Origin of the sequence: Ferrimonas sediminum (assembly GCF_900100175.1) — a bacterium.
GTDB lineage: Bacteria > Pseudomonadota > Gammaproteobacteria > Enterobacterales > Shewanellaceae > Ferrimonas > Ferrimonas sediminum.
Map to the genome: position 1 here is coordinate 115,344 of NZ_FNEM01000001.1, position 56,319 is coordinate 171,662.

Annotated in this window: 53 protein-coding genes and 1 riboswitch (2 of these 54 running past the window's edge); of the genes, 19 read left to right on the top strand and 34 right to left on the bottom strand. The window is 58.6% G+C overall.

Features of this window, described 5'->3' with window-relative positions; translation table 11 throughout:
• From ilvG to BLT77_RS00560, 9 genes are all read left to right on the top strand, one after another.
• Window positions 1–102 carry the 3' end of an acetolactate synthase 2 catalytic subunit gene (ilvG, locus tag BLT77_RS00520; RefSeq protein ID WP_090360121.1) on the top strand. Its footprint begins 1,548 nt before the window's first position, so only the last 102 of its 1,650 coding nucleotides appear in the window; the start codon falls outside the window, past its left edge; its stop codon occupies window positions 100–102.
• The gene (gene ilvM, locus BLT77_RS00525) at window positions 99–350 is read left to right on the top strand and encodes an acetolactate synthase 2 small subunit (RefSeq protein ID WP_028111267.1); all 252 of its coding nucleotides are present in this window, start codon (window positions 99–101) and stop codon (window positions 348–350) included. Before ilvG ends, ilvM begins: the two co-directional genes overlap by 4 nt.
• An 11-nt stretch (window positions 351–361) precedes the next feature.
• A complete protein-coding gene (locus tag BLT77_RS00530) occupies window positions 362–1,339 on the top strand; it encodes a branched-chain amino acid transaminase (protein ID WP_218126885.1) in 978 nt (325 codons plus the stop codon).
• 25 nt (window positions 1,340–1,364) lie between these two features.
• Window positions 1,365–3,200, top strand: a complete 1,836-nt coding sequence (gene ilvD / locus BLT77_RS00535; RefSeq protein ID WP_090360129.1) for a dihydroxy-acid dehydratase — start codon at window positions 1,365–1,367, stop codon at window positions 3,198–3,200.
• Complete coding sequence (gene ilvA / locus BLT77_RS00540; protein ID WP_090360133.1) at window positions 3,200–4,750, top strand: threonine ammonia-lyase, biosynthetic; 1,551 nt, start codon at window positions 3,200–3,202, stop codon at window positions 4,748–4,750. Before ilvD ends, ilvA begins: the two co-directional genes overlap by 1 nt.
• A gap of 361 nt (window positions 4,751–5,111) precedes the next feature.
• A complete protein-coding gene (locus BLT77_RS00545; RefSeq protein ID WP_176819145.1) occupies window positions 5,112–6,194 on the top strand; it encodes an efflux RND transporter periplasmic adaptor subunit in 1,083 nt (360 codons plus the stop codon).
• A gap of 9 nt (window positions 6,195–6,203) precedes the next feature.
• Window positions 6,204–9,275, top strand: a complete 3,072-nt coding sequence (locus tag BLT77_RS00550) for an efflux RND transporter permease subunit (RefSeq protein ID WP_090360144.1) — start codon at window positions 6,204–6,206, stop codon at window positions 9,273–9,275.
• A gap of 167 nt (window positions 9,276–9,442) precedes the next feature.
• On the top strand, window positions 9,443–11,635 hold the full coding sequence (locus tag BLT77_RS00555) for a TonB-dependent hemoglobin/transferrin/lactoferrin family receptor (RefSeq protein ID WP_176819146.1): 2,193 nt from the start codon (window positions 9,443–9,445) through the stop codon (window positions 11,633–11,635).
• Window positions 11,636–11,794: 159 nt separating this feature from the next.
• On the top strand, window positions 11,795–12,913 hold the full coding sequence (locus BLT77_RS00560; RefSeq protein ID WP_090360152.1) for a pyridoxal-phosphate-dependent aminotransferase family protein: 1,119 nt from the start codon (window positions 11,795–11,797) through the stop codon (window positions 12,911–12,913).
• Between the two features lie 57 nt (window positions 12,914–12,970).
• Here the strand turns inward: BLT77_RS00560 and BLT77_RS00565 are convergent, their stop codons facing one another.
• Both BLT77_RS00565 and BLT77_RS00570 read right to left on the bottom strand, forming a co-directional pair.
• Window positions 12,971–13,900 carry an alpha/beta fold hydrolase gene (locus BLT77_RS00565; protein WP_176819147.1) on the bottom strand — a complete coding sequence of 310 codons (930 nt, stop codon included), beginning with the start codon at window positions 13,898–13,900 and terminating at the stop codon, window positions 12,971–12,973.
• Between the two features lie 53 nt (window positions 13,901–13,953).
• Window positions 13,954–14,259: a DUF1244 domain-containing protein gene (locus BLT77_RS00570; RefSeq protein ID WP_090360161.1), complete on the bottom strand. Its 306-nt coding sequence runs from the start codon at window positions 14,257–14,259 to the stop codon at window positions 13,954–13,956.
• A gap of 159 nt (window positions 14,260–14,418) precedes the next feature.
• Here BLT77_RS00570 and BLT77_RS00575 point away from each other — a divergent pair, with 159 nt between their 5' ends.
• On the top strand, window positions 14,419–15,261 hold the full coding sequence (locus tag BLT77_RS00575) for an alpha/beta fold hydrolase (RefSeq protein WP_176819148.1): 843 nt from the start codon (window positions 14,419–14,421) through the stop codon (window positions 15,259–15,261).
• 45 nt (window positions 15,262–15,306) lie between these two features.
• Here BLT77_RS00575 and BLT77_RS00580 read toward each other — a convergent pair whose 3' ends face one another.
• Window positions 15,307–17,061 carry a DUF885 domain-containing protein gene (locus BLT77_RS00580; protein WP_090360170.1) on the bottom strand — a complete coding sequence of 585 codons (1,755 nt, stop codon included), beginning with the start codon at window positions 17,059–17,061 and terminating at the stop codon, window positions 15,307–15,309.
• Window positions 17,062–17,200: 139 nt separating this feature from the next.
• Here BLT77_RS00580 and add point away from each other — a divergent pair, with 139 nt between their 5' ends.
• Window positions 17,201–18,205, top strand: coding sequence for an adenosine deaminase (gene add, locus BLT77_RS00585; RefSeq protein WP_090360175.1), 1,005 nt, complete (start codon window positions 17,201–17,203; stop codon window positions 18,203–18,205).
• Between the two features lie 59 nt (window positions 18,206–18,264).
• On the opposite strand, the gene hemN is transcribed toward add, so the two are convergent.
• From hemN to BLT77_RS00605, 4 genes are all read right to left on the bottom strand, one after another.
• On the bottom strand, window positions 18,265–19,635 hold the full coding sequence (hemN, locus tag BLT77_RS00590; protein ID WP_090360178.1) for an oxygen-independent coproporphyrinogen III oxidase: 1,371 nt from the start codon (window positions 19,633–19,635) through the stop codon (window positions 18,265–18,267).
• A 554-nt stretch (window positions 19,636–20,189) separates the two neighbouring features.
• Window positions 20,190–20,720, bottom strand: coding sequence for a Der GTPase-activating protein YihI (gene yihI, locus BLT77_RS00595; protein WP_090360182.1), 531 nt, complete (start codon window positions 20,718–20,720; stop codon window positions 20,190–20,192).
• A 38-nt stretch (window positions 20,721–20,758) separates the two neighbouring features.
• Window positions 20,759–21,394, bottom strand: a complete 636-nt coding sequence (locus BLT77_RS00600; protein WP_090360186.1) for a class I SAM-dependent methyltransferase — start codon at window positions 21,392–21,394, stop codon at window positions 20,759–20,761.
• Between the two features lie 781 nt (window positions 21,395–22,175).
• Window positions 22,176–22,805, bottom strand: a complete 630-nt coding sequence (locus tag BLT77_RS00605) for a c-type cytochrome (protein ID WP_090360190.1) — start codon at window positions 22,803–22,805, stop codon at window positions 22,176–22,178.
• 171 nt (window positions 22,806–22,976) lie between these two features.
• Between BLT77_RS00605 and yihA the strand changes: the two genes are divergently transcribed.
• Window positions 22,977–23,594 carry a ribosome biogenesis GTP-binding protein YihA/YsxC gene (yihA, locus tag BLT77_RS00610; RefSeq protein ID WP_090360194.1) on the top strand — a complete coding sequence of 206 codons (618 nt, stop codon included), beginning with the start codon at window positions 22,977–22,979 and terminating at the stop codon, window positions 23,592–23,594.
• A gap of 674 nt (window positions 23,595–24,268) precedes the next feature.
• Here the strand turns inward: yihA and polA are convergent.
• Together polA and BLT77_RS19935 are read right to left on the bottom strand one after the other, a co-directional pair.
• Window positions 24,269–27,013, bottom strand: a complete 2,745-nt coding sequence (gene polA / locus BLT77_RS00615) for a DNA polymerase I (RefSeq protein ID WP_090360200.1) — start codon at window positions 27,011–27,013, stop codon at window positions 24,269–24,271.
• 27 nt (window positions 27,014–27,040) lie between these two features.
• Window positions 27,041–27,385: a hypothetical protein gene (locus BLT77_RS19935; RefSeq protein WP_143026524.1), complete on the bottom strand. Its 345-nt coding sequence runs from the start codon at window positions 27,383–27,385 to the stop codon at window positions 27,041–27,043.
• A gap of 86 nt (window positions 27,386–27,471) precedes the next feature.
• Here BLT77_RS19935 and elbB point away from each other — a divergent pair, with 86 nt between their 5' ends.
• Window positions 27,472–28,128 (top strand): isoprenoid biosynthesis glyoxalase ElbB, encoded by a 657-nt coding sequence (gene elbB, locus BLT77_RS00620; RefSeq protein ID WP_090360204.1) that lies wholly within the window; start codon window positions 27,472–27,474, stop codon window positions 28,126–28,128.
• Window positions 28,129–28,499: 371 nt separating this feature from the next.
• On the opposite strand, the gene BLT77_RS00625 is transcribed toward elbB, so the two are convergent.
• From BLT77_RS00625 to BLT77_RS00635, 3 genes are read right to left on the bottom strand one after another with little or no spacing between them, the layout of a single operon-like run.
• A complete protein-coding gene (locus BLT77_RS00625) occupies window positions 28,500–28,931 on the bottom strand; it encodes a GNAT family N-acetyltransferase (protein ID WP_218126879.1) in 432 nt (143 codons plus the stop codon).
• 12 nt (window positions 28,932–28,943) lie between these two features.
• Entirely contained in the window at window positions 28,944–29,588 is a 645-nt protein-coding gene (locus BLT77_RS00630) for an HD domain-containing protein (RefSeq protein ID WP_090360214.1), read from the bottom strand.
• On the bottom strand, window positions 29,588–30,253 hold the full coding sequence (locus BLT77_RS00635; RefSeq protein ID WP_090360222.1) for a 7-cyano-7-deazaguanine/7-aminomethyl-7-deazaguanine transporter: 666 nt from the start codon (window positions 30,251–30,253) through the stop codon (window positions 29,588–29,590). The genes BLT77_RS00630 and BLT77_RS00635 overlap by 1 nt, the downstream gene beginning before the upstream one ends.
• A gap of 183 nt (window positions 30,254–30,436) precedes the next feature.
• On the opposite strand from BLT77_RS00635, the gene moeA reads away from it, so the two are divergent.
• The gene (moeA, locus tag BLT77_RS00640) at window positions 30,437–31,684 is read left to right on the top strand and encodes a molybdopterin molybdotransferase MoeA (RefSeq protein WP_090360227.1); all 1,248 of its coding nucleotides are present in this window, start codon (window positions 30,437–30,439) and stop codon (window positions 31,682–31,684) included.
• Complete coding sequence (gene moeB / locus BLT77_RS00645) at window positions 31,684–32,436, top strand: molybdopterin-synthase adenylyltransferase MoeB (RefSeq protein WP_090360230.1); 753 nt, start codon at window positions 31,684–31,686, stop codon at window positions 32,434–32,436. Before moeA ends, moeB begins: the two co-directional genes overlap by 1 nt.
• Before the next feature lie 51 nt (window positions 32,437–32,487).
• Here moeB and BLT77_RS00650 read toward each other — a convergent pair whose 3' ends face one another.
• Window positions 32,488–32,661 carry a YqaE/Pmp3 family membrane protein gene (locus BLT77_RS00650; protein WP_090360233.1) on the bottom strand — a complete coding sequence of 58 codons (174 nt, stop codon included), beginning with the start codon at window positions 32,659–32,661 and terminating at the stop codon, window positions 32,488–32,490.
• A gap of 45 nt (window positions 32,662–32,706) precedes the next feature.
• Entirely contained in the window at window positions 32,707–33,375 is a 669-nt protein-coding gene (locus BLT77_RS00655; protein WP_090360237.1) for a TIGR01621 family pseudouridine synthase, read from the bottom strand.
• 193 nt (window positions 33,376–33,568) lie between these two features.
• On the opposite strand from BLT77_RS00655, the gene BLT77_RS00660 reads away from it, so the two are divergent.
• The gene (locus tag BLT77_RS00660; protein WP_090360242.1) at window positions 33,569–33,970 is read left to right on the top strand and encodes a GFA family protein; all 402 of its coding nucleotides are present in this window, start codon (window positions 33,569–33,571) and stop codon (window positions 33,968–33,970) included.
• 47 nt (window positions 33,971–34,017) lie between these two features.
• Here the strand turns inward: BLT77_RS00660 and BLT77_RS00665 are convergent, their stop codons facing one another.
• The 9 genes from BLT77_RS00665 to moaA all read right to left on the bottom strand — a co-directional run bounded on the left by BLT77_RS00665 (window position 34,018) and on the right by moaA (window position 40,499).
• Complete coding sequence (locus BLT77_RS00665; protein WP_342707498.1) at window positions 34,018–35,223, bottom strand: alginate export family protein; 1,206 nt, start codon at window positions 35,221–35,223, stop codon at window positions 34,018–34,020.
• Between the two features lie 272 nt (window positions 35,224–35,495).
• Window positions 35,496–36,314 (bottom strand): ATP-binding cassette domain-containing protein, encoded by an 819-nt coding sequence (locus BLT77_RS00670; protein ID WP_090360250.1) that lies wholly within the window; start codon window positions 36,312–36,314, stop codon window positions 35,496–35,498.
• Window positions 36,315–36,316: 2 nt separating this feature from the next.
• The gene (gene modB, locus BLT77_RS00675; RefSeq protein ID WP_028111294.1) at window positions 36,317–37,003 is read right to left on the bottom strand and encodes a molybdate ABC transporter permease subunit; all 687 of its coding nucleotides are present in this window, start codon (window positions 37,001–37,003) and stop codon (window positions 36,317–36,319) included.
• The gene (modA, locus tag BLT77_RS00680; protein WP_090360255.1) at window positions 36,987–37,730 is read right to left on the bottom strand and encodes a molybdate ABC transporter substrate-binding protein; all 744 of its coding nucleotides are present in this window, start codon (window positions 37,728–37,730) and stop codon (window positions 36,987–36,989) included. Before modA ends, modB begins: the two co-directional genes overlap by 17 nt.
• A gap of 5 nt (window positions 37,731–37,735) precedes the next feature.
• Window positions 37,736–38,185, bottom strand: a complete 450-nt coding sequence (gene moaE / locus BLT77_RS00685) for a molybdopterin synthase catalytic subunit MoaE (protein ID WP_090360260.1) — start codon at window positions 38,183–38,185, stop codon at window positions 37,736–37,738.
• Between the two features lie 2 nt (window positions 38,186–38,187).
• Entirely contained in the window at window positions 38,188–38,436 is a 249-nt protein-coding gene (gene moaD / locus BLT77_RS00690) for a molybdopterin synthase sulfur carrier subunit (protein ID WP_028111296.1), read from the bottom strand.
• A 1-nt stretch (window position 38,437) separates the two neighbouring features.
• Window positions 38,438–38,920 (bottom strand): cyclic pyranopterin monophosphate synthase MoaC, encoded by a 483-nt coding sequence (gene moaC, locus BLT77_RS00695; RefSeq protein ID WP_090360265.1) that lies wholly within the window; start codon window positions 38,918–38,920, stop codon window positions 38,438–38,440.
• Between the two features lie 2 nt (window positions 38,921–38,922).
• On the bottom strand, window positions 38,923–39,447 hold the full coding sequence (gene moaB, locus BLT77_RS00700; protein WP_090360269.1) for a molybdenum cofactor biosynthesis protein B: 525 nt from the start codon (window positions 39,445–39,447) through the stop codon (window positions 38,923–38,925).
• Between the two features lie 71 nt (window positions 39,448–39,518).
• The gene (gene moaA / locus BLT77_RS00705) at window positions 39,519–40,499 is read right to left on the bottom strand and encodes a GTP 3',8-cyclase MoaA (protein ID WP_090360274.1); all 981 of its coding nucleotides are present in this window, start codon (window positions 40,497–40,499) and stop codon (window positions 39,519–39,521) included.
• Window positions 40,488–40,620, bottom strand: a riboswitch (molybdenum cofactor riboswitch). Its footprint overlaps the gene before it by 12 nt.
• 211 nt (window positions 40,621–40,831) lie before the next feature.
• On the opposite strand from moaA, the gene BLT77_RS00710 reads away from it, so the two are divergent.
• The gene (locus tag BLT77_RS00710; protein WP_090360279.1) at window positions 40,832–42,463 is read left to right on the top strand and encodes an electron transfer flavoprotein-ubiquinone oxidoreductase; all 1,632 of its coding nucleotides are present in this window, start codon (window positions 40,832–40,834) and stop codon (window positions 42,461–42,463) included.
• A 44-nt stretch (window positions 42,464–42,507) separates the two neighbouring features.
• Here the strand turns inward: BLT77_RS00710 and BLT77_RS00715 are convergent, their stop codons facing one another.
• The 3 genes from BLT77_RS00715 to BLT77_RS00725 all read right to left on the bottom strand — a co-directional run bounded on the left by BLT77_RS00715 (window position 42,508) and on the right by BLT77_RS00725 (window position 45,859).
• Window positions 42,508–43,548 (bottom strand): GGDEF domain-containing protein, encoded by a 1,041-nt coding sequence (locus tag BLT77_RS00715; protein ID WP_090360282.1) that lies wholly within the window; start codon window positions 43,546–43,548, stop codon window positions 42,508–42,510.
• A gap of 4 nt (window positions 43,549–43,552) precedes the next feature.
• Window positions 43,553–44,401 carry a PfkB family carbohydrate kinase gene (locus BLT77_RS00720; RefSeq protein WP_090360286.1) on the bottom strand — a complete coding sequence of 283 codons (849 nt, stop codon included), beginning with the start codon at window positions 44,399–44,401 and terminating at the stop codon, window positions 43,553–43,555.
• A gap of 123 nt (window positions 44,402–44,524) precedes the next feature.
• The gene (locus BLT77_RS00725; RefSeq protein WP_090360290.1) at window positions 44,525–45,859 is read right to left on the bottom strand and encodes a coproporphyrinogen III oxidase family protein; all 1,335 of its coding nucleotides are present in this window, start codon (window positions 45,857–45,859) and stop codon (window positions 44,525–44,527) included.
• A gap of 307 nt (window positions 45,860–46,166) precedes the next feature.
• On the opposite strand from BLT77_RS00725, the gene BLT77_RS00730 reads away from it, so the two are divergent.
• Complete coding sequence (locus BLT77_RS00730) at window positions 46,167–46,808, top strand: winged helix-turn-helix domain-containing protein (protein ID WP_176819149.1); 642 nt, start codon at window positions 46,167–46,169, stop codon at window positions 46,806–46,808.
• Between the two features lie 168 nt (window positions 46,809–46,976).
• On the opposite strand, the gene BLT77_RS00735 is transcribed toward BLT77_RS00730, so the two are convergent.
• Genes BLT77_RS00735 through BLT77_RS00750 form a run of 4 tightly spaced genes read right to left on the bottom strand, consistent with a single transcriptional unit; the run spans window position 46,977 to window position 51,684 of the window.
• The gene (locus BLT77_RS00735) at window positions 46,977–47,951 is read right to left on the bottom strand and encodes a formate dehydrogenase subunit gamma (protein WP_090361315.1); all 975 of its coding nucleotides are present in this window, start codon (window positions 47,949–47,951) and stop codon (window positions 46,977–46,979) included.
• 56 nt (window positions 47,952–48,007) lie between these two features.
• Entirely contained in the window at window positions 48,008–48,583 is a 576-nt protein-coding gene (gene fdh3B, locus BLT77_RS00740) for a formate dehydrogenase FDH3 subunit beta (protein ID WP_090360297.1), read from the bottom strand.
• A gap of 24 nt (window positions 48,584–48,607) precedes the next feature.
• On the bottom strand, window positions 48,608–51,472 hold the full coding sequence (locus BLT77_RS00745) for a formate dehydrogenase subunit alpha (protein ID WP_090360301.1): 2,865 nt from the start codon (window positions 51,470–51,472) through the stop codon (window positions 48,608–48,610).
• Between the two features lie 17 nt (window positions 51,473–51,489).
• Window positions 51,490–51,684 (bottom strand): twin-arginine translocation signal domain-containing protein, encoded by a 195-nt coding sequence (locus tag BLT77_RS00750; protein WP_342707499.1) that lies wholly within the window; start codon window positions 51,682–51,684, stop codon window positions 51,490–51,492.
• Between the two features lie 815 nt (window positions 51,685–52,499).
• On the opposite strand from BLT77_RS00750, the gene BLT77_RS00755 reads away from it, so the two are divergent.
• Window positions 52,500–52,781 carry a DUF1496 domain-containing protein gene (locus BLT77_RS00755; RefSeq protein WP_090360310.1) on the top strand — a complete coding sequence of 94 codons (282 nt, stop codon included), beginning with the start codon at window positions 52,500–52,502 and terminating at the stop codon, window positions 52,779–52,781.
• A gap of 4 nt (window positions 52,782–52,785) precedes the next feature.
• Here the strand turns inward: BLT77_RS00755 and xerC are convergent, their stop codons facing one another.
• The 4 genes in view from xerC to lysA are tightly spaced (at most 38 nt apart) and all read right to left on the bottom strand, a layout consistent with a single transcriptional unit that may run on beyond the window.
• The gene (gene xerC / locus BLT77_RS00760; protein ID WP_090360315.1) at window positions 52,786–53,676 is read right to left on the bottom strand and encodes a tyrosine recombinase XerC; all 891 of its coding nucleotides are present in this window, start codon (window positions 53,674–53,676) and stop codon (window positions 52,786–52,788) included.
• Window positions 53,669–54,331, bottom strand: coding sequence for a DUF484 family protein (locus BLT77_RS00765; protein ID WP_090360319.1), 663 nt, complete (start codon window positions 54,329–54,331; stop codon window positions 53,669–53,671). The genes xerC and BLT77_RS00765 overlap by 8 nt, the downstream gene beginning before the upstream one ends.
• Window positions 54,328–55,155 (bottom strand): diaminopimelate epimerase, encoded by an 828-nt coding sequence (dapF, locus tag BLT77_RS00770; RefSeq protein ID WP_090360323.1) that lies wholly within the window; start codon window positions 55,153–55,155, stop codon window positions 54,328–54,330. Before dapF ends, BLT77_RS00765 begins: the two co-directional genes overlap by 4 nt.
• A gap of 38 nt (window positions 55,156–55,193) precedes the next feature.
• A protein-coding gene (gene lysA, locus BLT77_RS00775) for a diaminopimelate decarboxylase (RefSeq protein WP_090360330.1) crosses the window boundary here: on the bottom strand, window positions 55,194–56,319 show its 3' portion. It continues 119 nt past the right edge of the window; 1,126 of the gene's 1,245 nt are visible here — the last part of the coding sequence; its start codon lies off the right edge, out of view; its stop codon occupies window positions 55,194–55,196.

Consider the following 56,319-nt stretch of genomic DNA (forward strand, 5'->3'; position numbering starts at 1 on the left):
GGACCGTTTTTGTTACACGTGTCCATCTCCGAAAAAGAGAACGTCTGGCCTTTGGTTCCACCCGGGGCGTCCAATAGCGATATGATGGAGAAGCAGTCATGAGTCAGCACACCTTGTATATCGAAATGAATCCGGCGCCTGAAGTGTTGGAGCGGGTATTGAGAGTCACCCGCCACCGTGGCTTTACCGTGTGCCATATGCACATGAGCAGCATGGATCGCAAAGCCAACATCGCGGTGACCGTGGACAGTGAACGTCCGATTGAGCATCTGACCAAGCAGTTGGACAAGTTGTTCGATGTACAGAATTGCCGCCTGGAGATCTCCCAGGCACGTATCGCGAACGGTTAGACAAGGAGTAGATTGTGAGCCAAGCGGACTTTATCTGGTTTAACGGCAAAATGATGCCCTGGCAAGACGCCCAGGTGCACGTATTAAGCCATGCCCTGCATTACGGATCCTCGGTGTTTGAGGGGATTCGAGCCTATCACACCCCGAAAGGGCCGGCGGTGTTCCGCCTGAAGGAGCACATTCAACGTCTGTATGACTCTGCCAAGATCTACCGCATGCCGATCCCCTTTGCCCCGGCGGAACTCGAGCAGGCCTGCCGCGACACCATCAACGACAATGGCCTCGACAGTGCCTACATTCGGCCGCTGGCCTTCTATGGCAATGTCGGCCTCGGCGTCAATGTACCGCCGGGATCCCAGGCCGAGGTGATCGTCGCTTCCTTCCCCTGGGGTGCCTACCTCGGTGAGGAAGCCAGTCAGGAAGGAGTGGATGTGTGCGTCTCCTCCTGGAGCCGATTGGCGCCGAACACCATGCCAACGGCGGCGAAAGCAGGGGGGAATTACCTGTCTTCCCAGTTAATCTCCGGCGAGGCCAAGCGCCACGGTTACGCCGAGGGCATCGCCCTGGACGTCAATGGCCAGATCTCCGAAGGTGCCGGTGAGAACCTGTTCGTGGTGAAAAACGGTGTGCTGATCACTCCACCGGTGACCGCCGCCATTCTGCCGGGTATTACCCGGGACACCATCATGACCCTGGCCCGGGATGCCGGCTACCAGGTGAAAGAGGAAGCGCTGGCGCGGGAAGCCCTGTACCTGGCCGATGAGGTGTTTATGACCGGTACCGCCGCCGAGATCGTGCCGGTGCGCTCCGTCGATGGCATTCAGGTAGGGGAAGGCAAGCGCGGCCCGGTGACCGCCGATCTGCAGGCCGCCTTCTTTGGTCTGTTCTCCGGCATTACCGAAGATAAGTGGGGCTGGCTGGATTACGTCAGCGAAGAAGCGGAAAACAAGCAGGAATTTGCCGCCTGCACCACGGCCAAAGTGCTGTAATACCAAATAGTTGTAAGGGTTAGAGATGCCAAAATTGCGATCGGCGACCTCCACTGCGGGGCGAAATATGGCGGGCGCGCGCGCCCTGTGGCGGGCCACCGGGATGACGGATCAGGATTTTGGCAAGCCGATTATTGCGGTCGCCAACTCCTTTACCCAGTTCGTTCCCGGGCATGTGCACCTGAAAGATATGGGGCAGCTGGTGGCCGGTGCCATCGAAGCCGCCGGTGGTGTGGCCAAAGAGTTTAATACCATTGCCGTGGACGATGGCATCGCCATGGGCCACGGCGGCATGCTGTATTCACTGCCGAGCCGTGAGCTGATTGCCGACAGCGTCGAATACATGGTTAATGCCCACTGCGCCGACGCGCTGGTGTGCATCTCCAACTGCGATAAGATCACCCCCGGCATGCTGATGGCTTCGTTACGCCTCAATATTCCGGTCATCTTTGTCTCCGGCGGACCGATGGAGGCCGGCAAGACCAAGCTGTCGGATCAGATCATCAAACTGGATTTGGTGGACGCCATGGTGCAGGCCGCCGATCCCAATGTGTCCGACGAGCAGGCGGAGCAGGTTGAGCGCAGTGCCTGTCCGACTTGTGGCTCCTGTTCCGGCATGTTTACTGCCAACTCGATGAACTGCCTGGTGGAGGCGCTGGGACTGGCGTTGCCCGGTAACGGCTCGATGCTGGCCACCCACGCCGACCGTAAACAGCTGTTTCTTGACGCCGGTTCCCGCATCGTCGAGTTGGCCAATCGCTGGTATCAGCATGATGACGCCACCGCCCTGCCTCGGGGCATCGCCACCAAGACCGCCTTCGCCAATGCCATGGCCCTGGACATCGCCATGGGCGGGTCTACCAATACGGTCTTACACCTGTTGGCGGCGGCGCAGGAGGCGGAGGTGGACTTTACCATGGCCGATATGGATGCCCTGTCCAGACGGGTGCCGCAGCTGTGTAAGGTGGCGCCTTCGACTCCGGAATACCACATGGAAGACGTGCATCGCGCTGGTGGGGTGATGGGGCTGCTGGCCGAGCTGGCTCGTGGCGATCTCATCGACACCCAGGTGCCCCATGTGGCCGGCGACAGCCTGGCGGAGGTGCTGCAGCGATTTGATATCGCCTTGGCACCGTCGTCTCAGGTGGCCGACTTTTATCGCGCCGGTCCGGCGGGCATTCGTACCACCCAGGCGTTTTCACAGCAGTGTCGCTGGCCGACGCTGGACGCCGACCGGGAAGGTGGCTGCATTCGCGACGTCGACCATGCTTATTCCGAAGAGGGCGGACTGGCGGTGCTCAGTGGCAACATGGCGCCGAAAGGCTGCATCGTAAAGACCGCCGGCGTGCCGGACAACTGCCTGACCTTCCGGGGCCCGGCCCGAGTGTTTGAAAGCCAGGACGCGGCGGTGGCCGGCATCCTCGACGGTGAGGTTCAGGCCGGCGAGGTGGTGGTGATCCGCTATGAGGGTCCAAAAGGGGGCCCGGGGATGCAGGAGATGCTGTACCCCACCAGTTACCTGAAATCCATGGGGCTCGGTCAACAGTGTGCCCTGATCACCGACGGTCGTTTCTCCGGTGGAACGTCCGGGCTGTCCATCGGCCACGTGTCGCCGGAGGCCGCCAGTGGCGGCGTCATCGCTTTGATTGAAAATGGCGACACCATCGACATCGACATCCCTAACCGCCGCATCGAGCTGCTGGTGGAGTCGACGCAACTGGCCACCCGCGCCGAAGGGTGCGCGTATCAGCCCGAGGGCCGCACCCGAGCGGTCAGTCCGGCCCTGAAAGCCTATGCCATGCTGGCCACCAGCGCCGATCAGGGTGCGGTTCGGGATCTGGCCAAACTGGAGTCACTGTAATGGTGGCCCTGGTGAAGCCGCAGCCGCAGGATCTGGCCCAGTTCTACCTGAGGCAGATCCTGATGGCACCGGTTTACGACGTCGCCCGGGTCACCAGTCTGGATCCCCTGGCCAAGTTGTCGCAGCGTCTGGGGGCCGAGGTGTGGCTGAAGCGGGAAGATCAGCAACCGGTGCACTCGTTTAAGCTGCGGGGCGCCTACAACTGCATCAGCCAGCTGTCGGCGTCGCAACGTCAGGCTGGGGTGGTGGCCGCTTCGGCGGGCAACCACGCCCAGGGGGTGGCACTGTCGGCCAGTCAGCTGGGGATTCGGGCGGTGATCGTGATGCCGGCCACGACCCCGGACATCAAGGTGGACGCCGTGCGTCGCCATGGCGGTGATGTGGTGCTGCATGGCGACAATTTTGACAGCGCCTATCACCATGCCCGTCAGTTGGCGGAGCAGCAGGGGTTGACCCTGATTCCACCGTTTGACGATGCGGCGGTGATCGCCGGCCAGGGCACCATTGGCCAGGAGTTGCTGCAGCAGCAGCGGCACCTGGACGCCATCTTTGTGCCGGTGGGCGGCGGCGGCCTGATTGCCGGCGTGGCGGCCTACATCAAGGCGCTGGCGCCACAGATCAAGGTGATCGGCGTCGAGCCGGAAGACGCGGCCTGCCTGAAGGCCGCGTTGGAGGCGGATCGGCCGGTGACCCTGGATCGGGTTGGGCTGTTCGCCGACGGGGTGGCGGTGAAGCGTATCGGAGAGGCGCCGTTTGCGGTTGCCCGCCAATGTGTGGATGAGGTGATCACCGTATCGTCCGATGAGATCTGCGCCGCGGTGAAGGACATCTTCGAGGATACCCGTGCCATTGCCGAACCGGCCGGTGCCCTGGCGCTGGCGGGATTGAAGCGCTACCGCGACGGCCGTCGCGACCAACAGAAGCTGGCGGCCATCCTGTCCGGTGCCAATGTGAATTTTCACAGCCTGCGCTATGTGTCGGAGCGGTGTGAATTGGGTGAAGGCAAGGAGGCGGTGTTGGCCGTGACCATTGCGGAACAGAAAGGCAGCTTCCTGCGTTTCTGCCAGTTGCTGGGTCAACGCTCCATTACCGAATTCAACTACCGCCTCGCCAGCCGGGACAGTGCCAACATCTTTGTTGGTTTGCGGCTGAAGCAGCAGAGTGAGCTGGAGACCATCAGCGCCTTGCTGACTGAGAACGGCTACCCCCATGAGGATCTGTCGGCAGACGAAACCGCCAAACTGCATGTGCGTTACATGGTGGGAGGGCAGCCGATTCCGCCGGTGAAAGAGCGCTTGTTTCATGTCACCTTTCCCGAGCACCCCGGTGCCTTGCTGCAGTTTCTGATTCGTCTGGGTCAGCGTTGGAACATCTCCCTGTTCCATTACCGCAACCACGGAGCCGCCTACGGTCGGGTGTTGATGGGGCTGGAGTGTCCTGTTGGTGCAGAAATCGAAATGCAGCAGTTCGTAGCCCAGTTACCGCTGGAGTGCCGCGATGTGACAGATAGCCCCTCTTACCGCTACTTCCTCAGCAGTCGCCACGATTGATCCACAGCACTTACTCACCGCGGCCGCCCGGCCGCGGTTGCCGCCGCCCCTGTGCGGCGGAATGTCGATGCTCGACTCAGGCTGTCAATGGCCGCCAATCGAACCGAAATTCCACCGCGTTTCCATTCGGTTTGCTCTACCTTTAGTGGAGCAAACCCGGACTAACTGACTTCAAAACAGAGGTTTCTTTACAGTAAACACCAAAACTTACATTTTGCACAGTAGACATACATGCACGTATGTCTGTAAACTGCCGGCAATAAAATTGGGGTCTCTCTAATCGAGACTGGGTTTAGTCACCCTCTAAGAATCAAGCTTCTGCAGCGCCTTTTCCCAGGGCCTGCAGATGGGGAGAGCGGGAATGTTCAAACGTTTTGCAGTGGTACTCGGAGGCCTGCTGGTGATTCTGGCGGTCATCGGTGGAATTAAATTCAAGCAGGTTCAGGAAGGTATGGCCAAGTTGGCCAACTTTGCGCCACCGCCGGCGACGGTGTCGGTGGTGGAGGCCAAGGCGGTCCAGTGGCGGCCTCAGGTGGCCAGTGTCGGCACCCTGAACGCCATTGAGGGCATCGAGCTGGCGACAGAGGTGTCCGGCCTGATCGACGGCATCTTCTTTAAGAGTGGCCAGCAGGTCAAAGCAGGACAGTTGCTGTTGACTCTGAACGATGATGTGGAAGTGGCCAGCCTGGCCGCCTATCAGGCCCAGGCAGAGTTGGCGCAGATCAAATTCAAGCGTAACGAAGGGTTGTTCCGCGACAACAACATCTCGGAGACCGACTTCGATCAGTCCAGTGCCGACCTCAAGGTCGCCAACGCCAATGTCGAGCAGACCAAGGCCAGCATCGCCAAGAAAAACATCAAGGCGCCGTTCAGTGGGGTGCTGGGGATTCGCAAGTTCAGCTTGGGTCAGTACATCAGTAGCGGCGATGCCCTGGTGACTCTGCAGGACACCCGCTCCCTGTACGCGGATTTTTCCGTGCCGGAGCAGTACCTGCCTAAGCTCTACACCGGTCAGGACGTGATTTTCCATGCCAGCTCGGCGCCGGAGACGGAGTTTCACGGCAAGGTGATTGCCGTCGAAGCCAAGGTGGATGAGAACACCCGTAACATCGCCATTCGCGCCGAAGTGCCCAACGACAGCGGTGAGCTGCATCCGGGCATGTACGCCGACATCCGTTTGCTGATGAAAGAGACCATCAGCCCCATCGTGTTGCCCAGTACTGCCATCTCCTACAGCCCGTTTGGTGATGCGGTCTTCGTGGTGGAGAAAGATGACCAGGGGAACGATGTCGCCCGTCGTATCTATGTGCAGGTGGGTGAGCAGCGCGGTGACGGTGTCGCCATTCTCAGTGGCCTGGAACAGGGCATGATGGTGGTGAATGCCGGCATCACCAAACTGGAAAACGGTACTCAGGTAATCATCTCTGATGCCGTCCAGCTGTAAGGGTTTTCAATGAAATTTACTGACGTATTTATTCGGCGTCCGGTACTGGCCATTGTCCTCAACTTGCTGTTGTTGGTCTTTGGTGCCCGGGCGTACATGGATCTGCAGGTTCGGCAATACCCGGACATGGAGATTGGCCAGATCGATGTCACCACCGTGTATCCCGGTGCCAACGCCGAACTGGTGCAAGGGTTTGTGACCCAGCCGATTCAGGAGGCGATCTCTTCGGCCGAGGGCATCGACTATGTCACCGCCAGCTCCAGTGCCGGCGTGTCCACCATCTCGGTGTTCCTCAACCTGGGTTATGATGCCAACACCGCCATGGCGGAGATGCTGACCAAGCTGAATGAGGTGTCCGGACGCTTGCCCGAGAGCATTGACGACCCGGTACTGGCCAAGAGCACCGCCGGTGGCGGCGCCATCATGTACCTGGCCTATTTCAGTGAGACGATGTCCGGTGTGGAGATCACCGACTACCTGAAGCGCGTGGTGCAGCCAAAGCTGACCGAAGTGGAAGGGGTGGCTGAAGCCCAGCTTTATGGGGAGAAAGAGTTTTCCATGCGCATCTGGCTGGATCCGGTACGGATGCAGGCTAACGGTGTCACCAGCGGTGACATTAACAGTGCGCTGAATCAGAACAACTTCCAGTCCGCGGCCGGTGAGGTGCGCGACAGCTACACCGTAACCTCGGTGCGGGCGTCGACCTCGCTGCAGGATGAGGCCTCTTTCGGCAACATCACCGTCAAGAGCGACGGCAATGCGGTGGTGCGATTGCGGGATGTGGCCCGGGTCGAGCTGGCGCCGAAATCCGATAAGGTGTACGGCATGTATAAAGGCACGCCAGCCATCTTTGTGGGCATCACCACCACCCCGGACGCCAACTCCCTGGATGTGGCCAAAGGGGTGCATGCGGTATTGCCGGAGATCGAGCGCAACCTGCCCGATGGCCTGAGCCAGGTGATGAATCACGATTCCACCGAGTTCATTCAGGAGTCCATCGACGAGGTGTTGGTGACCCTGGTGGAAGCCGTGGTGATCGTGGTACTGGTGGTGTTCCTGTTCCTGGGGTCTCTGCGCAGTGTGATGATTCCCATCATTACCGTCCCGTTGTCGTTGATCGGCGTCGGTCTGTTTATGATGGGCCTGGGTTTCTCGATTAACCTGCTGACTTTGCTGGCATTGGTAATGGCCATCTCCCTGGTGGTGGATGACGCCATCGTCGTGGTGGAGAACGTCCACCGTCACATCGAAGAGGGGCTGTCCCCGGTTCGGGCGGCGGTAGTTGGTGCCCGCGAGATTGCCATGCCGGTGATCGCCATGACCATTACCCTGGCGGCGGTGTACGCCCCCATCGGCTTCATGGGCGGACTGACCGGCTCGCTGTTTACCGAGTTTGCCTTTACCCTGGCCGGCGCGGTGTTGATCTCCGGATTCATCGCCCTGACCCTGTCTCCGATGATGAGCAGCAAGTTGCTGAATAAAGAGGATTTGCATAAGCCGTTTCCTCAGTACCTGGATCGCCTGTTTGCCAGGGTGAAAGACAAGTACCAGGCAATCCTGGTGCAGGTGGTAGGCCACTACAAGGCCGCCATTGCCACCGGTGCGGTGCTGCTGTTTGCCGCCATTGGGGTGATGTTCATGATGACCCAGTCAGAGCTGGCCCCGGACGAGGATCAGGGCTACATCTTCAACATCGCCAACGGCCCAGATAACGGCAGCGTGCACTACAGCGCCGCCTATGGACGTCAGTTCACCGATATGGTGTCGCAGTACCCTGAATACCGGATGGCGCTGGTGTTTGCCGGTTACCCCAGTGAAAGTGGCTTTATGTCGGTGGTGGCGCTCAAGCCCTGGAGTCAGCGGGTTCGCAGCCAGATGGAGATTCAGCCTCAGATGCAGCAGGATGCCAAGCGCATCGCTGGCCTCGAGGTGTTCAGCATCAACCCGCCGGCTTTGCCCGGGGTGGCCTCCGGACTGCCGGTGAACTTTGTGGTGACCACCACGGCGGATCACGCCACCTTGTATGAGGTGATGAACAAGCTGAAGCAGGAGGCGGAAGCCAGCGGCCTGTTTATGGTGGTCAACAATACACTGAAGATCAGCAAGCCCCAGGTGCACATTCAGATCGACCGTGAAAAAGCCGGCCAGCTCGGCATCTCGATGCAGACCATCGGCAGTGTGCTGTCCACCCAGTTGGGGGACTTCCGTACCAACTATTTCGACATTCAGGGCCGCAGCTATGAGGTGATTCCTCAGGCGGATGCGCCGTTCCGCTCGACCGCCGACCGCATCGCCGATCTGTATGTATCCAGCAGCACCGGTGAGTCGATTCCGCTGTCCACCGTGGTGAAGGTCAGCAATGAGGTGATCCCCAATGCCCTGACCCAGTTCCAGCAGTTGAACTCCGCCACCCTGGAGGCGATGCCGATGCCAGGGGCGGCGACCATTGCCGATGCCCACGTATTCCTCAAGGCCAAACTGCAGGAGATTGCGCCCAAGGGGTACGCCTATGACTTTGGCGGTCAGAGCCGTCAGTTTGAGACTGAAGGCAGCGCCCTGTACGTGACCTTCGCCTTGGCCCTGCTGGTGATTTTCCTGGTGCTGGCGGCGCAGTTTGAAAGCTGGCGAGACCCAGTGGTGGTGCTGGTGACCGTGCCGCTGTCGATCTTCGGCGCCATGATTCCGCTGTTTCTGGGGGCCGCCACCCTGAACATCTACACCCAGGTGGGTTTGATCACTCTGGTGGGGCTGATCTCCAAGCACGGCATCCTGATTGTGGAGTTTGCCAACCAACTGCAGCGGGAAGGACGGGATAAGGCCCAGGCGGTGATCGAATCTGCTGCCCTGCGTCTGCGACCTATCCTGATGACCACCGCCGCCATGGTCTTGGGCGTCATGCCCCTGGTATTGGCGACCGGAGCCGGCGCGGTATCCCGGTTTAACATTGGCCTGGTGATCACCGTCGGATTGTCGGTGGGCACCCTGTTTACCCTGTTTGTGGTGCCGGTGATGTACGCCCTGCTGGCCAAACGCATTGATGTCGGCGAAGAGGCGGCCCTGATGCAGGAGACCCGCGCCTGAGCTGACCGACAACGAACCTGACTTTGACGAGTCCAAGCCACCCTTCGGGGTGGCTTTTTTGTGTTCGAGTGTAAATATCTGAATTTATTCCTTGATCAAATCTAAATTATAATTATTATCATTCGCATTCAAATGAATGGATGTGTCACTATTTAGGGGATTGGGAAATGTTGTTTACTCCAACGCGTTTGGCCGTAGCCGTGATGGCGGCGATCAGCACCTGTGGGGCGGTTGCCGAAGAGAGCAAGGCCACGCTGTTTGATGACGTGGTGGTCTCCGCCAGCCGTACCGGCGCTCAGAAAGCCGAAAAGGTGCCAGCCGCCATGGCGGTGGTCGATGCCGAACAGATTGAAAATCAACAGATGACCACCATCTCCGATCTGGTGCGCTACGAGCCCGGTGTCGACGTTTCCGGCAGTGGCCGCTTTGGTCTGCAGGACTTCACCATTCGCGGCATCGGTGGCAACCGGGTCAAGATCATGGTGGACGGGGTGGATCAGAGCAATGGCTACGATTCCGGCACTGAGTTTATGCGGGCCGGCCGCAACTTTGTCGACATGGATACCCTCAAGCAGGTGGAGATCACCAAGAGTCCGGCGTCGACCCTGTACGGCAGTGATGCCATCGGCGGGGTGGTGGCCTTTACCACTAAGGATCCGGCCGACTATCTGGAGGCCGGTGACGACACGACCCTGTCGCTGAAAGCGGGCTATACCGGTCGTGATCAGAGCTTTGCCGAAACCGTGACCCTGGCCAACCGCAGTGGCTCCTGGGAATCGCTGTTGCTGTACACCCGCCGGGACGGCAAAGAGACCGAAACCCAGGGCAGTGTCGGTGGCATCGGAGACGACCGCACCGAGGCCGATCCCATGGACATTACTTCCAACAACGTGCTGGCCAAACTGATCTATGCCGGCAGTGAGGCTCACCGGGTGGGGATGGTGGCAGAGCGTTACGATTCCAGCACCGAAGGGGAGTTGTTGTCCCTGAACGACGGTAACCCCGGCGAACCCGGCGTCACCTACGCCAACCAGATGGCGGACGACAGCAGCACACGAACCCGCGTCGGTCTGTTCCATGACTGGGACGCCAATCTGAGCGCGTTCGATACCCTGAAATGGACCCTGGATTATCAGGACAGTGAATCGGATCAGGTGACCAGTAACTGGTATTCCTATTACCAGACCGATCGCCGCATGTCCCGTCAGTACCAGGAAACCAGTTGGCAGTTTTCTCTGGACATGGCCAAGGACCTGACCCTGGGCAGCAGCCGGCACGCCATCAGCTATGGCATGGATCTGAATCGGGAAGATCTGGAAAACCTCAATGTGACCAGCTACGCCAGCGATAAGCCGACCGACGTCAGCCGCTATGCGCCAAAGGCGGAGGCGACCACCTATGGCCTGTATCTGCAGGATGAGATTACCCTGGGCGCACTGACGCTGATTCCGGGCCTGCGTTACGACAACACCGAGATGAAACCGAATATCGACGAGTATTATCATGGTGGGGATGAGTTTAAAGATCACAACAGCGACAAGCTGACCTGGCGCCTGGGTACCCTGTATCAGCTGACGGACAAGCTGACCGGGTTCTTCAACTACGCTCAGGGCTTCCGCTCTCCGGATCTGAAAGAGATGTATTATGCAGAGGACAGCGGTCGCGGTTACGCCCTGCTGGCTAACCCGAACCTGGAAGCGGAAGAGAGCGATGCCTTTGAGCTGGGACTGCGTGGCACGTCCGAGTACGGTTCAGCGGAGCTGGTGGTGTTCTACAACCAGTACGACAACTTCATTCAACAGACTGCAGATTACAGTAATCCCGCTTACCCTTATGGCCAGTTGCAGTACAACAACGTCGATGAAGCCACCATCAAGGGGGCGGAGTTTAAGTCCCAGCTGTGGCTGGACAGCCTGCTTGGGGCCCCCGAGGGCCTGAGTCTGAATCTGTCGGTGGCTTACGCCGACGGCACCAACGATACCGAGAACCAACCACTGAACGAGGTTGCACCGCTTAATGGGGTCATCGGTCTCGCCTTCGATCAGGCCGACGGCATCTGGGGCGGGACCCTGAACTGGACTCTGGTCCAGGGCAAGGATGAGTCCGACATCGCCGAGGCTACCGATGGCTTTGGTCGGCCGACGGACTCTTACGCCACCGCCGGCTACGGTGTGGTGGACGTGACCGGTTACTATAACGTCAGCGAGGCGTTCGTCATTCGTGGTGGGGTGTTCAACCTGCTGGATAAGAAGTACATCCAGTGGAGTGATGTCGGTGGCATGGAGGCGGGGCGGACCTACATGGATCGCTTCTCCCAGCCGGGCATCAATGTGGGCATCAGCGCCACTTACGCGTTCTGATCCGGTTTGCATCATCGCTGATCAGATCCCAAGGCTGCCTGCGGGCAGCCTTTTTTGCGTTTAAAACGGCCAATTGCCTTGGTCGTATACCTTGGAAAAATAAAGCGTGCTAACGTGGGACTTTCGATATCTTTAAGGGCAACAAGCAGGAAGGTCGCCATGTCGTTTAAGCCGTTTAACCCGCCGTCACGTACTTTGATGGGCCCGGGTCCGTCCGATGTTCACCCCCAGGTGCTGCAGGCCCTGGCCAAACCCACTGTGGGTCACCTGGATCCGACCTTCATCGCCATGATGGATGAGGTCAAGGCGCTGCTGCAGTATGCGTTCCAGACCGACAACCCCTTTACCATCGCCGTGTCTGCACCGGGCAGCGCCGGCATGGAAACCTGCTTCGTCAACCTGGTGGAGCCTGGTGAAAAAGTGATCGTATGTCGCAACGGCGTGTTTGGCGAACGGATGCGTCAGAACGTCGAGCGACTGGGCGGTGAAGCGGTGGTGGTGGACGACGCCTGGGGCACCCCGGTCAGCGTGGATAAAGTGGCGGCGGCGCTGCAGCAGCATCCGGATGCCAAGTTCCTGGCGTTCGTGCACGCAGAAACCTCCACCGGGGCGCTGTCGGACGCCAAAGCCTTGTGTGACCTGGCGCAGCAGCACGATTGTTTGTCCATTGTCGATGCGGTGACCTCCTTGGGGGGGGTTGAACTCAGGGTCGATGACTGGGGCATCGACGCCATCTATTCCGGCAGCCAGAAATGCCTCTCCTGCGTCCCGGGGATCTCCCCCGTGTCCTTTTCGCCCAAGGCGGTGGCCAAGCTGGAGGCCCGGCAGACACCGGTGCCCAGCTGGTTCCTGGATCAGACGCTGGTGATGGGGTACTGGAGCGGCACCGGTAAGCGCAGTTATCACCATACGGCCCCGGTCAACAGCCTGTACGCCCTGCATGAATCCCTGCGCCTGCTCCATGAGGAGGGGCTGGAAAATGCCTGGGCCCGCCATGACCGCATGCATCAGAAGCTCAAGACTGGCCTGGAGGGCTTGGGGTTGCGCTTTGTGGTGGAGGAAGCCCACCGTCTGCCTCAGCTCAATGCGGTCTATCTGCCGGAGGGGGTCGACGATGCCGAGGTTCGTGGCCAGCTGCTGAATCGCTTCAATCTGGAGATTGGCGCCGGTCTTGGGGACCTGGCCGGTAAGGCCTGGCGCATCGGCCTGATGGGTTATGCCGCCAGAGAGGAGAACGTGACTCTGTGCCTGGGGGCATTGGAAGAGGTGCTGAATTAAGATTGATGCGCCCCACAAAAAATCCGCAGCCAGGCTGCGGATTTTTTCTTTTGGGCATCAGAAGCGTTGCAGCCAGTCAGTCAAGGCCGATAACACCCGGCGGCGGATGGTGGGGGTCTCGATCAGCAGTTCGTGACGGGCATTGGGAAGTCGCAGCAGGCTGGTGTTGGTGCTGGCGTTGACCACTGACTCCATCACCTGATTGTCGACGATGGCGTCATTACCGGCCTGCATGACCAGGGTCGGAGTGGTGATCCGCTGGGCCTGGGACCGGATGCGATCCATGGCATTAAAGGACTCCAGCATCCAATGATTGGTGGGATCCCCCAATTGAAGCTCCGGTATCTGCTGGTACAGGTCCAGAAAGTCCTGGTAGGCGTCGGCATCCTGGGTGAGCAGGTTACGCTCAAAGGGCTTGGGCTCGTAGTCGGTGCCGCCTGGAATGTAGCCGGGCTCTCCGAACAGGCGGTTCCAGCGCGCCATCATCGCCAGCACCGGTTCCAGTGCCCATCGGGGGCCGGGTAGCTGGATGCCATACATGGGGGCTGAAAATACCGCCGCATCAAAGGTATCAGGATAATGCTGAAGGTACAGACTGCCGATGGCGCCGCCCATGGAGTGGCCCACCAGGTACAGTTTTTTGGGTTTCCGTGGCAGTACCTTAGTGTCGATGAAGGTGGTCATGTCGGCGACATAATCATCGAAGCGCTCCACATGCCCCATATCGGGGTTGCGGGTCAGGCGCTCCGACAGGCCCTGGCCACGGTGATCCCAGATGTAGACATCCAGTTCCTGCTCTAACAGCGCCTTAGCCAGGCCATGGTACTTGAGGTAGCCTTCGGAACGCCCGCTGGCGATCACCACGGCTCCCCGGGCATTGGCCTGGGTCAGGGTGGCGTAGTTCAGGCGCATGCCGTCGACGCCGATAAAGTGCCCCTGGTGAGCCTGTTGCCATAACTGCGGGGAGGCCAGTGCGAGCTGAGTCATCGTCAATCCCATAAATAAAATCAGAAGGGTACGCAGCATAGCGGCCAAAATGATTACTGAGAAGCTTTGGCTTGCTGGCGTGCTTCAAATGCGGCCAACTGCTCTGGAGTGGCCTTTTGCTGGTATTTGGTTTTCCAGCTGTCATAGGACTCGCCGTAGACGATCTCCCTGGCTTGATCATAGTTGACCTCTTCGCCACGGGAGGCGGCCTCGGCCATGTACCACTTGGCCAGACAGTTGCGGCAGAAGTCCGCCAGAATCATCAGGTCGATGTTCTGCACCTCTTTGTGGTTGTCCAGGTGGCTGAGCAGGCGGCGGAAGGTGGCCGCCTCGATCTCGGTTTGGGTCTGCTTGTCCATGGGGGAAATCTCCTTGTGATGGCACTGATGGGGATCAGTGTTGCGGTTTGTGCCCCTGTCCGTCAAGGCGCGCCCGTCAGTTTAGACCTGACTTGGCTCCGAGCGCCGGGGGTAAGCGGTAGTATCCGGGGTAAGTTGTTGCTAGTCTGAATCAAACGAGTGTTTAAACCAAAAGTGGACGAGGGAGAGCAGAGGGTGCAGTTTGAACAGTTTGGCCAGGGGTCGACCCGACTGGTGTTTTGTCATGCCAATGGGTTTCCTCCGGCGACCTACCGACGGTTGTTTGCCGCCCTCGGTGGCGGCGTTGAGGCGGCGCTGCTGGCCCCGCTGACGATGCCGGTGACCGAGGCCAAACAAGGTGCGTGGTGGTTGATGGCCGAGGATCTGGCGGCCTGGTTGTCGCGACAGCCAGAGCCGGTGGTGTTGGCTGGTCACTCCATGGGAGCGGTGGTGGCCTGCCTGGCCTCCATGCAGTGTCCGGATAGGGTGGCGGGCCTGGTGATGCTGGATCCGGTGTTCCTGCCGACCCGCTGGGTGGCGCCGATGCGTCTGATGCCGAAGCGATTCAAGTTGAAGCAGCCGATGGTGGCGCGAACCCTGAGGCGGCCCTACCGGTTTGAGGACCACGCCGGGGCGTTCGAATTTCATCGCGGCAAACGGGCCTTCGCCGGCATGGATGATCAAGCGCTTGAAGATTACATCCATGCGGCTTTTGTTGCCGATGAGCAGGGGGTGTGTCTGCGTTACTCCCGTGAATGGGAAGCGCACATCTACCAGACCGCCCCCTGGATCTGGCCGCGTCTGAGCCGGCTCAAGGTGCCGACTCTGGCGATTCGGGGGGGGCGCAGCGATACGGTGACCCCGGCCAGTTGGGCCAGAATGCGGCGGTTGATGCCCGATGCCACCTTGGTGCAACTGCCGGACTGCGGTCACCTGTTGCCCATGGAGCGGCCCGATGCCGTTGCCGAGGCCATCAATGCCTGGCTCGAACGACGGTGCTGAGGCAACGGCGTTTCGATCATGCCGCCCTCGGGCGGCGTGTTGGGGTTAAAGCGACCGTTGCGCCTCTATCCACTGGTTGATCTGAATCTCCAGTTGCGCCAGCGGTAGCGAGCCATTGGCCAGCACCGCATCGTGGAACGCTCGAAGATCGAAGCGGTCTCCGAGGTTGCGTTCGGCCTGATGGCGCAGCCGCAAGATCGTCAGCTCGCCCATCTTGTACGACAGTGCCTGCCCGGGCCAGGAGATGTAACGGTCAATCTCGGTGGTGACGTTGTGCAGGGACAGGGCGGTGTTGGTGGCCATGTAATCGATGGCCTGTTGCCGGCTCCAGCCTTTGGCGTGAATGCCGGTATCCACCACCAACCGGCAGGCTCGCCACATCTCGTAGCTGAGACGACCAAAATCGGCATAGTCGTCCTCATAAAAGCCCCCTTCGACCCCCAGTTTCTCCGAATACAACCCCCAGCCTTCGCCAAAGGCACTGATGTAATGAAAGCGCCGCAGCGGATGCACCTCGCCCAGCTCCTGGTTGAGGGCGATTTGAAGGTGGTGGCCGGGGACGGCCTCATGCAGGGTCAGGGCGGGCAGGGCATACAGGGGGCGCTTGTCCAGCGCATAGGTGTTGACCCAGTAGTACCCGGGCTGATGATCGCCGCTGGGACCGGAGTAGCGGCCGGTGGTGTACTTTGGGGCGATCTCCGTCGGCACCGCCTGCACGCCATAGGGCGTGCGGGGCAGGGTGTTGAAAAATTGCGGCAGCATGGCATCGGCCCGCTTGGCCAGCCAGGCGGCTTCCCGTAGCAACTGCTCCGGGGTGTTGGCGTAGAAGCGGGGATCGGTGCGCAGGAAGTGCAGGAAGTCGGAGAAGCTGCCGTCAAACTCCAGCCTGGCGATGATGGCGTCCATCTCGGCACGAATGCGTCGCACCTCGCTCAACCCCAGTTGATGCACCTGCTCCGGGCTCATCTCCAGGGTAACAAAGTGGCGCACCCGGTTGGCGTAGTACGCCCGGCCGTCGGGCAGGTCACTGGCGCCGATGCTGCTGCGGGCGCCGGGGCGGTACTCGTTCACAAAGAACGCCAGATAGGCCCGGTAGGCGGGCAGCACCTGGTTGGCCACCGCCTCCAGACCCTGTTGCCGCAGTAAGGTGAGCTGCGTCGGGCTAAAGTCGGCTTCGCTGAGCTGTGCAAAAGGGGCGTAATAGAGGCTGTCGGTGGCGGCGTCGGGCAGGTAGGCCTGAATCGACTCTTCAAAGCCCTGCAGTACTACCTGTGGCTGGGTATAGCCCTGAGCCAGCCCGCGTCGCATCCACTGCATCTGCTGTTCAAACAGCCGTGGCAGCTCATGGAGCCGGCTCAGATAGTGTTCGGCCTCGGTGGTCGTGGTCAGTGTGGTGCCCTGGGCGATGCTGGCGATGTAGTTGTGGAAGCCGCCTTCGGCATTCAGCGGCATGGTGTGTTCGTTGAAGCGGTAGCTGTCGATGCGGTTGTGCAGAATCTCCAGGGCGATGGCCAGGTTGATGCGATTGTCGTCGGACAGCCGTTGGCGATCGATGGCATTGGCCCGCTGCAGCAGGACCAGGTTGGCCCGATAGTCCGCTTCCAGGGCGACGGCGGAGCGATCCTGCAGATGGGCGGCGGCTTGGGCATCGCCGAAGCGTTCCGCTTGTTGGGGGTCGCGACTGAGTTGCTGCTGCCAGATGTCGTCCATCAGCGGTGTGATGCGCTGATTGGCGTCCATGGGGGAGGTGGCGGCACAGCCGGTCAGCATCAGGGCGGCGCTCAAAAGCCAAATTTTCATCCGATAATCCCTATTTCCATCTTGGTTTTTTAATTATTCTTAATCCGTCAGGGACGGCGACTTCATACTAAAACCAATTTCGGCGTTTGTTAATGGGTCGGTTTGGCCGGTTAACATCCCTTTACTAAAAAGCAGACTGATGACAGACAATAGCCTTATTCTCACCGACCTGCATCGCCACCTCGATGGCTCCATGCGCCCCCACACCGTGCTTGAGCTGGCACAGAAATTCAATGTCCCTCTGCCCGCTTATGAGATGGAGACCCTGCGCCCCTACCTGCAGGTGATCGGCCGCTGTCCATCGGTGGAGGCACTGTTGGCCAAGCTGGATTACCAGGTGGCAGTGCTGGGGGATCTCGATGCCGTGCACCGCCTGGCCTATGAGAATGCCCTGGATCTGGCGGACAACGGGGTCGACTATGGGGAGTTGCGTTTTTCACCGGCCTACATGGCCGGCCCCCATGGACTGCCGATGCAGGGCGTGGTGGAAGCGGTGATTGATGGTGTGCAGGCCGGTGCCCGCGAGCGCAACATCATGATTAATCTGATCGGGATTTTGTGCCGCGGTGATGGCCCGCAGGCGTGCCAGCGTGAGCTGGAGGCGATTTTGGCCCATAAAGAACAGTTTGTGGCCTGCGATCTGGCCGGTGACGAAGAGGGCTTCCCCGGGGATCTGTTTGTGGATCACTTTAAACGGGTTCGGGATGCCTATCTGAATGTCACCATCCATGCCGGTGAGCCGGGGCCACCGTCCTCCATCTGGCAGGCGATTCGAGAGCTGGGCGCCACCCGCCTTGGCCATGCCACTACCGCGCCCCAGGACCCGGTGCTGCTGGATTACATTCGCGATCACGGCATTGGTATCGAATCCTGCCCTACGTCGAACATCCACGCCAACTCCGTCGCCGATTACGATGTTCACCCCATCCGCACTTTTGTGGAGCACGGGATCTGCGTCTGCCTGAATACCGATGATCCCGGGGTGTCCGCCAACTCGATCCCGTTTGAGTACCGAATGGCCAAGGAGCGCATCGGCCTCAGCGACGCCCAGTTGCGCCAGATTCAGATCAACGGCGCCAGGCTGGCGTTTCTCTCTGACAGCGATCGCCAGGCGTTGCTGGCAAAGAAAGCCACCCGGCAGTAGCGGCACCGCATCAAAAAAGGGGTTGCCAATGGCAACCCCTTTTTCTGTCCGGCGTCGAATCAGATGACGCGGGAGAACTGCTGCTGGCGGGCTTTGTCGCGCAGGTAGCGGTCGAAGCACATGCAGATATTGCGGATCAGCAGACGGCCCTGGCCGGTGACTTCGATGCTGGTGTCGGTCAGGCGTACCAGATCGTCCTCGATGAACGGCTTCAGCAGCTTTTCATCTTCGGCGAAGTAGTCATTGAAGTTGATGTTCCACTGGGCTTCGATGGCGGATTTGTCCAGCTTGAAGTGGCAGATCAGTTGCTTGATCACTTCGCGGCGGATGAAATCGTCGGTCTCCAGCCCACAGCCTTTGATCATGGCGTGCTCATGGGCGTCCATGGATTCGTAGTAGGCTTTCAGATCCACGGCGTTCTGGGCGTAGGCCTTGCCGATGTTGGAGATGGCCGAAGCACCCAGGCCCAGCAGATCCGCGTCCGGTTGGGTGGTGTAACCCTGGAAGTTACGGTGCAGCTGGCCCTCGTTTTGCAGGCGGGACAGTTCGTCGTCGGGCTTGGCAAAGTGGTCCATGCCGATGAACTGGTAACCGTAGCTCATCAGGGTGTTGATGCTGCTTTCCAGGATCTTCAGCTTCTGAGGTGCGGTTGGCAGATCCTCATCCTTGATCTTGCGCTGGGCGGCAAAACGATGCGGCAAGTGGGCGTAGTTAAAGACACTGAGGCGATCCGGATCCAGATCCTTGACCCGCTCCAGCGTCTTGGCAAAGCTTTCCGGAGTCTGGAATGGCAGGCCATAGATCAGGTCGATGTTGGTGGACTCAAAGCCCAGCTCGCGGGCGTGGTTGATCAGGTCGAAGATGAACTGCTCGTCCTGCTCACGGTTTACTGCTTGCTGCACCTGTTTATTGAAGTCCTGTACGCCCACGGAGATGCGGTTGAAGCCGACCTCTTTAAGTACGTCCAGGGTCTCCAGTTCGATCTCGCGGGGATCCACCTCAATGGCGAATTCACCCTCGTCGGCGAAATTGAACTTAGACTTCAGCAGTGCCGTCAGGCGGCGGATCTGTTCGTGGGTCAGGTAGGTCGGAGTACCACCGCCCCAGTGCATCTGGGTAACGGTGTAACCTTTAAACAGTTCGGCACGGGCGTTGATTTCACGCTCCAGATACTCGAGATATTGCTCCGCCTTGTGGGCGTGGCGGGTAATGATCTTGTTGCAGCCGCAGTAGTAGCACAGCTTGTGGCAAAACGGTACGTGGATGTAGAGCGACAGGTTGCTCTTGTCCGACGTAGCGATGGCTTCCCGCAGGTTCTGGTCGGTGTACCCTTCGTGGAACTCAATGGCGGTTGGGTAAGACGTGTATCGTGGGCCACTGTAGTTATATTTTTCGATTAGGGCCTGGTTCCAGCTGATTTTGTCCTGCACTGCAATCTTCTCCTGCGGTGGTAGAGTTAGGGCCTTTGCTGCGTGAACCGTCGTCACTGGCCGGAATGTTTGCGTTCCATCGGCGGTAACGTCGGGCTAGGTTTCACACCCAAGGTATGTGCATTATGCACACTTTGTAGCATCTTGCCTTTGATCCGTGACCCAAATTCAAGGATGTTGGGAAACAAAAGCTACCCACCTTAATGGTGTTGTGGTGGGCGGTTCTGTAAAGAAAAGCACATAATGAAAACAACAACGATCCCGATTGGTTCCCTGCCACTGGGCGGGAACGTGACCGCTGCCACACTGTTTTATGTTTAAACCCTTATTTAGGGGACTCTGATAAGCCTAAGCCAAAGAGGATCATAGTGGTAGTGCCGGGGAGATTACCGTCTTACACCGGAATGTGACTCTTCGATGGCCGGGACGCAGGGGGGATAGGGCGTGTTGCTGCAAAGCGTGCGTCGGCATAGGCTGTGTGGGGAGGAGCTGGTTTTCCGTCGGCAGCGCCGGGCGGGCTCACCCGTGGGGTGGGTGAGCCGCAAGGGAGACGCTCAGTCTTTGTACTGATCCAGCAGGTCGCTGCCGGATTCAAACTGATCCATCAGGTCCTCTTCGCTGTTCAGCCCCTGATCGACCTCGATGCCCAGCTGTTTCATCAGCGCTTCGATGCGATCCAGTTTGCCGTCCAGCCATTGCTGGTCATCCTGGCTCAGGGTCTCGCCCTGCTCCATGCGGTCCAGCAGCGCCAGCAGGCGCGGGTTGCTTTCCAGTTGCTCCAGCTCCTGCTCGGCTGTCAGCTTGGGCCGTACCGGAGCCGGTTGTTCCGGTTTAACGGGCTTGGTCACCGCCTTGGGCGCCGGGGCGACCAGGGAGATGGGGGTCTTGCTGCCCAGGCGTGGGTCTTTGACCACCTTAGGTTGGCCGGCCAGTGGCTTTTTCTTGCTGGCTTCATTCTGGCGAGAGCCGGCAGACTTGCCCTTACTGGACTTACGCTTGCCCTCAACGCCCGATCCTTTCTCGGATCGTGGTTGCAGTCGTGGACCGTTTACATTGGATTTTCGGGATTTCTTTTGTCGCGTCATGGGTGGTGCCTCCAGATAGGGCGGCAGGTTATACCAAATTATGCCGGTTTTTGCAGCAAGATAACGTCATTGCCGATAAATTCTATCTGCAGGTTGTCCTGTTCTGCCAGATAGCGGAAGGTCAGGCGGCTGAAAAAGCTGACGTGAGTGGGGTCATTTTTGTAGTGCCAGTTGGCAAAGGCGTCCGCATCCCGAACCAACTTGGTCATGATGCCTAAGGTGCCGCCAGGCTTCACCAGACTCAGCAGCAGTTGCCATTCGCGGCCGGGGCGGTAGAAGTGTTCGATGGCCTCGGTGCAGGTGACAAAGTCGTACTCCCGTCGCAGCGGGGCGCGATCGGGAAAGAAGTACGGGTCGTACACCGCCATCGGGTGCCCCGCCTCTTCAAACATCAGTGACAGCGTCGGGCCGGGGCCACAACCGAAATCCAGCCCCTGACTGGCCGGTGCCATCCGCTGTACCACAGGTGCCGCCAGGCGGTTGAGGAAGCGGCGATAACCCGGATCCTGCGGGGTGTTCTGATGCTGGTCGTATTGGTGCTTTTCGGCATTGGGAGGCAGCAGAGAAGCAGGATCGGCAAACACCAAGTGGCAGCGCTGACACTGGAAATAATGGCGTTTCTTGTCTTGGTGGTAATGCTGGGTGTCATTGAAATGGCAAAGCGGACAAGGCATATCGGATCCTGCGGACTGGTCTTGGCCCTAGTATATGTGCAATTGCCGTTTCAATGCATCTGCGATAAATGCGGAGCAAATAAAAAAGGCAACAGAGTCCTCTCTGTTGCCTTGAATCAGGGTGTCTGGTGACACTCTTTCATTCGGGTATTCAGGTGTTCCTTACCTGCGATGTGACTATCCCGGTCTAGATCCGTCTTCTTTTTACTGCTTCCATGCGGCTTTTTTAGTTGTTGGTCATTCCTGACGCTTTATTGGTCTTCCTGAGGTCATCCTTAACAATCATTAATGTCGACGTCCTGACGACAAACATCTTCCTGATGCGAGGTAACCATCCTTGTAAACCCTAAAGGCTTTTCCGTTTACTCAGGTTCTCCGACCTGTCTCGTCCCAGAGAGTTTCCGTTCTTTCACCCTGTCCATCGGGTGCTTTCCCATTTTTTTACAACCGACATCCTGTTGGTTGAGGTCCTCTCCTTTGGATGCCCCATACTTTACGGAGTTTGAGCTGGATCGCAACTTTTTTTTACCAAAGTGTTATGACCGCTTGTGATTGTTAACAAAGCAAAACACTGTTTTTTCTTAAGAGGGCCCCGATTATGCAGGGGATTATTCGACTTTTTAGGGTAGGCACTATGGCGAATGTCTCACAAGCGGCAGGGCAAAAGGCGCGATATCCTGACTGTGATCTGGATCCGCAATAAGCAGATGTTAAAAAGGCGAGCCCGAGCTCGCCTTGATTTCTGGTTGTGTCACCGACGGGGTTTGCGCCGCCTTGAAGGTTATTTCAGGCTGGAAACGTACTGCGACAGCAGCGCGATGTCCTCATCCTTCAGGTTTTTAGCGACACCGGACATCATGCCATTGAGATCATTATGGCGAACGCCGCTGCGGAATTTCTCCAGCTGGGCCTTGATGTAATCCGGATGCTGGCCTGCCAGACTGGGGTATCCCGCCAGGTTCATGCCTTCGCCGTTGGGGCCGTGGCAGGCGGCACAGGCGGTGATCTGACGATTGGCATCGCCGGCCATGTACAGCTGCTTGCCCGCGGAGGCGGTTTTGGCATCGACGGTGACACCGGCGGTGGAGGTCTGTGAGGCATAAAATGCCGCCACGTCTGCCATCTGCTCTTCGGTCAGCGTCATGGCCATGCCGCTCATAATGGGATCATGGCGCCCCTCTTTACCACCGGTCATGGCCGCTTGCTTTAGCTCTTGCAGCTGCTTGACCAGATAGCCTTCATGCTGACCGGCCACCTTGGGGTAGAGGCTGATCAGACTGTTGCCATCCATGCCGTGGCAGGCGATACAAGTGGTTGAGGCGACTTGCTGGCCTTTGGTGGCGTCTCCCTGGGCCTGAACAGTACCGCTGAAGACGGCGAGCACAGAAAGTGTTAGTGCTAATTTTTTCATTGTGTTCCAACTTATATTTGCGTGGCTCGTTCTTTCCCTGTCCAGCCTCGCCACGTGATAGAATGATGGAGAGGCTCGCGGTTTGTATTTTACACTAATTTGTCGATAGATCTAAAAAATCGGCACTTTGTGACCGCGAGCAAGTTTTTAACCCGCTTGTGGAGAGTGTACGTGACCGACACCGCCATCGATTTTCGTCGCGCTAAGTATATGCTCAGCGCCCCCGATATTAGTTTTTTGCCGCCGGATACCGGTGTCGAGGTGGCATTTGCCGGCCGCTCCAATGCGGGCAAGTCCAGTGCCCTGAATACCATGACCGACCAACGGGGCCTGGCGAAGACCTCCAAAACTCCGGGTCGTACTCAGATGATCAACCTGTTTGAACTGGCGGAAGATCGTCGTCTGGTGGATCTTCCGGGCTACGGCTTTGCCCAGGTGCCGTTGGAGATGAAGAAGAAGTGGCAGCACGCCTTGGCCGAGTACCTAGAGAAGCGCAACTGTCTGAAAGGGCTGGTGGTGCTGATGGATTGTCGGCATCCCCTCAAGGATCTGGATGTTAATATGATTCGCTGGGGCGTGGCGGCGGAGTTGCCGGTGCTGGTGTTGCTGACCAAGGCCGATAAGCTGAAGCAGGCCGTTAAGCAGAAGACTCTGCGGGATGTGAAGGCCAGCCTGGAGGCGATGGAGCTGGACGGCGATATCAAGGTGCAGCTGTTCTCTTCACTGAAAGGAACCGGACGTACCGAGGCGATTAAGACGGTGACGGCCTGGTTGGAACAGCCGGTGTGATGACAGAGCCACGAATGAAGAGGTGACCACGGGTCGCCTTTTTTTTCGCCCTGAAAAAGAAAAAGCCGATGATGAAATCCACCACCGGCGTGTAAAAAGCTCAATTTTGGGGAGAAGCTTTTTCAACGATAACAAGACGAGAATCAAACTGGATTGGGGCCCAATTTGACCCTTCACCGTCATAATACTCCGGTCTGAGCAAAACTTAAAGCATTTACTCTATTTCAACGGCGTAACGAATTGGTAACTTTGGTTCGAACCGGATGAAAATTTCAGAAGCAGAAAAGAAAAAACCCCGGTGACCTAAGTCACCGGGGCGCCATAAAAATTTGGCTGACCACGCGAAGTGATCGAATAAGGTTTGTTAAGATAGAACATCTTACCTCTGTACCCTACGAGCGAAAGCATAGCCAACCAGTTTCGTCAGTAAAAGATAAATTGGATTCTGGAGCAATGTTTTGTGATCCCGATCGACAAAACCCACCACTTTTTGCTGTTTTTGATCCAATAACTACATAAACAGTCATTATCTTTTTGTTCACCTTGGTGACATGTTGTCGTCATTTTTAGGGTGTTTTGTGATCTCGATTGGTTCCTGCTGCTGAAACCGCGTTTGTATCTCAAAAAAATGGCCCGTCGCTGGGAGCGACGGGCCATTTTTCGTCGGTGAAGGATCAGTGGGCCTGATCCCAATTGTCACCCACCCCGGCTTCGGCGATCAAAGGCACGTCCAGTTCGGCGGCGGTGGACATCAGATCGCACAGGGCGTTCCGGTGGGCGTCGGCAACCGACTCTTTGACTTCGAACACCAGTTCATCGTGCACCTGCATCAGCATGCGAATCTCATCATTGCACTGGGCATCCAGATAGCCGGCGACGTCGATCATCGCCCGCTTAATGATGTCGGCGGCGGTGCCCTGCATCGGCGCATTGATGGCGGTGCGCTCGGCAGCCTGTTGTCGCATCTTATTGCGGGCGTTGATGTCCGGCAGATGCAGACGACGGCCAAACAGGGTCTCGACGTACTGCTGTTCGTGGGCCTGCTTGCGGGTTTTCTCCATATAGGCCTTCACACCGGGGTAGCGGTCGAAGTAGACGTCGATGTAGCGCTGGGCTTCGCCGCGGGCAATACCCAGCTGCTTGGCCAGACCAAAAGCGGACATGCCGTAGATCAGGCCGAAATTGACGGCCTTGGCCCGGCGGCGCTGCTCACTGCTGACCTCGTCGAAGGCGACGCCAAATACCTCGGCGGCGGTGGCGCGGTGAACGTCTTTGCCGTGGGCGAAGGCGTCCAGCAGGCCGCTGTCCTGGGACAGATGCGCCATGATTCTCAGCTCAATCTGGGAGTAGTCAATGGCCAGCAGCTTATAGCCCTTAGGGGCGATGAAGGCCTGGCGAATGCGCCGTCCCTGTTCACTGCGAATCGGAATGTTCTGCAGGTTGGGATCGGAGCTGGACAGGCGGCCGGTGGCCGTGACAGCCTGGTGATAGGAGGTGTGTACCCGGCCACTGTTCTGGACCATCAACGGCAGTTTGTCGGTATAGGTGCTTTTCAGCTTGGCCAGGCTACGATGCTCCAGGATCAGCTTGGGCAGCTCATAGTCCTGGGCCAGATCCTGCAGCACCTCTTCGGCAGTGGAAGGGGCCCCTTTTGGGGTCTTCTTTAATACCGGGTAGCCGAGTTTTTCAAACAGTATCCGTTGCAGTTGCTTGGTAGAGGAGAGGTTGAAACTCTCGCCGGCCAGCTCATGGGCCTGCTGTTCCAGTGAATCCAGCAGGTTGCCGATTTCGCTGCTTTGTTGGTGCAGCAGGTCGCTGTCCAACAGGACGCCCTGGCGCTCGATGGCAGACAGAATCGGCACCAGAGGCATCTCGATGTCGCGGAATACCCGGTAACAGTCGGGCTGCTGTTGCAGCCGGGGCAGTAGGTGCCGATGCAATTGCAGGGTAATGACCGCATCCTCGGCGGCATAGGGGGCGGCCTGCTCCAACTCAATCTGGTTGAAGGTTTTTTGCTTGGCGCCTTTACCGGCAATCTCTTCGAAGTGAACGGTTTTGTGGCTCAGGTATTTGAGTGCCAGGTCGTCCATATTGTGTTTGCTGGCGGTACTGTTGAAGCAGTAAGACTCCAGCATGGTGTCAAACTCGATCCCCTTCAACTCGATGCCATAACGGGCCAGAACCGACATGTCGTATTTGAGGTTCTGACCGACTTTGTGTTTGTCCGGGTTTTCCAGCAAGGGTTTGAGACGGCTCAGTACCTGATCCCGGTCCAGCTGTTGTGGTGCTCCGTCGTAGTCATGGGTCAGCGGCAGGTAGGCGCCCCGGTCGACGTCGACGGCGAAGCTGATGCCCACCAGCTCCGCTTCCATGTAGTTGAGGCTGGTGGTCTCGGTGTCAAAGGCGAACAGTTCTGCCTGGCTGAGTTTGTCAAACCACAGGTCCCACTGTGCCTGGGTCAGGATGGTGTCGTGCTCAAAGGCGGTCGCTTCTGTGGCACGATTGTCACCACTGTTGCCGGTGGAGGCATTGGCTCCGCCATCCAGCAACTCAGCCAGCCAACGCTTGAACTCCATTTCGCCAAACAACTTGATCAGGGCATCTTTATCGGCCGAGATCACCTTCAGGTCATCGATGGTTTCGGTCAGTGACACATCCAGTTTGATGGTCGCCAACAGATAGGAGAGCCTGGCGGCTTCTTCATTTTCCCGTAGTTTTTTCGGCATGGTTTTGGCGCCGCGAAAGCCCAGTTCCGCCACCGCATCCGGGTCGCCATAGATGGCGTCCAGGCCGCCGATGCCCTGCAGCATTGCCAGGGCGGTTTTCTCTCCGACGCCGGGCAGGCCGGGAATGTTATCCACTTTATCGCCCATCATCGCCAGTAGGTCGATGATCAGCTCCGGGCCGACCCCGAATTTGTCGATTACACCCTGGGGATCCATGACGGTATCGGTCATGGTATTAATCAGGGTGATGTTGTCGGTGACCAGCTGGGCCATGTCCTTGTCGCCGGTGCTGATCACCACTTTATGTCCTGCGCGCTCAGCCTGTCTGGCCAGGGTGCCGATGACGTCGTCTGCCTCCACACCTTCGATCATGATCAGCGGCAATCCCATAGCCCGGATGATGTCGTGTACCGGCTGTATCTGACAACGCAGATCGTCAGGCATAGAGGGGCGTTGCGCCTTATATTCCGGATAGATATCGTCCCGGAAAGTCTTGCCCTTGGCATCGAACACCACCGCCAGATGACCGGGGTTAAATTGGCGGATCAGGCTGCGCAACATGTTGATGACCCCATACACGGCACCGGTGGGTTCGCCTTTGGAGTTGGTCAGGTGCGGTGGCGCATGGAAGGCGCGATACAGATAGGAGGAGCCGTCGACGAGGACTAAAGGATTTTCAGGTAGCTGAGCCATGGGGATACTGAGTAATAGAAGAGTTGGCTAAGGATGCCATGAGCGTGCCAATTTCGCCAGTCGTCGCGCATTTTCCACAGAGTTATCAACAGCCGAGACAAAAAGTTCATTCTGTGGATAAATCTGTGTGTTACTGGGTAAATAGAGGGATCCAACGAAAACGCGATCGAGATCAACGAATTCACTGTTCTTTATGTTTTTCAATTGGTTATAAAGTTGATCTGCGGCGATCTTGCGCACCGATCCGCTCCATCCCGTTTTGTGGATATTGCTATTTGCGTCTAAGTTGGCAGAGGGTGCCTTGTAAGGCTTGAAAACTGCTGGAATGCCATCCGACATCTGGCGAAATAAGTTAGCATAAAAAATCGCCATGTATAGAGATCGGTGTTAACAAATTAGCAATATTTGGCTATATAATTATTACTTTTTAGTCTCTAATGGAATAAGAGGAGAAGCTGATGAAACGGATCGCAGTGGTACTCAGTGGTTGCGGGGTGTTTGACGGATCGGAGATCCATGAGTCGGTACTGACGATGCTGGCCATAGAACGTAATGGAGCGGAATATCAGTGCTTTGCTCCGGACGTTGAGCAACTGCATGTGGTCAACCACCTCAGCGGTGAAGTGGTCGAGGGCGAGGTGCGAAACTGCCTGGTGGAGGCCGCCCGCATTGCCCGCGGCCAGATTCGGCCACTGTCGGAGTTGCATGTGGGGGAGTTTGACGCGCTGGTGGTGCCAGGCGGCTTCGGTGCGGCCAAAAACTTGTGTGATTTTGCCCTGGCCGGTACCGAGTGCCAGTTGAGCGAGGCGATGATGGTGGCGGCAACAGGATTTGCACAGGCGGGTAAGCCCGCCGGTTATCTGTGCATCAGTCCGGTGATGCTGCCACGGATCTATGGTGACGGGGTCGAGGGGACCATAGGCACGGATCATCAAACCGCGGCGGCGTTCAATGCCATGGGCGGACAGCACCACCCCTGTGCGGTGGAGGCGATCCATGTCGACCGGCGGCATAAGGTGGTAACAACGCCGGCCTACATGCTGGCCGATAGCTTGTCCCAGGCGGCGGAAGGGATCGATGCCTTGGTGGTGAAGCTGCTGGCTCTGTGTGAGTGAAGGGCAAAAAAAATGGCCAGCGATCGATGCTGGCCAAACCGTGTGAGCAATGCTGTGAGCTAAAACACCACCGACGTCTATTTGGTGGATAAGAGTTGGAACGCAGTTAAATAATAACTGTTCTCATTCTCATTGCAACCCTTTGTTGTCGTTTTTTTGAGGCTTTTTTTGTTGCCCCGACGGCGATGAACGGTGCATCTGAGGGAAGGGGCGTTTGCGGCGCAAAAAAATGGCCAGCGATCGATGCTGGCCAAACCGTGTGGGTAATGCGGTGCGCTAAGGACCAACAGGGGCGCTCAGGTGGTGAAGTATTGGAGTTTACTCAAGTGGTCGCTCCTTTCATCCTCACTGCGTCCGCTATCGGTTATTTTTTACAAACTCTTTTCCAGAAGGATGCGGTAATCCAATGGCGTGTCACTGGCTCGCTCCATGTCCACCAGATGGTAGCCCTTGCCCAGCAGCATCCGCAGCATGGCCGGGTAGCGGTTGCGGCTCTTCACCTTGATCAGGCTGTAGCCCTGTTCGGCCACCCATTGTTCCTGGCCTTGCAACAGCGCTTTGGCGATCCCCAGGCCACGAAAGTCCGGCAATACGGCCCCAAGCCAGGAGTAAAAATCGGTCTCATTGAGGGCGTAACCCACTTTGAACGCCGCCGCTTCGCCTTCGACTTCGGCAATCTGAATCAGGTGCGGTACGTCATTCAGCCGTTGTTGATAGGTTTCCAGCGGGTAGGGGCGATCCAACTCCGGCACCTGTTCGACCAGAGCCATTACTTCTTCAATACTGCCTGTACGCCAGTTCATGTGGTACATCTCCTACTCCGGAAGTTCAGATTTTAGTTGATCAATAAAGCTTTCCATCCAGCGCCAACGACGTTCGCCCTCCTGGCGACCGGCGACGGTTTTCAGTTGCCCCGGCAGGTGTTGCAGCTTAACGAAAAAATGGTCCAGGCTGTAGCGGTTGTCGTCATACTCCCGCTGTTCGGCGAAGGGATCCTGGCCGTGATACAGCTCGCTCTGCCATTGTCCCCCCAGCATCAGACACCGTGCGGTGCCGATGGCACCCAGGGCATCGAGGCGATCGGCATCTTGCAGCACCCGGGCTTCCAGGGTGGTGGTTTCCAGGCCCGCAGACCAGCTGTGGCTGGCGATGGCGTGGTGGATGGGTGGCAGCAGGGACTCGGGGTAGCCCTGTTGGCTTAACCATTGAATGGCGGCATCGGCACTGAGGGTTGAGGCCTGACTGCGGCGGGGATCCCGCTTGTCTACGGAGACGCAATCGTGAAGGTAGGCCGCCGGCAGCAACACATCCAGTTGGGCGGCCTCGGCCCGTCCCAGCTTGTCGGCGGTGGCCACGACCCTCAGGACATGATCCAGGTCGTGAGCGGCATCGCTTTGGTTCTCGGACAGCCAGGCCAGGCTGGCTGTGATCAGTGAATCATTGAAATGCCGCAGGCTCATTAGGCGAGGGTCCTTTGTATTGAGTTGTCTGACAGCAAGATACGGTCCGACAGAAATTTCAGTAAAACGCCATAAGCTGGCAGAAACAGTCCCAGACTGATCAGCAACTTAAAGCCATAGTCGACGCAGGCGATCTCCGGCCAGTGGCTGGCCATAAAGGGATCCGAGCTGGCATAGAATGCCACTGAAAAGAACACCAGGGTATCGATCAGGTTCCCAAAAATGGTGGATGCCGCGGGCGCAACCCACCATTGTCTGGTCTGGCGCAGTCGAGCGAACACCTTGATGTCCATTAACTGGCCGAACAGGTAGGCGGCGAAGCTGGCGAAGGCGATGCGGGCGACGAAGGTATTGAAGCTCATCAGCCCCTCGCTGCCCTGGAACTGGCCCTCAAAGAACAAAACGGAGATGACGTAGCTGGCCAGCAGTGCCGGCATCATGGCCCCAAAGATGATTTTACGGGCCGATGAGGCACCAAAAATCCGCACCGTCAGATCCGTGGCCAGATAGACAAAGGGAAAACTGAAGGCGCCCCAGGTGGTATGCAGACCAAAGATCTGGAACGGGAGTTGCACCAGATAGTTGCTGGCGGTAATAACAATAATGTGAAAGCTGACCAGAATGATCAGGGCGCGTTTCACCTGCGCCGCGGTAAGTTGCAACATAATGTCACCTTTTTGGTAAGCGGGGTGAGGGAACCCGAAAGACTGAATGCCTGACCGTTGTCAGGGGGCGCAAATTATAGCCAGCCAAAACCAAAAAACAAGAGGGGAAGGGGGAGTCGATCAATAGGCTTATGTGCGGTGCAGTGGCATAATGAGCGCCATTATGGCTCGAGAGGCGAAGAGATGGCACAGCAGGATTGTTGCAGCCAGCCGGGACTGATGCTCCCGGCGGCCGCGTTGGAAAAGATGTACGGCGCCTGTGAACCCCTGATTCAGGTTGAAGAGGTGGCCCTGGAGGAAGCGGTAGGCCGGGTATTGGCTCAGGACGTGTGTTCTGCCATCGACCTGCCTGGGTTTGATAACTCCTCCATGGACGGTTACGCCGTGCGGGCGGCCGAGGTAGTGCAGGGGCAGCCGCTGGCCATCGCCGGCAAGGCGTTTGCCGGGTTACCCTTTGACGATGACGTGCCAGCCGGTGCCTGTGTCCGCATCATGACCGGTGCCCCGTTGCCGCCGCAGATGGACGCCATCATCATGCAGGAAGAAGCCGACGCCGAGGGGGATCAGGTTCGATTCCGGGTTGAGGTGGAACCGGGCTTCTTCGTTCGTCATCGCGGCAGCGAGCTTAAGCAGGGGCAGCAGGTGCTGGCACGCGGTACCCGCATCGGTGCCGCCGAGATCGGGGTTCTGGCCACGGTGGGCCATGGCCGGGTCCAGGTGCTGAAGCCGTTGACGGTGGCCCTGTTCTCCACCGGTGATGAGCTGGTGCCTCCCGGGCAACCGCTGCAGGCCGGTCAGATTTATGACTCCAACCGCCATGCCCTGAGAACCATGTTGCAGGCCATGGGCGCCCAGGTGATCGACCTTGGGGTGATTGCCGATGATCTCGAGCAGGTTCGCGATGCCTTCCGCCGCGCCGATGAGCTGGCCGATGTGGTGGTGACCTCCGGCGGTGTCTCTGTCGGTGAAGCCGACTACATCAAGGTGGTGTTGGATGAGATGGGCAAGATTAACTTCTGGAAGCTGGCCATCAAGCCCGGCAAGCCGTTTGCCTTTGGCAAGCTGCCGAACTCCTGGTTCTGTGGTCTGCCGGGCAACCCGGTCTCCTCGATGGTGACCTGTTACCAGTTGGTGCAGCCGTTCCTGCAGCATCTGGGCGGCGAGCAGCGCCAGCAGGCGCTGACCCTGACCGCCACCCTGACCGACCGCATTCGCAAGAAGCCCGGGCGGCAGGAGTACCAGCGAGGGGTGTTGTCCCGTGACAGCGACGGCCAGCTGCGGGTGGAGACCACCGGCGCGCAGGGATCGGACATGACCACCTCCATGAGCCGGGCCAACTGCTTTATCGTGCTGGCTCGGGATGAGGGCGGCCTGGAGCCCGGTGCTCAGGTGTCGGTAGAGCCCTTCAATCAGGTTCTGGGGGGCTTGTGATGGAGATTTTGTCTGATCAGGAGATGATGCGTTACAACCGTCAGATCGTGATTCCCGCGTTCGACCTCGACGGTCAGGAAGCCCTCAAGCAGGCCCGCATCCTGGTAATTGGTGTCGGCGGTCTGGGCTGCGGGGCGGCTCAGTATCTGGCGGCGGCCGGGGCGGGTCGGTTGACCCTGGTGGATTTTGATCATGTGGAGACCCACAACCTGCAGCGTCAGATTCTGCATACCGATGCCCGGGTCGGCATGAACAAGGCCCAGTCCGCCCGCAGTGCCATTGCCGAACTCAACCCCCACGTCGAGGTGGCGGTGATCGAGCATAAGCTCGATGCCGAGCAGTTGGCGCAGCAGGTGGCAGAACACAGCATCGTCCTGGATTGCACCGACAACCTGGATACCCGCAATCAATTAAACCAGGCGTGTTTCAATGCCAAAGTGCCACTGGTGTCCGGGGCGGCGATCCGCATGGAGGGGCTGGTGACGGTGTTGAATTACGCCGACGATCAGCCGTGTTATCACTGTTTTTCCGCTATGTTTGGCAACCAGCAGCTGTCCTGTGTCGAAAGTGGCATCCTGGCGCCGGTGGTGGGACTGGTCGCCTGCATTCAGGCCACCGAAGCGATCAAGCAGTTGTCCGGCATGGGCAAGCCGCTGCATGGCCGTATGTTGATGATCGACGCCATGACTATGCAATTTCGGGAGATGAAGGTGCCTAAGGCGCCGGGCTGCAAGGTGTGCGGCCAGGATTAATCGCTCTATCGAGACAATAAGGCGCCAATGGCGCCTTTTTTTGTGTCTGAGTCAGGGGCTCCGGCGGTGGACGACCCACAGGGCGTGAAGAATGCCGGGGACAAAGAACAGCAGGCAGGCCAGCAGGTTCACCAGCAGGTCCCGTCCCAGCCCCCGGTGCAGGAACACCGCCACAGGGGGCAGAAGGATGGCAATCAGCGTCAGCAACAGGGTATCAGTGTCCATGGGTACGCCCTCCGGTTCTCTTAAGTATAGCGCTGAAAGGTCGAGCTATTTGGGCCACAGGGGCGGTGTCTGTTGCCACTGTTGCAGCTGCGTCAGCAGCGCCGGAGCCTGAAACTCCGCGCCCTGTTTTGGCAGGGCATAGAAGTGGTGCTCTTGTCCGCCAAGATCAAAGGTCAGGCTGAGCGCGTGCAGGTAGGTGCGTTCGGCTTCGCTGCCACCGTACAGCGCGTCGCCGAGAATGGGGGCACCCAGACTCTTGAGAGTGACGCGGATCTGGTGGGTTTTTCCGGACAGCGGCCGCAGCAGGTAGGCGCGTTGCCCCTGCCCCAGACCGTGGCTGACAAACTGGGTGTGGGCCGGATTGCCTTCGCCCTCCCTGGCCAGTTTCCAGGCACCGCGGCGGGCCTTGACGATGTGGCCTTTGATGCTGCCCTGCTTCTTTTTGGGCTTGCGATCCGACAACGCCAGGTAGCGCTTCTCCATTCGGTGGCCGCTGAACGCCTCGGTGAGCGCGGCGGCCGTGGCCGGATTGGTGGCCAGCACCAGCACGCCGGAGGTGACGGTGTCGAGCCGGTGTACCGGGTAGAGTTTCAATGACAGCTGTCGCTCCAGTTGCACCACCAGGCCCGGTTGGCCATCCTGGCTGTGGAAATGGATGCCAGCGGGTTTGTTGATCACCACGAAGTCGGGGTGTTGGTGCAGAATTGGAATCATCATGAACTCAAGGGAAAACGACTAAAGTGCCTGACCACAGGCGCCGAAAGGCACCAGTGTAGCAGATGCGACGGGCAGGTTGATAAAGCCTGGGGAGGGTTAGGGTACCTCGATGATGCCCGGCGGCCGTTTGCCTGGCCCGGCGTCGGTCTGATAGCGTGGATACCCAATTGTCGACACAAGGATCTGGCCCATGAGTCCCATCCCCTCCATCGCCCGCTGCAGTTGCGGCCAACTTCAGGCCGAAGTGACAGGTGCGCCGCTGCGGGTGTCGGTGTGCCACTGCCGGGCCTGCCAGCGCCGCAGTGGCAATGTGTTTGCCACTCAGGCCCGCTTTGCGGAGCAGCAGGTGCAGGTAAGCGGCGAGTCGAGCCGGTACCGGCGGCAGGCGGACAGCGGCAATGAAGTCGAGTTTCATTTCTGCCCCCAATGTGGTGCCACGGTGTATTTTCGTCTGCTGGCCCTGCCCGGTGCCATCGCCATTCCGGTGGGCGCCTTTGCCGACAATGGCTTTGCTGCTCCCGAGCTGTCCATTTACGAGGTGCGCCAACACCCCTGGGTGCGGATGCCGGACGACATCGATCACCATCCATAACAGAAAAAAGCCAGGCACAGGCCTGGCTTGGTCACGAGGGCGCGGCGTCAGAAGTGGGCACCGACCCACAGCCACAGCTTGTCGGTATCCACCTTATCGCTGGCGGCGTCGCCGGCGGAGTAGGTGGCGTACTTAATGCCGCCGTTGTAGTGCTTGGCGAACTTGGTGGTGTACTGCAGATTCCACTCATCGCCGAGATCGCTGACCCCCGGGGTGGACTGTTCGGCATCGAAGTCGTGGTAGGCCAGGGTCCAGGTGCCCAGCGGCAGTTGACCCGTCAGGGTCAGGTAGAGATCCTCCAGCCCCTGGCTGGGGGTGGTCAGGAACTGATCGGCCCAGCCGTTGAACTTATGCAGGGTGGCCAGCGGGGTGGCAAAGCCGTAGTTGCCGCTGTCAGACCCCAGCACTTCGTAGCCCAGGGTGGCCTTCAGGCCAAACAGGCCGACACCCCCCTCCAGCAGCCAGTAATCGGCGTCGAAACTGGTGCCGGCGCTGTCCGACTCCTGGGTGGCCCATTCGGCGGCGTAGGATACCGTGGTGCCTCTCAGGTCGGTGTTGCCGGCAAAGCGTACGCCCCAGGTGTCTAGGTCGTTGTCGGTGTTGTCGTCGACTTCCAGCAGATAGCCATAGCCCACCAGGGTGCCGAAATCGGTCTTGTAGCTGGCGTTCAGCAGATGGTCATCGGCGTTGACGTCGCGCTCCTCGGCGAAGATGCGGTTGCGCTGGCTGAGATAGCCGTAGTTGAGGCTCAGGTTCTTCATCGGTGTGTAGCCGATGGTGGCACCGTCGAAGGTCTGCCGATCCTGGCGCCAGCCTACGTGACCGACGAAGCGCTGATTGTCCCAGGCGATCACCTGGCGGCCGAGTTTGATGGTCATCATACGGTTTTTGTACTGCAGCAGTGCCTGATCCAGTTCGGTCGTTTCCGGATCGGCGATCACCGAATAGTCCGGCCGGGATTCCAGTCCGTCGTCGTAGTCATCGACACCGAATACCTGGCGGGAGTCTTCAAACTCTACCAGGGCAGAGAAGCCGTAGGCGGCACCGGTCTCATAGGTCAGTCGGGTTCTCAGGGTAAGGGCATCGGCGTCCTTAAGGGGGTTGTCCTGCTGCACATTCTCATAGCGCATTCGCAGATCCAGGGTGGCCTTGCCGGAGGTGATGGCGTTGGCCACCGGGTCGGTGGCGGCGAACAGCCAGCCGGGGGTAAGAGCCAGCGCCAGTGACGCGGCCAGAGTCATCAGTTTCATCATCCATTCCTTAGTTATTGCGAGTCACTCCGTTCCGGGCGCCTCGATCCTTGGCCCGGTGGTGTTACCGAATCCTCCTGTCGGTTTCCTTAAGTGATAACTCTAATTTAGCCGTTTACGTCACTTTTGCAGTAATAATCATCATTTTCTGTGTAACGCCAGCGACATGGTTGTGAATGGATTTCAGTTGTTGGGGCTGGACGCCAGGCTGAATAGCTTGTCGTTATCGGACTGTGCCGGACCGCCCGGGAGGAGGGGCCCTTCCCGGGGGTAATTCAGGACTGAGTCTTGCTCTTCAGCCAGCGGGGCTCGGACACCAGGCCCACCACCTGACCGGGACGCAACTCCGGCCCGTGCTCTGCCAGCTTCAGGGTCAGTTCACCGGTGTCGGCATTGTAGTGGCTCACCTCGGCATGGCCTCGGCGCTTGGGCAGGTGATCGCCGACATCGCTGGTGGGGCCGATGGCGTCGATCTTGCCGTGACCCATCAGAATCAGCGGATCACACAGGTTGAGGGTTTCCGACACCGAATGGCTGATGTAGACCATGGGGAACGGAGTGGCGGTGTCGTTAAGAAAGCCCATCAGGTGCTGGCGGCTGGCAAAATCCAGTGCCGCCAGGGGCTCATCCAGCAGCAGGATTTTCGGTGCCGCCATCAGCGCCCGGGCGATGGCGACCCGTTGCCGCTGGCCAGCGGACAGTGACGGTGCCGGCTTCTCCATCAGCGGCCGAATGTCGCAGCCGTCGATCACTTTCTGCAGGGGAATGAATTTGTCTTTGGCCTGGCGCCGGGCCAGATCCAGGTTGCCTCGAACCGTCAGGTGCGGAAACAGTCGGCTGTCCTGAAATACCATGCCGATGCGGCGCTGCTCCGGTGGCACAAACAGCCCCTTGGCGCTGTCCTGCAACACCACCCCATCCAGTTCGATGGTGCCTTCCAGCTCCCGGTTGAGTCCGGCAATGGCCCGCAGCAGCGAGGTCTTGCCAGCCCCGGACGGGCCAAACAGACCGGTGATGCCGCGCATCTCCAGATCGCACTTGGCTTCCAGATTAAACTGGCCCAGTTGCCCCTTCAGGTCGAATTTCAGTTGCATGCTTACCAGTATCCCCAGCGGCGTTCATTTTGTTGCAGGAAACCGTAGATGAACACCAGCAGCGACATGGACAGGACCAGCAGGCCGCCCGCCAGGGTGTGGGCCTGGTCATAGGCCAGGGCCTCTACGTGTTCAAACAGGGCGATGGAGATCACCTGGGTTTCTCCGGGAATGTTGCCGCCAATCATCAATACCACCCCGAACTCCCCCAGGGTGTGGGCGAATCCCAGCATCGACGCCAGCAGAAAACTGCGCTTGGTCATGGGGAACACCACATAATGGAAGCGTTGCCAGCGGCCCATGCCCAGGGTGGCGGCCGCCTCCAGTTCGCCGGTGCCCATGGTGACAAAGCCGGATTGCAGTGGCTGTACCACAAACGGCAGAGAATAGATCATCGAGCCGATCACCAGCCCGGTGAAGGAGAACGCCAGTGACTGGCCAAACAGCTCCTGAAAGGTCGAGCCCATGGCGTACTGGGGGGAGAACGCCAGTAGCAGGTAGAAGCCCAGCACCGTCGGCGGCAGCACCAGCGGCAGGGCCACCACGGCTTCCACCATGGGCCGCAACCGGGAGCGGCTGTGGGCCAGCCACCAGGCCAGTGGCGGGCACACCAGAATCAGGGCGATGGTGGTGATGGTGGCCAGTTTGAAGGTGACCCACAGGGCCTCGATATCAGCGGACAGCAACATAGCTGCTGACCTGGTATCCGGCGTCGGAAATCAATTGGTGTTGTTCGGCCATAAAGGTCAGCAGTTGCTGGGCCACCTCAGGGTATTGGCTGCGGCTCAGAACCACGGCCTGCTGCTCCAGTGGGCTGTAGTAGCTGTCCGGAATGATCCAGTAGCGATCCGGGCTGACGTTGGCGGAGCGCAGTTGCGACAGCGCCACCAGGCCGGCCTGGACGTTACCGCTGTCCACATACTGGTAGGCCTGCAGGATGTTGGCACCGGTGACGATGCGGCCATGGAGTCGTTCCTTGGCGTTGAGTCGAATCAGTACCTGGTTGGCGGCGGCCCCGTACGGTGCCAGTCTGGGGTTGGCAATGGACAGCTTATCCTGCCATTGGCTCAGGCTGGCTTCACTGGGGTGCCCCTGGCGTTGCCAGTAGGCCAGTTGGCCGATGGCGTAGGTGGTGCGGCTGCCGGAAACCGCTTTGCCATCGGCTTCCAACAGGGCAGGGCGCTCTTTATCGGCAGCCAGGAACAGGTCGAAGGGGGCACCGTGCTGGATCTGGGTGTAGAGGCCTCCGGTGGAACCGGAGGAGATCCGAATTCGGTGGCCGGTTTCGGCCTCGAAACGCTGGGCGACCTCGGAGAAAGTGTGGGCAAAATTGGCTGCCACGGCCACCTTCAGTTCCTGTGCGTGTGCGCTACAGCCGACGATCACCAGCAGGCTGGCGATAAAGAGACGCATCATAACGGTTATTCCTCGTGCCACATCTCGGCGGCTTGTTGGTCTGAGTCCTTGGCTTCCACCCAGTGGGCTTCGGCGTCGGTTTGCTCTTTTTTCCAGAACGGGGCCCGGGTCTTGAGGAAGTCGATCAGATACTCGCCGGCGGCGAAAGCCGCTTTGCGGTGGGCGCTGGAGACGCCGATAAACACAATCTGATCGCTCAGGCTCAGGGGGCCGACGCGGTGGATGATGGTCACTTCATCCAGTGGCCAGCGCTGGCGGGCCTCCTGCTCGATCTGGGTCAGTACCGCTTCGGTCATGCCGGGGTAGTGCTCCAACACCATGTTGGTGACCCCCTGGTTGTCACCGAAATCGCGGACCTTACCAACAAAGGTCACCACGGCACCGCAGGCGGGGTTGTCGGCCAGCCTGGCGTACTCGTCGGCGACGCAGAAATCTTGGGTTTGTACCCGGTTCATCATTAGCCTCCGGTTACTGGTGGGAAGAAGGCAACCTCATCACCGTCTTCCAGTTCGACCTGCCATTGGCTCAGCGTCTGGTTAACGGCCACTAACAGGTTGTCAGTTCCCAGGGCCTGTTCCCATTTGTCTCCCTGGGCAGCCAGGAAGGTGCGTAGGCTGTTGGTGGTCATGCAGTGCTGGTACTCCAGCTCAATCTGGTCAACACCAATCACTTCCCGCACCTGAGCGAAAAACAGAACCTTAATCATTTTATGCCTCGTCAATCTTAAAGTGGCCGGATTTGCCGCCACGCTTCTCGAGAAGCTTAACACCGTCGATGACCATATCCTTTTGCACCGCTTTACACATGTCGTAAATGGTGAGCGCCGCCACAGATGCGGCGGTCAGGGCTTCCATTTCGACGCCGGTTTGCCCGGACAGCTTGCACAGGCTGCGGATGCGAACCTGGCTGAGTTCGGGCTCCGGAATCAGATCCAGCTCCACCTTGGTCAGCATCAGCGGGTGGCACAGGGGAATCAGGTTGGAGGTCTGCTTGGCGGCCATGATGCCGGCGACGCGGGCGGTGGCAAACACATCCCCTTTGTGGTGACGTCCTTCAACGATCATTGCCAGCGTGTCCGGCGCCATCTTGACGATCGCTTCGGCACGGGCTTCACGCTCGGTCGCCTGCTTCTCGGTAACGTCCACCATGTGGGCTTCGCCCTTGGGGTTGATGTGGGTAAATCCGCTCATGTTCAGGCCTCAACCGGTTTCAGGTGGGTAACGAAGTTGCACGGCTTGTGGGTGCTGTCCAGCTGCTCCACCAGAATCTTGTTCCAGCCGGTGCGGCAGGCGCCGGTGGAGCCGGGCAGGCAGAAGATGGCGGTACGGTTGGCCATGCCGCCAATGGCGCGGCTCTGGACGGTGCTGGTGCCCAGTTCGGTAAAGGTGATGTGGCGGAACAGCTCGCCAAAGCCTTCGATCTGCTTGTCGAACAGTACTGCCACAGACTCCGGGGTGGAGTCGCGCTCGGTGAAGCCGGTACCGCCGGTGGTGATCACCACCTGCACGTTGTCGGAGGCGATCCACTCGGACAGGACGGCGCGAATCTGGTACTTGTCGTCCTTGATGATGCGGCGATCCGCCAGCTTGTGGCCGGCAGCCAGCAACGAGTCTTCCAGAAACTGGCCGGATTTGTCGGTGTCGAAATCGCGGGTATCGGACAGGGTCAGAACGGCGATGTTCAGAGGTACAAAATTAGCTTGTGACAGGTGTCCCATAATGGTGTCTCTTTGTTGGTTTAGCGCCCTAGTATATGGACGACTGAATTCGGTTAGTTGCGCTGGATCAGTTAGCCGCCTATCGACGCCAGATGCTGGGTGACGCCGGTCAGGCCCTGATGCAGCTGGTGAGTCTCGGTTTTCTGTTTCAGCTGTTGATGCAGGCGGGCGACCAGCGCCGCCTGATGATCATCGTGCCCCAGCAGGTCCCGCAGTTCCACGCCACATTCGGTGAACAGACACAGGTGCAGTTTGCCGATGGCGGAGACCCGTAAACGGTTGCAGGTGGCACAGAAATCTTTGGCGTAGGGCATGATCAGGCCGATGCGGCCCTGATAATCCGGGTGACTGAAGTTTTGTGCCGGGCCGTCAACCGGTCCCCGAGGGTCTTCGGTCCACCCCTGTGCCAACAGCTGCTGCTTGATCACCATGCCGGAGACGTGGTGACGCTGGAAATACTCCTGCCCCAGTCCGGTTTCCATCAGTTCGATAAAGCGGATGTCCACCGGGCGCCGGCGAATGTATTCCAGGAAGTTCGGCAGCTGGTGAGCGTTGAGTTCGTTCAGCAGTACCACATTGATTTTGACCTTGTGGTAGTCGGCGTCCAGCGCCGCCTCAATGCCATCGAGCACTTTTTGCTGGCGGCCATCGCCGGTGATCTGTCGAAACAGCTTTTCATCCAGGCTGTCGAGGGAGACGTTGATCTGACTCAGCCCCAGTTGACGCCAGCGATGAGCGTTCTCCGGCAGCCGGTAGCCATTGGTGGTGGTGGCGACGGTGTCGATGCCCGGGGTGTTGGCAGCCAGTTCAATGACCTGATCGAAGTCTTTGCGCAGGGTGGGTTCCCCGCCGGTGATGCGAATCTTGCGGGTGCCGACAGTGGCGAACGCCCGGATAACCCGGCCGATCTCGTCCACGGACAAAAAGCGGGATTTGCCACTGCGCTGATAGCCATCGGGCAGGCAGTATTGGCATTTGAAATTACAGGCGTCGGTAATGGAGAGACGCAGGTAATGAAATTCTCGACCATAGCGGTCTTGGAGTTCTGTCATGTGTCACCTTTCCAAACACGGGAGGTAGCGAGATTTCTCTGCGTTACCCTGGTGGCGGTATGCCACGGCTTGAAGACCATATATTCACTTAGGTCGGTCAAGCTCGGTTCACAACTTCCGCTAAGTTTAATCCATTATGTTCAACAACAACAATGTGGCTGGATCACAGAATTGATGCTGTTGTGAATCCTGTTTTGCTATAACGGTGAAAAATGAAACAACTGGTAGGAACAGCTAACGGTGGCTTTTCAACCAAACGCGCGTTTAATTTTTGTCGTTATGCAGTAAGCTAGGAGGCATTAGGGAGATAAGAACGACAAAGGAATAACAAGATGGAACGCGAATCAATGGAATTTGACGTGGTCGTTGTCGGCGCCGGCCCTGCCGGGCTTGCCAGTGCGATCCGCCTGAAACAACTCAATGCCGACCTGAACCTCTGTGTGGTCGAGAAGGGCGCTGAGGTCGGGGCCCACATTCTGTCCGGTGCGGTGTTTGAACCCCGGGCCCTGGATGAACTGCTGCCCGACTGGCAGGCTCTGGGGGCTCCGCTGAATACGCCGGTTACCGGCGATGACATCTACCTGCTCAAGGCAGACTCTGCCAAGCACTTCCCCAATGCCCTGGTGCCTAAAACCATGCACAACCACGGCAACTACATCACCAGTATCGGTAATCTGTGCCGCTGGCTGGCGGAGCAGGCCGAAGCACTGGGGGTGGAGATCTATCCGGGTTTTGCTGCATCTGAGCTGATCATCGAGCAGGGCGTGGTCAAAGGGATCACCACCGGTGACATGGGGGTGGGCGCCGATGGCGAGCACAAAGACAGCTACATGCCGGGGATGGAACTGCGGGGCAAATACACCCTGTTGTCGGAAGGGTGTCGAGGCCATCTGGGCAAGCAGGTGATCAGCCAGTACCGGCTGAGTCAGGGTGCCGATCCCCAGCATTATGGCATCGGTTTTAAGGAGATCTGGAAGGTACCTGCCGACCAGCACCGTCCTGGCCAGGTGGTGCACACCGCCGGTTGGCCGCTGGATGGCGAGGGCAGCGGCGGTGGTTATCTCTATCACGCCGATAACCATGAGGTGTGGGTGGGGCTGATCATTGATCTGAACTACAGCAACCCCCACCTGTCGCCGTTTGACGAGTTTCAGCGCTACAAGACCCATGGCGTAATTGCTCAACACCTGCAGGGCGGAGAGCGGGTTGCCTATGGCGCCAGGGCCATCACCAAGGGGGGGCTCAATGCCCTGCCGAAACAGCATTTCCCTGGTGGACTGTTGCTGGGGTGTGACGCCGGTACCCTGAACTTCGCCAAAATCAAGGGCACCCATACCGCCATGAAGTCGGGCATGGTGGCCGCCGAGGTGCTGGCCGGGGTGCTGACCGACTCCCACGCCGGTGGCGATGATCTGGCGCAGTACGCCGAGGCCGTTCAGCAATCCTGGCTCTATGATGAGCTGTATCGAGCCCGTAACTTTGGGCCGGCCATGCACAAGTTCGGCTCGCTGGCGGGCGGGGCATTCAACTATCTGGATCAGAACTGGTTCGGCGGTAAGCTGCCGTTTACTCTGCATGACACCAGTGACGATTACGACGGCATGCAGCCGTTGTCCCAGGCCAGGGTGATTGAGTATCCCAAGCCGGATGGCAAACTCAGTTTTGATCGGCTCAGTTCGGTGTATCTGTCCAACACCTTCCACGAAGAGGATCAGCCCTGCCACCTGAAACTGGCGGACGCCAGCATTCCCATTAAGGTGAATCTGGCCCGTTACGGTGAGCCAGCGCAGCGTTACTGCCCTGCCGGCGTGTACGAGGTGGTCTCGGAAGGGGGAGAGGATCAGTTTGTCATCAATGGCCAGAACTGCATCCATTGTAAAACCTGTGACATCAAGGACCCCAGTCAGAACATCACCTGGGTCGTTCCGGAGGGCGGCTCAGGTCCCAACTACCCGAATATGTAACCGGCCCTGTTCGGTTTCAAGCCCGCTTCGGCGGGCTTGTTGTTTCAGGCGATTACATAGCGGTTGCGCCCTTCAAGTTTTGCCTGGTTCAGGGCTTTTCCCGCTTGCTCTACCAGAGCGTCGGCGCCCTGCCCCGGAGTCCACTGGGCCACGCCGGCGCTGAGGGTGATGGTGTTGCTGATGGGGGAGTGGTTGTGAGCCACTGCGGCTTCTGCCACCTCGGTGCGCAGTTGTCTGAGCAGACGTTCGGCGCCGCCTTTATCGGTGGCGGGCAACAAAATGGCGAACTCTTCTCCGCCGTAGCGGGCAATGACGTCTGTCTGTCGGCGGCTGCAGTGCACCATCAGCTTGGCCAGGCCTTTCAGGCAGCGGTCGCCGGCCTTATGGCCATAATGGTCGTTGTAGCTGCGGAAGTAATCCACATCCAGCATTACCAGGGTCAGAGGGTTATGGGTACGGCGATTTTCTGCCACCAGTTGTCGAAGGCGCTGGTCAAAGCGGTTGCGGTTGGTGATGCCGGTGAGCCCATCCTGATCCGACTTTTGATTCATCAGTTGTTGCAGCTTGCGATAGCGTTCTTGCTGGCGCCGGCTGAGGTGGCTCCAGCGCCACAGGGTGTGCTGCACCTGCTGGGCCACCACCATGCTGATGGCCAGCAGGGTCAGGGCATACCAGGGGAAGGGGGATGTAGTGGTCAGGGCGTTCACCAGTGGCAGCAGCAGTGGCGTCAACAGTGCCATAATCGCCACAGGCCGGGTGTACAGGGTGATGGCACTGGTGAGAATGATCACGGCATCGGTGAGGATCAGGGTAGTGAGGTTGCCAGTGCCGATGCTCACTTGATGCAGGGCGATGAACGCCCCGGCGGCCAGCGTTTGCACCGGCAGTTGCCAGCCGGGGCCCCTTAGGGTGGCCAGTGGCTTTGCCAGCAGAGCCGATAAGCCCAGAAGAATCAGCATTGGCACCCAGCTCATCAGCTCACCGGAAGGGGGGTGCAGCAGCGCATTAACCGCTACCAGCAGCAGCAGCAAGCCGATTAGCCGCTGATAGCCGTGACGGGCGATCCTCCGAAGGTGAAATGCCATAAGCTCATCCTTGAGTGTGTTTGAGGAAACTCCTTAGCTTTTCGGAAGGGATAGAGCTGGCACTCTGAAGGGCAAAGGAAGCCCAACGGGCGCCCTGCTCCATGGCGTGCTGCAGATCCTGTTGCCTCAGCAGGCCGTCGATAAGTCCAGCTGCGTAGGCATCACCGGCCCCTGTGGTGTCCACCACCTCAGTCGCCATCGCTGCCACCGAAAAACTGCCATCTTGAGTATAGGCGATGGCACCGTTTTCGCCCTGGGTGACGATAAAGGCCTGTAAACTGCCACCGGCGATCTGCTGGCCAAATTGCCAGGGATCCTCGATGTGATGTTGCCCCAGGTCGTCCACCGAGGTGATCAGGTAGTGGCAGGGGCGGCGGCTGAGATCCTTGGGTAACTGGGCAATGACGGTAGCCTGTTGCAGCGCCGATTGCATCAGCTGGGGCAGACCTTCGGCGGTCAGGTTGACGTACAGAGCGTCCATCGGCTGATGGCTGAGGCTGGCGGGCAGCAGCAGTCGTGGCCGGTTCGGGCGTAAAATGGTGCGCTCGCCATCCGGTTCCATCAATAGCTGCAATGCCTGGGTCGGGCCAGGATGGCGGTGTACCTGCTGGCAGTCCAGTCCCAGTTGTTCGGCTTGTTGAAGCAGCCAGTCACCGAGATCATCTGAGCCGACCTGGCTTAGCAGGGCGACCTGATGGCCGGCCCAGGCCAGGGCGGTACCGGTGTTGGCAGCGCCGCCGCCAATCCGTTTACCCAGGTCTTCATAATGAATTCTGGCGCCGGTGGTCAAGGGACGGCTCAGTCGCAGAATGTGATCGCAGTTGAGGTTGGCGATGGTCAGTATTCGGGCCATGAGTGAGTTACTGTCGGCAAATGTTGACCCCGAGTATATCAACGACCCGGACAGGTTGCGCTAGTGCCAGGATCAACAAAGGGCGATGAAGTCGCCCTTTGTCTGCTGCGGCAATGGCCCGGTTTACATGTCACCGGCCTTCAGTGGCCGCCGCAGTTCGGCACGGACGTTGTCCATACCGGCGTAGAAGTTCTTCATCATCAGCACGCCCATCATCAGGCCGTTCGGGGTGGCTTGCAGCTTATCCGGGTCGCTGGGATCCTGAATCAGTCCGCCGGTGGCTTTCATAAAGGCCATCTCCTTGGTCAGCCCGCCCCACAGGCTTTTACCAAAGTTGTCCTTGAAGTAGGACTTGGACAGGCGGCCTCCGAACAGGTTCAGCAGGAAGCGGTACTGCATGACGGCTTTCTCGTTGTAGTACTTGGAGGACTCCACCCCCATCTTGCCGGCGGCGATCTTCTCCTGGTACTTGCGCAGCGAGAAGCTGTTCACGTACAGGGTGTCGTGCAGGAAACTGAAGCTGCCTGAGCCGACGCCCAGATAGTCGTCGTAGTTGACCACGTACTCGTCGAAGCTCTGATCTGCTTTCTTGCCAAAGGACCAGGCGGTCATCTGGTCGTAGTGGCCGTTGAGGGTGTTGAGGATCAGCTCGTAGTCGCGGGCGATGTCCTGATCGTTGTTGGCCAGGGTCCCCTTGGCACTCTTGCGGGTCTGGTGGGTGACCATCAGCGGATAGGTGGTGATCTGGGTCGGTGCCAGCCGCACCAGAGTCTCCATGTCCTTGCGAATCACATCCTGGGTCTGACCGGCGAAGCCAAAGATCATATCCACGCTGAGGATGGGAAAGTTCTCTTTGGCCCGGGCCAGTTTTTCGTAGATCACTTCCGGCTCGCCGAACTTCTCCAGCCGATCGGTTCTGGCCAGAATATCCCGATCAAAGCTTTGTACCCCCACAGAAAGACGGTCCACCAAACCGTGCAGTTGGGTGAACTCCATAGAGGTCAGGTGCAGAGGATCCGACTCACAGGAGACCTGCTTGATGGAGGGGAACAGCTTGCGGGCGTGCTCAATGGTTTTGGCTAATTCATCAACTAGTACCGTGGTGGTACCGCCACCGATGTACAGCTCCTCGAAGTCGTATCCCAGCGCCTTAGCCATGTCCATCTCGGCGCGCAGGGAGTGGAAGTAGGCCCGGGCCTTGTCTTCCTTAAACAGGAAACGGTGGAAGGTACAGAAGCTGCACAGGGTATGGCAGAACGGTACATGGGCATACAGCATGTATTTGCGTCCCGGCATGGGGGCCGGCATGGTGTCGCACGCCTGGGTATCGAGACACAGGTGCCGCTCGGTGTAGTACTCCATCACCCGCTCCAGACTGTTTAGCATCCAGGTAGGGGTGGTGATCTTGGCCGTTTCTCGAATAGCGGCGTTGTTTAGGGCACGTTCTGCGAGCGACATCGTGGACTCTCTGGCTTCAAGGAATTAACCGCAGTCTAGTGTACCCGGGCAATGGCAATCTGTGAGCGGTTTCCGAAACTTTGTACCGTTAAGATAAAAATGGTCAGATCTGTGATCCATTTGGCTTCACTTTGTGGTCAGCGCTGTGATGGTGAGCAGGGTTTTGCTGTGGCAAACCACACAAAACATAGGGTTAAAGCTGTATCTGTAGCCTGTCATGTCGAAATGCTTACAGGATTTTCATCCAGGGAAGGCCTGTCGGCGTCTAAGATTGAGAGAGCAGATCAGTGGTTGCGGAGGTCCAAGGATGGACGAACGAGTGTTGGTGAGCGGTGACTACGCCTTTTGGGTTCGTCAGGCCTGCGTCCTCGGGCCGGATCGGCGACGTTATCGACTCAGCCCCAAAGCGGCATTGCTGCTGGAATACTTTCTGACCCACCCCAACCAGGCGCTCTCCCATCAATCTCTGCTGCATCATGGCTGGCCTGGTCGGGTGGTCAGTGATTCGGCATTGCGGCGGGTGGTGGCGGACATTCGTCGTGCCTTCGATGACGATTATCGGGCGCCGTTGTATTTGAAGACCTGCCAGACCCAGGGTTACCAATGGTTGCAACTGCCCCATGAGGAGTACCATGCCCCTTTGGGCCGCGACCGGGGGCGGTGGCGGTTGGCGCTGGGTGCGGTGACGGTGGCCATGGTGTCGGCCGCGGCGCTGTGGAGCCTGGAGCTGGATGAGTCGGGTCAGTCCGTTGGCTCTGGTGGTCGTGGGGCTAGGGCTGGCTTGGTGCCCAAGGCAGTGGACAACGGTTATTGGTTACCGGGACAGTGGCGGCAGCAGGTTGAGGCCGAGTACAGCTATCGAATCGATACGCCGCTGCGCTCTGGTGAGTGCATCGATGGCCGGGTGGCTCCCAATTCGGTGGTTATTCCGCTGCGTCACCGGTTTTGACCATTTCTTGTCGACCGGTAACTCTTTGTACTTCAGGGTGCCGTTGGCGTTGATCTCGTCAAACCGGAAGGCGTTGCGGGTGCGGTTAAGCACCACCGGCTCGCTGTCATAAAAAAGCCCCGACCGGAGTTGGGGCTTATTCGAGTTCAGAGTTCTGAAGTGAAGAGGTTAGTCTTCTTTGTACTTCAGGGTGCCGTTGGCTTTGATCTCGTCGAACCACAGGTTGTGGTGCTGCTTGGCCCAGTTCTCATCACAGTAACCGGACACCATGCAGTCCATGCCACCTTCGGACATGACGGTCGCCATGAAGATGTGAACGATGGAGAAGGCGCAGAGGACGATCGCCGACAGGCCGTGGGCGATGATCGCCAGCAGGCTCAGGGTACGGCTTGGCTCAACATACTGAGGGAACATCAGCACCACACCGGAGATGGAGATCACCAGGCCGAACAGGGCGAAGGCCCAGAACCACAGTTTCTCACCGGCGTTGGCAAAGCCCGCATCCGGGTGCTTACCCTTAAACGGACCAAAGTTGATGTAACCGCCCACCACCATAAACCAGGCGATGTCGTACTTGGCCGGAATCTGGTTCTTGGCCCACAGCAGGGTCATCAGCAACCAGCCCGCCATGAACGGGAAGGCCATGTAGTCGTGAACCGGCTTGGCAACGGCCATCATGGAGGCGAAGGCCGCCTGACCCAGGATAGGCTCAACGAAGAACTTACCGGCAATCAGCATCAGACCGGTGAGGATCAGCAGAATGCAGGGGATGGCGCCCAGCCAGTGGATCGCCACATCGCGCTTGGACCAGCGGTGTACCATCTTGCCGGAAAAGCCGCCATGCAGTTTGGAGATGCCATTGACCATGATAAACAGCACGAAGATGGCGATCATGCCGAACAGCGCCGCCATCAGGCCCGGGGCCATCAGGACATTGCGCAGCGGAATGATGCGTTCGTCGTAGACGTTGATCGGCTGGTTATGGAACTCACTCTGGGAAGTGGTGTAACCGGTCGCGCCCTCTTTCATCGCTTGCCACAGAACTTCCGACTGACTGGCGGTGGCGGCGGCGGTGTCCGCCGTTTCTGCCATGGCCAGCCCGGGAAGCATGACGGCAACCATCAGCAACAGGGCTTTGATCATTTGTTTCATTTCAGTGCTCCGAAAAGCGCGGGAAGCCTGGGCTTCCCGCCATTTCATTACTTGTTCCAGGTGCCACGCTTCATGCCACGTTCGGCAACACGCTGACGGTAGATGTCGGACACAACGGCCGCATCACCGGCCAGCAGGGCCTTGGTGGAGCACATTTCGGCGCACATGGGCAGTTTGCCTTCGGACAGACGGTTGGCACCGTACAGTTCCTGCTCTTTGGCAGAGCCCGCTTCGGTGTCTGGACCACCGGCGCAGAAGGTGCACTTGTCCATCTTGCCCTTGGAGCCGAATACGGCCTTTTTCGGGAACTGGGGCGCACCAAATGGGCAGGCGTACAGGCAGTAACCACAACCGATGCAACGCTCTTTGTCGTGCAGTACGATGCCGTCTTCGGTCTTGGTGAACACGTTCACCGGGCAGACCGCCATGCACGGTGCGTCGGCACAGTGCATGCAGGCTACGGACAGAGACGCTTCGTCACGTTGACCGTCGTTGATGGTTACTACGCGACGACGGGTAATGCCCCATTCCAGCGCGTTGTCGTTTTCGTTCTTACAAGCGGTGACACAGCCGTTACATTCGATGCAGCGCTTGGTGTCACACATAAACTTCATAGTTGCCATAGTGGCTATCTCCTACCCTAAACCTTACGCTTTCTCGATCTGACACAGGGAAGACTTGGTTTCCTGCATCTGAGTGATCGGGTCATAACCATAGGTCAGCGCGGTGTTCGCGGACTCACCTACTACGTATGGCTTGGTGCCATCTGGGTACACCAGGTCAACGTCGTGCATGACACCGGCAAAGTGGTAAGGCATCCAGGTTACGCCTAGCTTCACCCGTGGGGTGACCAGGGCTTTCACCTTGATGCGCGCGCCTTCGGCGCCCTCTACCCAGACATCATCCCCGTTGCGGATACCACGATCGGCGGCATCGGCAGGGTTGATCTCGATGAACATCTCCTGCTGCAGTTCGGCCAGCCATGGGTTGGAACGGGACTCTTCACCACCACCTTCGAACTCCACCAGACGACCGGAGGTCATGGCTAGTGGGTACTTCTTATCCAGGTTGTCGGTAATCACCTTGTCCTGAATGGTCTTGTACAGGGTTGGCAGACGATGAACCTGCATGTCGTTGTAGGTTGGGTACTTGGCAATCAGGTCGCGACGGGGAGTGTACAGCGGCTCACGGTGCACCGGCATTGGGTCTGGGAAGGTCCAGACTTTACAGCGGGCCTTGGCGTTACCAAACGGCACACAACCGTGCTTCATGGCGACGCGATGGATACCACCGGACAGATCGGTCTTCCAGTTACGGCCTTCCGCTTCGGCTTTTTCCTCTGCGGTCAGCTCGTCCCACCAGCCCAGCTGCTTCAGCATGTCGGCGGTGAACTCCGGATGGCCGTCACCCAGCTCGTTGCCCTTAGGTGCGGAGCCTTCGGCCAGCAGGTTTTCGCCGTCGTGTTCGACGCCGAAACGGGCACGGAAGTTACCGCCGCCCTGCAGGACGTGCTTGGAGGTATCGTACAGGATGTGGGTACCCGGGTGCTTCTGCTCCGGGGTGCCCCAACATGGCCAAGGCAGACCGTAGGTTTCGCCTTTGGCGGGGCCGCCGACGGCTTGCAGGTTCTCATGCGAGAAGGTGCCCCAGTTCTCGGTGTGCATCTTGATGCGCTCCGGAGACTGGCCGGACATACCGATGGTCAGCATGCCGCGGTTGATCTCGCGGGTTACGTCTTCGATAACCGGCATGTTGTTCTTGACCTGCATGCGCTTGGTGAACTGCTGAGCGAAGCCCAGTTTGGTCGCCAGGCGGTACATGATTTCCAGGTCCGGCTTGGATTCAAACAGAGGCTCAACCACCTGCTGACGCCACTGTACGGAGCGACCGGAGTTGGACAGAGAACCTTCGGTTTCGAACTGGGAACAGGCTGGCAGCAGGTAGACGCCGTCTTTACGACGGTGCATCACGCCGGCCATGGTTGGGTAAGGGTCCACCACTACAACGGTGTCCATCTTATCCAGTGCGTTACGCACTTCCATCTGACGGGTTTCGGTGTTCACCGACTGGCCCCAGAAGAACGCCATGCGGATGTTGTCTTTCTGGCCCAGCTTGGTCTTGTCTTCCAGAACGCCGTCGTGCCAGCGGGAACACGGCATACCAGGAGTGGTCATTGGCTTCTTGCCCAGGTACTCGCCCTGGTCGAAACGGCCTTGAACCCAGTCAAAGTCCAGATCCCATACGTGGCTCCAGTGCTTCCAGGCACCGGTAGACAGACCGTAGTAGCCTGGCAGGGTGTCAAACAGCAGACCCAGATCGGTCGCGCCCTGAACGTTATCGTGGCCACGGAAGATGTTGGTACCACCACCGGACTGCCCCATGTTGCCCAGCGCCAGCTGTAGCAGACAGTAGGCACGGGTGTTGGCGTTACCGACGGTGTGCTGGGTACCACCCATACACCAAACGACGGAACCCGGACGGTTCTCCGCCATCAATTTCGCCGCCTGGTACACCTGATCTTCTTCGATGCCACACACTTCGGCCACTTCGCTCAGAGGCCACTTGGCGGCTTCCTTGCGGATGTCGTCCATGCCCCAGACGCGTTGGTCGATGAAAGTCTGGTCCTGCCAGTTGTTTTCAAAGATGACGTTGAGCATGCCGTAGATAAACGGAATGTCGGTACCTGGGCGAATGCCAACGTGCAGATCAGAGTGAGCAGCCGTACGGGAGAAACGTGGGTCAATAACGATGATTTTGGCGTTATTGCGTTCTTTAGCGGTGAGGATGTGCTGCATGGAAACCGGGTGGGCTTCGGCAGGGTTGGCACCGATAAAGAAGATGGCGTTTGCGTGACGGATGTCGTTGAACGAGTTGGTCATTGCACCGTAGCCCCAGGTGTTGGCAACACCGGCTACTGTGGTGGAGTGACAGATACGGGCAGAGTGGTCAACGTTGTTGGTGCCCCACATGGCCGCGAACTTGCGGTACATGTAACAGCCTTCGTTGGAGAACTTGGCGCTGCCCATGAAGTACACGGAATCCGGACCGGACTGCTCGCGAATCTTCAGCATCTGGTTGCCAACTTCTTCGATGGCCTGATCCCAGGTCAGCTTCTTCCACTTGCCGCCTTCCAGCTTCATTGGGTATTTGACCCGCAGCTTGGAGTGGCCGTGCTCGCGCAGGGCGGCGCCTTTGGCACAGTGACCGCCGCGGTTGAACGGGTGATCAAAGGCGGGTTCCTGGCCGACCCAAACGCCGTTCTGTACTTCGGCGTACACACCACAGCCCACAGCACAGGCCGAGCAAACGGTGCGCTTTACTTCGATGGGCGCGTTGTGATCCACATGATGGCCCGAGGCTTGTGCCTTACGGATCATGCCGGTGCCCAGCATGGAAGCGGCGGCAATGCCCCCGGTAGTGACACCGGCGTTTTTCAGGAACTGACGACGGTTGAGGCCCAGTCCTTTTTTGGTTTCTACCTTAACTTCGGTAGAGGTACGTTTGAGTTGCATCGCAATTCTCTCCTGGATTACTGGCCGCGCAAGCTGGCGTAGTAGCTGCGTACGTGGTCGGTTTCTTTGTAGCCAGAGTGCTTGGCTTCGGCTTTGGCCGAGGTGGCTGCGGCTGGGGTGGCAATGGCAGCCACGCCGGCGGCAGCTGGAGCCATGGCCAGGGCTTTCAGTAAACCGCGGCGCTCCAGGTTGGTGTTGTTATGTTTCATCATCTTTCCTCGGAAGTAGGGGCGACGAGTGCTTTGGCCCCAACCGAATGACCGGCATTGGTCAGGGCAGTAAAACGAGCCAAAAATGGCAGGCAGAATTGTCTATGTACCCAGAAGGGAAAAATGTGAAGTTCGACAAGGTTCGCCGACCCCGAAGTGATAAATAGGAGTGATATTTGACCTACATCTCCTTGTTAAGCGCTTATTAACCCATGGTTCACTTAAATGTGACTTGTGGTTGAATAAAAAAGGTTTTTTTTACGATATTCATAGAGGATTGTCACACATTGATACCTTTATCGCCGGGGTTGAGACAGTTTGGCCCGCATTTTGGTTCACATACTCGTCGGCTGTTCTTTTAGGGTTAGTTTAAGTGACCTTGGGGATTTAACCTTTGTTTAACCTATGGATTATCTGCGTTCGGCGAGAGTTGTTGGTGTAACTCACAAAAGTTCGACTTTTGGGTGTCCTGGTAGTGAGCTGTCTGGCAATTAGTGAAAAACTGTGACGAATTTCAACTAACCGGTTTTTCATTGATCTCGATCAAAGGCTGCTTTCGGGAATCCGCTACAGTGCTCACACTGAAATTGTGTGTTTTGAATCTGATTCTTTTTAGAGTCCCCTCCGGAGCCTGTTATGCGCCAGCCCTGCTTGCCACATCTGTATATTCTGATCGTCGGTGTGTTCCTGGCCCTGACTCCGTTTGTCATCAATGCGGTGCTGATGCTGTCCGACGGCCTGGTGTAAACCGCTTCATTTTGCTTCTGATTCCTGGGTCGGATACTCTCAAAGTAACTGCTTTCCAGGGATTTCGTATCATGCCAGCTATTCTTCTGCTTCTGTCGCTGTTTTCTCCTATCGCCATGGCGGTCACCGATCCGGTTTTGATCACCCAACCTACCCAGATTCAGCCAGTGTGCTGGTATCAGGGGCACCAGTACTCTCAGGGCGCGCTGCTGGAGATGTCCGGTCGTACTCTGGTGTGTGCCCAGAAAACCGAACACGAAACCAATGGCAGCCTGATCTGGTTGCCGCTGGATGAGCAGGGCCGTCCCCTCTGGCCGGAGCCGGTGCGTCACAGCAAGATTCGCATTAACTGAGGAGTCAGGAGCGCTTTTTGGCTCTGGGGTGGGCCTGGTCGTAGACGTCGGCCAGATGCTGGAAGTCCAGGTGGGTATAGACCTGGGTGGTGCTGAGGTTGGCGTGTCCGAGTAACTCCTGGACCGCACGCAGATCCTGCGACGACTCCAGCATATGGGTGGCGAAGGCGTGACGCAGTTTATGGGGGTGCACCCGGGCGCCGACGGCCTGTTGCTGCCCCCATTTTGCCAGGCGGGCCTGCACCGAGCGTGGGCTGATGCGGGTGCCACGGTTGGAAACAAACAGGGCCCCGTCGGCCTCTGTCGTCAGCGCGGAGCGCAGCGCCAGCCAGCGGTTTATCCACTCAATGGCCACCGCAGTCACCGGCAGTAGCCGGGTTTTGCCTCCTTTTCCCGTGACTCTCACCTGTTTTTCCTGGGGATCCAGCTGATCGATGTCGATGGCCACCAGTTCCGCCAGTCGAAGGCCGCTGGAGTAAAACAGCTCCATCATCGCCCGATCGCGCACGGCGATGGGATCATCGCTGTCGATGCTGAGCAGCTGTTCCATCTGGTCCACATCCAGATTCTTCGGCAGTGGTTTGCCCTGCTTGGGAGCACTGAGGTGACGGGCGGGGTTGTGGTCCATGATCTCGGTATGAACCAGAAAATCAAAAAACTGGCGCAGGGCCGACAGGGTCAGAGCCAGCGAGCGGGGCGACAGTCCCTGGCGGTGCAGTTTGCTGATCAGCTGCTGCAGCTGGGGGTGGCTGACGCTCTGCCAGTGCTGCACTTCCTGCTGTTGCAGCAGAGGCGCACATCGGTTCAGTTCTCTGAGGTAGTTGCGGCAGGTATGAGGCGAATATTGACGTTCGCTGCGCAGGTAGCGTTCGAACTGACGCAGCGGTTCATCCATGCAACAGTTGCGGAATCTTGTAGGCCAACAGCTGGCGCACCTGATCCAGCATCATGGTGTCCATGTCCGGGGAGAAGTGGCTGGGGTCGTTGGAGGCGATGGCCAGCAGCGCTACCGGTTGGCTGCGATCGCCGATGCACACCAGAGCCACCGAGCCGTTGTCCTGAGCCACCAGCGGGTTCTGCTCCTGTGCCGGTAGGCGGCCGAGGTAGTAGCCCTGTTCGTTGAGGCGACGGCGCAGAATCAGGTTGAGCTCAGGCTGTTCGAACTGCCCCTGCAGATCGGTGATGGCCAGCCTGACTTTGGCAAACCGGAAGCGGCTCTTGAAACTGTCCACCAGTACCCGGTTGATCTCGTCGAGGCTGTGGGTATTGAGCAGGTCAAAGAACAGCTGATTGTAGAATCGGTAGATGTCTTCGTTGCGGGAGGCCACCGACAACAGTGAGGTGATCTCCTCCTCCAGTTGCTGAACGCGGGATCGCAGGTTCAACTGCTGGTGCTCAATCAGGGAGACGGTGCCCCGTTCGGTATGGGGAATCCGCAGGCTCAGCAATAGCTCCGGGTGGCGAATGAAAAAATCCGAGTTCTCCAGCAGGTACTCTTTAACCATGCTGGCGCTCAGATCGTTAAGGCTGTCGGTGAGTTCGTGTTTCATAATCCAATTTGACCATCGTAAACGTGTACGGCTGGCCCGGTCATCTCTACAGCCTTTCCATGGCCTGGCCACTCAATGTGTAAGGTACCACCTGGCAGATCAACGCGCACCTTTTGCGACAGAATTCCCTGATGCTGGCCGATCACGGCGGCGGCGCAGGCGCCAGTGCCACAGGCCAGGGTTTCGCCGGCGCCCCGCTCAAACACTCTCAATCTGATGTGGGAGTCGGACAGCACCTGCATAAAGCCGACGTTCACCCCTTTGGCAAAGCGCTCATGCTTACTCAGTTTTGCGCCGATGCCGGCGACGTCGGTGCTGTCGATATCGTCCACTTGCAGCACACAGTGAGGGTTGCCCATGGAGACGGCGCCGCAGAGGTGAATCTGATCATCGGTTTGCAGCAGGTAGGTTTTCTCTACCTTATTGGCTCGAAACGGCAATTGACCCGGTTCAAACTTCGGTTGACCCATGTTGACGGTCACCTGATCGTCGTGCACCAGCCGCAGTTTAAGGGTGCCGGCCTGGGTGCTGACGCCGATGTGATTCTTGTTGGTCAGCCCTTTCATTCGCACGAAGCGGGCAAAGCAGCGGGCGCCATTGCCGCAATTTTCCACTTCGCTGCCGTCGGCATTGAAGATGCGGTAATGAAAATCCAGATCGGGATCGTAGGGGGGCTCCACCAGCAGCAGTTGATCGAAGCCCACGCCAAAATGCCGATCGCCGAGGCGACGGATCTGTTCCGGAGACAGATAGAGGTTCTGAGTGACGGCATCGACGACCATGAAGTCGTTGCCTAACCCCTGCATTTTGGAGAACTGGATCAAGACACTGTCCTACTTTTGAATTTAAGTTTTTGATTAGTTTACGGCAGTAAGTGCTCACCTTGCCACAATTGATTGATGGTTTCTCGTTCCCGTATCAGTTGGGCCTGGTCGCCGTCGGCCATAATCTCGGCGATCCTGGGGCGGCTGTTGTAGTTGGAAGCCATGGCAAAGCCGTAAGCCCCGGCGCTGCGAACTGCCAGCAGGTCGCCGGGCTCGAGCACCAGAGACCTGTCCTTGCCGAGAAAATCTCCGGTTTCGCAGACCGGCCCGACCACGTCGTAGGGGCGCGGCGTTCCCTGGCGGGGGGTGACCGCAATGATCGCCTGCCAGGCACTGTAGAGGCTGGGACGCAGCAGATCATTCATGGCGGCATCCACCACCGCGAAGTCCCGGTCTTCCCCCTGCTTCAGGTACTCGACCCGGGTCACCAGCAGGCCGGCATTGGCCATAATGGCCCGTCCGGGTTCGAAGATCAGGGTCAATGCTCGGCCCTTTAGCTGTTTCAGCAGCGCGGCGGCGTACTGATCCGGGTGGGGCGGGTTTTCGTCACCATAGTTGACTCCCAGACCGCCGCCGACATCCAGGTGCTGAATCTGAATTCCCCGTTGCTCGAGCCGATCGATCAGTGCCAGCAACCGCTCCAGCGCCGCCAGGAACGGCGGCAGGGTGGTGAGTTGTGAGCCGATGTGGCAATCCACCCCCTTGATGTCGATGTGGGGCAGCTGGCGGGCCATCTCAAAGGCGGCTTCGGCCCGGGCCATGGGGATGCCAAACTTGTTTTGTTTCAGGCCGGTAGAGATGTAGGGGTGGGTTCCAGCGTCCACATCGGGATTGATGCGAAGCGACACCGGCGCCATCAGGCCGAGCTCTTTGGCTACCTCATTGAGGCGCTCCAGCTCCGGCTCGGACTCCACATTGAAGCAGTGAATGCCGGCCGACAGGGCCTGTCGCATCTCGTCGGCGCTCTTACCGACACCGGAGAACACCACTTTGGCGGGGTCGCCCCCCGCTTCCAGCACCCGAGCCAGTTCGCCACCGGAAACGATGTCGAAGCCGCTGCCCATACGGGCCAGTAGATTAAGGATCGCCAGGTTGCTGTTGGCTTTGACCGCATAGCAGATGAGGTGGGGGTGATCGCCGACGGCACGATCAAAAGCGCGCCAG

Bases quoted from the DNA above. Each gene is read 5' to 3' on its own strand.
- moaC (WP_090360265.1), bottom strand. From the start codon at position 38,920: ATGAGCGGATTTACCCACATCAACCCCAAGGGCGAAGCCCACATGGTG.
- BLT77_RS00635 (WP_090360222.1), bottom strand. From the start codon at position 30,253: ATGTTGCAACTTACCGCGGCGCAGGTGAAACGCGCCCTGATCATTCTG.
- moaE (WP_090360260.1), bottom strand. From the start codon at position 38,185: ATGAACCGGGTACAAACCCAAGATTTCTGCGTCGCCGACGAGTACGCC.
- moeB (WP_090360230.1), top strand. From the start codon at position 31,684: ATGGAGATTTTGTCTGATCAGGAGATGATGCGTTACAACCGTCAGATC.
- BLT77_RS19935 (WP_143026524.1), bottom strand. From the start codon at position 27,385: ATGGCGATTTTTTATGCTAACTTATTTCGCCAGATGTCGGATGGCATT.
- modA (WP_090360255.1), bottom strand. From the start codon at position 37,730: ATGATGCGTCTCTTTATCGCCAGCCTGCTGGTGATCGTCGGCTGTAGC.
- BLT77_RS00545 (WP_176819145.1), top strand. From the start codon at position 5,112: ATGTTCAAACGTTTTGCAGTGGTACTCGGAGGCCTGCTGGTGATTCTG.
- BLT77_RS00725 (WP_090360290.1), bottom strand. From the start codon at position 45,859: ATGTCGCTCGCAGAACGTGCCCTAAACAACGCCGCTATTCGAGAAACG.
- BLT77_RS00570 (WP_090360161.1), bottom strand. From the start codon at position 14,259: ATGGACAAGCAGACCCAAACCGAGATCGAGGCGGCCACCTTCCGCCGC.
- BLT77_RS00630 (WP_090360214.1), bottom strand. From the start codon at position 29,588: ATGAGCCTGCGGCATTTCAATGATTCACTGATCACAGCCAGCCTGGCC.
- BLT77_RS00730 (WP_176819149.1), top strand. From the start codon at position 46,167: ATGGACGAACGAGTGTTGGTGAGCGGTGACTACGCCTTTTGGGTTCGT.
- BLT77_RS00660 (WP_090360242.1), top strand. From the start codon at position 33,569: ATGAGTCCCATCCCCTCCATCGCCCGCTGCAGTTGCGGCCAACTTCAG.
- moaD (WP_028111296.1), bottom strand. From the start codon at position 38,436: ATGATTAAGGTTCTGTTTTTCGCTCAGGTGCGGGAAGTGATTGGTGTT.
- BLT77_RS00665 (WP_342707498.1), bottom strand. From the start codon at position 35,223: ATGATGAAACTGATGACTCTGGCCGCGTCACTGGCGCTGGCTCTTACC.
- BLT77_RS00555 (WP_176819146.1), top strand. From the start codon at position 9,443: ATGTTGTTTACTCCAACGCGTTTGGCCGTAGCCGTGATGGCGGCGATC.
- BLT77_RS00755 (WP_090360310.1), top strand. From the start codon at position 52,500: ATGCCAGCTATTCTTCTGCTTCTGTCGCTGTTTTCTCCTATCGCCATG.
- modB (WP_028111294.1), bottom strand. From the start codon at position 37,003: ATGTTGCTGTCCGCTGATATCGAGGCCCTGTGGGTCACCTTCAAACTG.
- moeA (WP_090360227.1), top strand. From the start codon at position 30,437: ATGGCACAGCAGGATTGTTGCAGCCAGCCGGGACTGATGCTCCCGGCG.
- elbB (WP_090360204.1), top strand. From the start codon at position 27,472: ATGAAACGGATCGCAGTGGTACTCAGTGGTTGCGGGGTGTTTGACGGA.
- BLT77_RS00710 (WP_090360279.1), top strand. From the start codon at position 40,832: ATGGAACGCGAATCAATGGAATTTGACGTGGTCGTTGTCGGCGCCGGC.
- BLT77_RS00605 (WP_090360190.1), bottom strand. From the start codon at position 22,805: ATGAAAAAATTAGCACTAACACTTTCTGTGCTCGCCGTCTTCAGCGGT.
- BLT77_RS00715 (WP_090360282.1), bottom strand. From the start codon at position 43,548: ATGGCATTTCACCTTCGGAGGATCGCCCGTCACGGCTATCAGCGGCTA.
- moaB (WP_090360269.1), bottom strand. From the start codon at position 39,447: ATGGGACACCTGTCACAAGCTAATTTTGTACCTCTGAACATCGCCGTT.
- BLT77_RS00625 (WP_218126879.1), bottom strand. From the start codon at position 28,931: ATGAACTGGCGTACAGGCAGTATTGAAGAAGTAATGGCTCTGGTCGAA.
- xerC (WP_090360315.1), bottom strand. From the start codon at position 53,676: ATGGATGAACCGCTGCGTCAGTTCGAACGCTACCTGCGCAGCGAACGT.
- BLT77_RS00550 (WP_090360144.1), top strand. From the start codon at position 6,204: ATGAAATTTACTGACGTATTTATTCGGCGTCCGGTACTGGCCATTGTC.
- BLT77_RS00560 (WP_090360152.1), top strand. From the start codon at position 11,795: ATGTCGTTTAAGCCGTTTAACCCGCCGTCACGTACTTTGATGGGCCCG.
- BLT77_RS00565 (WP_176819147.1), bottom strand. From the start codon at position 13,900: ATGACTCAGCTCGCACTGGCCTCCCCGCAGTTATGGCAACAGGCTCAC.
- BLT77_RS00720 (WP_090360286.1), bottom strand. From the start codon at position 44,401: ATGGCCCGAATACTGACCATCGCCAACCTCAACTGCGATCACATTCTG.
- ilvM (WP_028111267.1), top strand. From the start codon at position 99: ATGAGTCAGCACACCTTGTATATCGAAATGAATCCGGCGCCTGAAGTG.
- BLT77_RS00650 (WP_090360233.1), bottom strand. From the start codon at position 32,661: ATGGACACTGATACCCTGTTGCTGACGCTGATTGCCATCCTTCTGCCC.
- moaA (WP_090360274.1), bottom strand. From the start codon at position 40,499: ATGACAGAACTCCAAGACCGCTATGGTCGAGAATTTCATTACCTGCGT.
- ilvD (WP_090360129.1), top strand. From the start codon at position 1,365: ATGCCAAAATTGCGATCGGCGACCTCCACTGCGGGGCGAAATATGGCG.
- fdh3B (WP_090360297.1), bottom strand. From the start codon at position 48,583: ATGGCAACTATGAAGTTTATGTGTGACACCAAGCGCTGCATCGAATGT.
- BLT77_RS00670 (WP_090360250.1), bottom strand. From the start codon at position 36,314: ATGCAACTGAAATTCGACCTGAAGGGGCAACTGGGCCAGTTTAATCTG.
- BLT77_RS00580 (WP_090360170.1), bottom strand. From the start codon at position 17,061: ATGAAAATTTGGCTTTTGAGCGCCGCCCTGATGCTGACCGGCTGTGCC.
- add (WP_090360175.1), top strand. From the start codon at position 17,201: ATGACAGACAATAGCCTTATTCTCACCGACCTGCATCGCCACCTCGAT.
- BLT77_RS00735 (WP_090361315.1), bottom strand. From the start codon at position 47,951: ATGATCAAAGCCCTGTTGCTGATGGTTGCCGTCATGCTTCCCGGGCTG.
- BLT77_RS00655 (WP_090360237.1), bottom strand. From the start codon at position 33,375: ATGATTCCAATTCTGCACCAACACCCCGACTTCGTGGTGATCAACAAA.
- BLT77_RS00600 (WP_090360186.1), bottom strand. From the start codon at position 21,394: ATGCCTTGTCCGCTTTGCCATTTCAATGACACCCAGCATTACCACCAA.
- polA (WP_090360200.1), bottom strand. From the start codon at position 27,013: ATGGCTCAGCTACCTGAAAATCCTTTAGTCCTCGTCGACGGCTCCTCC.
- BLT77_RS00750 (WP_342707499.1), bottom strand. From the start codon at position 51,684: ATGATGAAACATAACAACACCAACCTGGAGCGCCGCGGTTTACTGAAA.
- BLT77_RS00745 (WP_090360301.1), bottom strand. From the start codon at position 51,472: ATGCAACTCAAACGTACCTCTACCGAAGTTAAGGTAGAAACCAAAAAA.
- yihI (WP_090360182.1), bottom strand. From the start codon at position 20,720: ATGACGCGACAAAAGAAATCCCGAAAATCCAATGTAAACGGTCCACGA.
- ilvA (WP_090360133.1), top strand. From the start codon at position 3,200: ATGGTGGCCCTGGTGAAGCCGCAGCCGCAGGATCTGGCCCAGTTCTAC.
- BLT77_RS00765 (WP_090360319.1), bottom strand. From the start codon at position 54,331: ATGAAACACGAACTCACCGACAGCCTTAACGATCTGAGCGCCAGCATG.